Annotated in this window: 38 protein-coding genes and 1 riboswitch; of the genes, 12 read left to right on the plus strand and 26 right to left on the minus strand. The window is 54.4% G+C overall.

What is annotated here, in order from left to right; translation table 11 throughout:
* Positions 1–229: 229 nt before the first annotated feature.
* Positions 230–373, minus strand: coding sequence for a hypothetical protein (locus KQX66_RS34110; protein ID WP_216798006.1), 144 nt, complete (start codon positions 371–373; stop codon positions 230–232).
* 64 nt (positions 374–437) lie between these two features.
* Positions 438–1,091: a 3D domain-containing protein gene (locus tag KQX66_RS34115; protein ID WP_216798007.1), complete on the minus strand. Its 654-nt coding sequence runs from the start codon at positions 1,089–1,091 to the stop codon at positions 438–440.
* Positions 1,092–1,265: 174 nt separating this feature from the next.
* On the opposite strand from KQX66_RS34115, the gene KQX66_RS34120 reads away from it, so the two are divergent.
* Positions 1,266–2,417, plus strand: coding sequence for an acyltransferase family protein (locus KQX66_RS34120; RefSeq protein ID WP_216798008.1), 1,152 nt, complete (start codon positions 1,266–1,268; stop codon positions 2,415–2,417).
* Between the two features lie 84 nt (positions 2,418–2,501).
* On the opposite strand, the gene thrS is transcribed toward KQX66_RS34120, so the two are convergent.
* Both thrS and ytxC read right to left on the minus strand, forming a co-directional pair.
* Positions 2,502–4,439 carry a threonine--tRNA ligase gene (gene thrS / locus KQX66_RS34125; RefSeq protein ID WP_216798009.1) on the minus strand — a complete coding sequence of 646 codons (1,938 nt, stop codon included), beginning with the start codon at positions 4,437–4,439 and terminating at the stop codon, positions 2,502–2,504.
* Positions 4,440–4,771: 332 nt separating this feature from the next.
* Positions 4,772–5,704, minus strand: a complete 933-nt coding sequence (gene ytxC, locus KQX66_RS34130) for a putative sporulation protein YtxC (RefSeq protein WP_216798010.1) — start codon at positions 5,702–5,704, stop codon at positions 4,772–4,774.
* Between the two features lie 212 nt (positions 5,705–5,916).
* Between ytxC and KQX66_RS34135 the strand changes: the two genes are divergently transcribed.
* Positions 5,917–7,443 (plus strand): L,D-transpeptidase family protein, encoded by a 1,527-nt coding sequence (locus KQX66_RS34135; protein ID WP_216798011.1) that lies wholly within the window; start codon positions 5,917–5,919, stop codon positions 7,441–7,443.
* Between the two features lie 65 nt (positions 7,444–7,508).
* Here KQX66_RS34135 and mqnC read toward each other — a convergent pair whose 3' ends face one another.
* The 5 genes from mqnC to metA all read right to left on the minus strand — a co-directional run bounded on the left by mqnC (position 7,509) and on the right by metA (position 13,589).
* Positions 7,509–8,648 carry a cyclic dehypoxanthinyl futalosine synthase gene (gene mqnC, locus KQX66_RS34140; RefSeq protein ID WP_216798012.1) on the minus strand — a complete coding sequence of 380 codons (1,140 nt, stop codon included), beginning with the start codon at positions 8,646–8,648 and terminating at the stop codon, positions 7,509–7,511.
* A gap of 133 nt (positions 8,649–8,781) precedes the next feature.
* Positions 8,782–10,155 (minus strand): EAL domain-containing protein, encoded by a 1,374-nt coding sequence (locus KQX66_RS34145; RefSeq protein ID WP_216798013.1) that lies wholly within the window; start codon positions 10,153–10,155, stop codon positions 8,782–8,784.
* Between the two features lie 128 nt (positions 10,156–10,283).
* Complete coding sequence (locus KQX66_RS34150; RefSeq protein WP_216798014.1) at positions 10,284–11,474, minus strand: trans-sulfuration enzyme family protein; 1,191 nt, start codon at positions 11,472–11,474, stop codon at positions 10,284–10,286.
* A complete protein-coding gene (locus KQX66_RS34155; RefSeq protein ID WP_216798015.1) occupies positions 11,467–12,666 on the minus strand; it encodes an aminotransferase class I/II-fold pyridoxal phosphate-dependent enzyme in 1,200 nt (399 codons plus the stop codon). Before KQX66_RS34155 ends, KQX66_RS34150 begins: the two co-directional genes overlap by 8 nt.
* Positions 12,663–13,589, minus strand: a complete 927-nt coding sequence (gene metA, locus KQX66_RS34160; RefSeq protein WP_216798016.1) for a homoserine O-acetyltransferase MetA — start codon at positions 13,587–13,589, stop codon at positions 12,663–12,665. The genes KQX66_RS34155 and metA overlap by 4 nt, the downstream gene beginning before the upstream one ends.
* A gap of 120 nt (positions 13,590–13,709) precedes the next feature.
* A riboswitch (SAM riboswitch) is annotated at positions 13,710–13,859 on the minus strand.
* Between the two features lie 446 nt (positions 13,860–14,305).
* On the opposite strand from metA, the gene corA reads away from it, so the two are divergent.
* The gene (gene corA / locus KQX66_RS34165) at positions 14,306–15,241 is read left to right on the plus strand and encodes a magnesium/cobalt transporter CorA (protein ID WP_216798017.1); all 936 of its coding nucleotides are present in this window, start codon (positions 14,306–14,308) and stop codon (positions 15,239–15,241) included.
* 51 nt (positions 15,242–15,292) lie between these two features.
* Here corA and KQX66_RS34170 read toward each other — a convergent pair whose 3' ends face one another.
* Together KQX66_RS34170 and KQX66_RS34175 are read right to left on the minus strand one after the other, a co-directional pair.
* Positions 15,293–15,862: an apolipoprotein A1/A4/E family protein gene (locus KQX66_RS34170; RefSeq protein ID WP_216798018.1), complete on the minus strand. Its 570-nt coding sequence runs from the start codon at positions 15,860–15,862 to the stop codon at positions 15,293–15,295.
* Between the two features lie 84 nt (positions 15,863–15,946).
* Positions 15,947–16,957, minus strand: coding sequence for an HRDC domain-containing protein (locus tag KQX66_RS34175; RefSeq protein WP_216798019.1), 1,011 nt, complete (start codon positions 16,955–16,957; stop codon positions 15,947–15,949).
* A 219-nt stretch (positions 16,958–17,176) separates the two neighbouring features.
* Here KQX66_RS34175 and KQX66_RS34180 point away from each other — a divergent pair, with 219 nt between their 5' ends.
* A complete protein-coding gene (locus KQX66_RS34180) occupies positions 17,177–17,479 on the plus strand; it encodes a hypothetical protein (protein WP_010497973.1) in 303 nt (100 codons plus the stop codon).
* Positions 17,480–17,570: 91 nt separating this feature from the next.
* On the opposite strand, the gene nhaC is transcribed toward KQX66_RS34180, so the two are convergent.
* The 8 genes from nhaC to KQX66_RS34220 all read right to left on the minus strand — a co-directional run bounded on the left by nhaC (position 17,571) and on the right by KQX66_RS34220 (position 25,683).
* Positions 17,571–19,004, minus strand: coding sequence for a Na+/H+ antiporter NhaC (nhaC, locus tag KQX66_RS34185; RefSeq protein WP_216798020.1), 1,434 nt, complete (start codon positions 19,002–19,004; stop codon positions 17,571–17,573).
* A 195-nt stretch (positions 19,005–19,199) separates the two neighbouring features.
* Positions 19,200–19,508: a YerC/YecD family TrpR-related protein gene (locus tag KQX66_RS34190; RefSeq protein WP_216798021.1), complete on the minus strand. Its 309-nt coding sequence runs from the start codon at positions 19,506–19,508 to the stop codon at positions 19,200–19,202.
* Between the two features lie 20 nt (positions 19,509–19,528).
* On the minus strand, positions 19,529–20,686 hold the full coding sequence (locus KQX66_RS34195; protein WP_216798022.1) for a homogentisate 1,2-dioxygenase: 1,158 nt from the start codon (positions 20,684–20,686) through the stop codon (positions 19,529–19,531).
* A gap of 33 nt (positions 20,687–20,719) precedes the next feature.
* Positions 20,720–21,982 carry a fumarylacetoacetase gene (gene fahA / locus KQX66_RS34200; RefSeq protein WP_216798023.1) on the minus strand — a complete coding sequence of 421 codons (1,263 nt, stop codon included), beginning with the start codon at positions 21,980–21,982 and terminating at the stop codon, positions 20,720–20,722.
* 14 nt (positions 21,983–21,996) lie between these two features.
* On the minus strand, positions 21,997–22,947 hold the full coding sequence (locus KQX66_RS34205) for a hypothetical protein (RefSeq protein WP_216798024.1): 951 nt from the start codon (positions 22,945–22,947) through the stop codon (positions 21,997–21,999).
* 48 nt (positions 22,948–22,995) lie between these two features.
* Positions 22,996–24,111, minus strand: coding sequence for a 4-hydroxyphenylpyruvate dioxygenase (hppD, locus tag KQX66_RS34210; RefSeq protein ID WP_216798025.1), 1,116 nt, complete (start codon positions 24,109–24,111; stop codon positions 22,996–22,998).
* Positions 24,112–24,240: 129 nt separating this feature from the next.
* Complete coding sequence (locus tag KQX66_RS34215) at positions 24,241–24,468, minus strand: DUF1450 domain-containing protein (RefSeq protein WP_216798026.1); 228 nt, start codon at positions 24,466–24,468, stop codon at positions 24,241–24,243.
* Positions 24,469–24,522: 54 nt separating this feature from the next.
* The gene (locus tag KQX66_RS34220; protein ID WP_253957627.1) at positions 24,523–25,683 is read right to left on the minus strand and encodes a Glu/Leu/Phe/Val dehydrogenase dimerization domain-containing protein; all 1,161 of its coding nucleotides are present in this window, start codon (positions 25,681–25,683) and stop codon (positions 24,523–24,525) included.
* 747 nt (positions 25,684–26,430) lie between these two features.
* On the opposite strand from KQX66_RS34220, the gene KQX66_RS38240 reads away from it, so the two are divergent.
* The 6 genes from KQX66_RS38240 to KQX66_RS34255 all read left to right on the plus strand — a co-directional run bounded on the left by KQX66_RS38240 (position 26,431) and on the right by KQX66_RS34255 (position 35,077).
* The gene (locus KQX66_RS38240; RefSeq protein WP_216798027.1) at positions 26,431–26,622 is read left to right on the plus strand and encodes an elgicin/penisin family lantibiotic; all 192 of its coding nucleotides are present in this window, start codon (positions 26,431–26,433) and stop codon (positions 26,620–26,622) included.
* A 192-nt stretch (positions 26,623–26,814) separates the two neighbouring features.
* Positions 26,815–29,934 (plus strand): lantibiotic dehydratase, encoded by a 3,120-nt coding sequence (locus KQX66_RS34235; RefSeq protein ID WP_308647313.1) that lies wholly within the window; start codon positions 26,815–26,817, stop codon positions 29,932–29,934.
* Positions 29,931–31,808, plus strand: a complete 1,878-nt coding sequence (locus tag KQX66_RS34240) for an ABC transporter ATP-binding protein (protein ID WP_216798029.1) — start codon at positions 29,931–29,933, stop codon at positions 31,806–31,808. The genes KQX66_RS34235 and KQX66_RS34240 overlap by 4 nt, the downstream gene beginning before the upstream one ends.
* A 39-nt stretch (positions 31,809–31,847) precedes the next feature.
* Positions 31,848–33,212, plus strand: a complete 1,365-nt coding sequence (locus KQX66_RS34245; RefSeq protein ID WP_216798030.1) for a lanthionine synthetase C family protein — start codon at positions 31,848–31,850, stop codon at positions 33,210–33,212.
* 451 nt (positions 33,213–33,663) lie between these two features.
* Positions 33,664–34,029, plus strand: a complete 366-nt coding sequence (locus tag KQX66_RS34250) for a MerR family transcriptional regulator (RefSeq protein ID WP_216798031.1) — start codon at positions 33,664–33,666, stop codon at positions 34,027–34,029.
* A gap of 118 nt (positions 34,030–34,147) precedes the next feature.
* Positions 34,148–35,077 carry an NAD(P)-dependent oxidoreductase gene (locus tag KQX66_RS34255; RefSeq protein ID WP_216798032.1) on the plus strand — a complete coding sequence of 310 codons (930 nt, stop codon included), beginning with the start codon at positions 34,148–34,150 and terminating at the stop codon, positions 35,075–35,077.
* 96 nt (positions 35,078–35,173) lie between these two features.
* Here the strand turns inward: KQX66_RS34255 and ilvD are convergent, their stop codons facing one another.
* On the minus strand, positions 35,174–36,859 hold the full coding sequence (gene ilvD / locus KQX66_RS34260) for a dihydroxy-acid dehydratase (RefSeq protein WP_216798033.1): 1,686 nt from the start codon (positions 36,857–36,859) through the stop codon (positions 35,174–35,176).
* Positions 36,860–37,070: 211 nt separating this feature from the next.
* Here ilvD and KQX66_RS34265 point away from each other — a divergent pair, with 211 nt between their 5' ends.
* Positions 37,071–37,364 (plus strand): DUF3055 domain-containing protein, encoded by a 294-nt coding sequence (locus KQX66_RS34265; RefSeq protein WP_025851098.1) that lies wholly within the window; start codon positions 37,071–37,073, stop codon positions 37,362–37,364.
* Positions 37,365–37,453: 89 nt separating this feature from the next.
* Here KQX66_RS34265 and KQX66_RS34270 read toward each other — a convergent pair whose 3' ends face one another.
* Positions 37,454–37,771 carry a cupin domain-containing protein gene (locus KQX66_RS34270; RefSeq protein WP_216798034.1) on the minus strand — a complete coding sequence of 106 codons (318 nt, stop codon included), beginning with the start codon at positions 37,769–37,771 and terminating at the stop codon, positions 37,454–37,456.
* A gap of 108 nt (positions 37,772–37,879) precedes the next feature.
* Entirely contained in the window at positions 37,880–38,695 is an 816-nt protein-coding gene (locus KQX66_RS34275) for an AraC family transcriptional regulator (RefSeq protein ID WP_216798035.1), read from the minus strand.
* A 118-nt stretch (positions 38,696–38,813) separates the two neighbouring features.
* Between KQX66_RS34275 and KQX66_RS34280 the strand changes: the two genes are divergently transcribed.
* The gene (locus KQX66_RS34280; protein WP_216798036.1) at positions 38,814–40,052 is read left to right on the plus strand and encodes an MFS transporter; all 1,239 of its coding nucleotides are present in this window, start codon (positions 38,814–38,816) and stop codon (positions 40,050–40,052) included.
* Positions 40,053–40,153: 101 nt separating this feature from the next.
* On the opposite strand, the gene KQX66_RS34285 is transcribed toward KQX66_RS34280, so the two are convergent.
* The 4 genes from KQX66_RS34285 to KQX66_RS34300 form a co-directional block, all read right to left on the minus strand.
* The gene (locus tag KQX66_RS34285; protein ID WP_063181193.1) at positions 40,154–40,666 is read right to left on the minus strand and encodes an acyl-CoA thioesterase; all 513 of its coding nucleotides are present in this window, start codon (positions 40,664–40,666) and stop codon (positions 40,154–40,156) included.
* 21 nt (positions 40,667–40,687) lie between these two features.
* On the minus strand, positions 40,688–41,596 hold the full coding sequence (locus KQX66_RS34290) for a 5'-3' exonuclease (protein ID WP_284439879.1): 909 nt from the start codon (positions 41,594–41,596) through the stop codon (positions 40,688–40,690).
* Between the two features lie 329 nt (positions 41,597–41,925).
* Positions 41,926–45,207 carry a non-ribosomal peptide synthetase gene (locus KQX66_RS34295; RefSeq protein WP_216798037.1) on the minus strand — a complete coding sequence of 1,094 codons (3,282 nt, stop codon included), beginning with the start codon at positions 45,205–45,207 and terminating at the stop codon, positions 41,926–41,928.
* A 15-nt stretch (positions 45,208–45,222) separates the two neighbouring features.
* On the minus strand, positions 45,223–50,928 hold a 5,706-nt coding region (locus KQX66_RS34300), incomplete at its 5' end, for a non-ribosomal peptide synthetase (RefSeq protein WP_216798038.1).

The raw sequence follows: 50,928 nt of genomic DNA on the forward strand, positions 1-50,928 counted from the left end.
TGCCCTTGGCTAACAGTTCCTACTGCCAAGCCTGTAGCGGACTTTCACCGCCTAGTTATCGCCCATGCCGGGCGCACACAAAATAAGCCTCCGACGCCGACAAACGGCGTACAGACGCTTTATACGGTCCATGATCATTCTGATGTTAGATATAATCACATTGACAGCAAGCGAAAAAGAGGAAGCCTCGATTCACTCGGGCCTCCTCCTTGGATCTGCTTATATTTCCTTATTGTCTTGCCGATTCGCTGGCGCTCTCGCTCGGGTTGTTTTGAGCCGGCTGCTTCACGTTATTAGCTACAACCTCTTCGGAAAATTCCGTATCGGTCTTCAGGTTTTTATTTAATAAATTTTGATTTTTATTTTTAGCCATCGCTATCACCTCCCCTGATACCCTTTATTATGGATTTCAAGGAGGGACGTTATGCTTTGAAAATTTAAAACAGCAGCTCGTTTTTCAGTTGTTTCCAGAGCGCTTCGTTAATTTTTCCGTCGCCCTTTTTCACCACGAAGACATTCAACGTTTTTTTGCCCCACTCTTTGTAGACCTGATCCTTCGTCTCGAAATATAAGTCGATCCGGTTGCCCTTGATGGCACTCCCCGTATCCGCGACAATTCCGTAGCCGTAGCCGGGAATATACAGCACCGTTCCGATCGGAAACACCTTCGGATCCGCGGCGATCGTGGAGAACGCTTCGACGTCCCGGGTAACCTTCATGCCGGAAAACGTGACTCCATATTCGGGATGTCCGGGGTTTTTGCCAGTCGACTCCCGTCCGGCATAGTATCCGGTTGCCGTCACCTCGACGGCTTTATAGTTGGATAAATCTTGTCCCTTGTGAGGGAACAGCTTGTAATTCATCGTTCGGCGGCTGCTTGCTGCGGATACGGGCTGAGAGTCGGGCTGCTTAACCTCCGGCTTGCCTGCACCGGGCGAATGCAAGGATACGGGTAAAGCAGCGATCTCCAGTTCATTGTTCAACGCAATAGACCGCTTGTAATCCTGTTGTTTTTCAAACCATATCAAGAAGGACAGCATCAGCACGATGAACAAGATCCATTTGGCATGGCTTGCAGTTTTTGGTAGCATAAGCTTGGTTTAAACCTCCCCTTATTAGAAGAGGCTCTCCAACATTCGCAAGATCTATACACGGTCATATGCCGTCGCAAGCCGCACGGATTATAAAATTTTGTTTAAATATTGGCGGCCGGCCGATACGTTATGTATTATTTTCATAAAAGGAGGGATCGCAATATGAGAAGTATGCGGTTCAAACAATTAGATTCGTTAAGAGGTTTGGCAGCGCTTACAGTTTTATTTCATCATCTTTTATTGGCCATGCCGCAAAAGAATGCATTTACCACAATTCTTGAAGTTACGCCTGCCAGATTGTTTGTGAACGGGCATGGAGCTGTTATTTTATTTTTTCTGCTTAGCGGATTCGTATTGTCGCTACCGATTTTTAATGGAAATTCACCCCATTATTTTTCATTCCTTATTAAAAGATTGTTCCGAATTTATGTCCCTTATTTAATTACGATTTGTATCACGATTTATGTTGCCATCTTTTTATATCAAGGTATTTTGCCTGAATTCAATTCCTTTATCAACCAATCGTGGAAGAACGCTTCCGATCCCTCGTTAATCATGGAGCACCTTTTATTCATCGGCAACCCTCATACGATATCTTACAATCCCGTGATTTGGACGCTCATTCACGAGCTGCGCATCTCAATTCTTTTTCCGTTCATCGTGCTCCTGGTCAAAAACCTCAACCCCCTCGTCTCTCTGAGCGTTTGCTTTCTCCTTACTTTCATTGCCGGATTGGACGGTATGTTGTTTAAGCTTCCGAGTAATGGATACCATTCAAGCTACTTCGATTCCTTGCATTATTTATCCATCTTCATCATCGGTTCGTTAATTGCCAAGCATAGAAAGCAGCTGATGGATCTATACCGTCATTCAAAAGCTTCCTTGAAATGGACCGTGCTGGTCGCCGGATTGCTCTTTTATAATTATTCCGAAGTGCTGAATAAAGATTTCTTCAAAAGGCTCTTCGATACGCCCTATAATTTCTATTTATCCGAGTACGGCATTGCCGCGGGCGCAGCGGTGTTCATTGTTACTTCTCTCGCTTCCTCCAGGCTCTCCAACGGGTTAACTCTTCCCGGTTTCGTCTTCTTGGGCAAAATATCGTACAGCTTATATTTAACTCATCTGGTGGTCATGTTAGCGCTTGCTCACGCTTTGCACGGGCGATTGTCCAATTCCATGATCCTATTCCTATCCTTTATAGGAGCGTTCATTGTAGCGGCAGTTTGCTGGTTTTTGATCGAGCGGCCTTCCATGCAGTTGGGAAAATATTTAACGCGGAACAAGCAAGCCGCAACCAATCGACCTACAAGCCCGCTTTGACAACAACTTCCCCTGGTCAAAGAAAAGAGCCTGCACCTTCAACAAAGGAGCAGGCTCTTCAGCCAAATCATATCATATAGCAGCTTACGCTTGCTTGGTCCGAATGTCTTCCCGGATCATCTCGATGACGCTATCTACACTGTGCGCGCCGAGGTCGCCTTGACCGCGTTTGCGGACGGAAGCGCCGGATGCTTGCACTTCGTTTTCGCCAACAACGAGCATGTACGGAATTTTCTCAAGCTGCGCTTCGCGAATTTTGTATCCGAGCTTCTCGTTGCGCAGGTCGGCTTCGACCCGGATACCGGCGTTTTGCAGCTTCGCTTCGACTTCCTTGGCGTACTCGTCGAAATTGCCGGATACCGGAAGCACCTTCGCCTGTACCGGACAGAGCCATGTCGGAAGCGCACCGGCGAAGTTCTCAAGCAGGAATGCGGTCATCCGTTCCATGGTCGAAATAATGCCGCGGTGAATGACGACCGGGCGGTGCTTCTGGCCGTCGGCTCCGACGTACTCCAATTGGAAGCGCTCCGGCAGCAGGAAGTCGAGCTGCGCGGTCGACAGCGTCTCTTCTTTCTTGAGCGCGGTCTTGATCTGCACGTCCAGCTTCGGACCGTAGAAGGCCGCCTCGCCTTCCGCCTCGAAGAACGGCAGCTCAAGCTCCTCGACCACCTCGCGAAGCATCCGCTGCGACATTTCCCACATTTCGTCGTTTTGGAAATATTTCTCCGTATCCTTCGGATCGCGATACGACAGACGGAAGCGGTATTCCTTGATGCCGAAGTCCTCGTAGACTTGACGGATCAGGTTAACGACGCGGGCAAACTCTTCCTTGATTTGATCCGGGCGGCAGAAAATATGCGCGTCATTGAGCGTCATCGCCCGGACGCGGTGCAGGCCAGTCAACGCTCCGGACATTTCGTAGCGGTGCATCGTGCCGAGCTCGGCGATCCGCACCGGCAGGTCGCGGTAGCTGCGCATGTCGCTCTTGTACACCATCATATGGTGCGGACAGTTCATCGGGCGCAGCACGAGCTCTTCATTATCCAATTCCATCTTCGGGAACATGTCTTCCTGATAATGCTCCCAATGGCCGCTCGTTTTGTACAATTCCACGTTGGCAAGCACCGGCGTATACACGTGCTGGTAGCCGAGACGCTCCTCCAGATCGACGATATAACGCTCCAGGGTGCGGCGTACTTTGGCGCCGTGCGGCAGCCAGATCGGAAGTCCTTGACCAACTTCGCTGGAGAAGGTGAACATTTTCAGCTCTTTGCCGAGCTTGCGATGATCGCGTTTTTTCGCTTCTTCCAGCAGGTGCAAATGCTCGTCCAGCTCCGATTTTTTCGGGAACGCCGTGCCGTAGATGCGCTGCAGCATTTTGTTTTTCGAATCGCCGCGCCAGTAAGCGCCCGCTACACTGAGCAGCTTGAACGCTTTGATCCGTCCGGTGGACGGCAGGTGCGGCCCGCGGCACAGGTCGAAAAATTCGCCTTGATCATAAATCGTAATGACCGAATCTTCCGGAAGGTCCCGGATCAGCTCCAGCTTGAGCGGGTCCTCCAGCTCGCCGAAAATGCTCAGCGCTTCCTCGCGGCTGACTACCCGGCGACGGATCGGCAAGTTTTCCTGAACGATGCGTTCCATTTCTTTCTCGATTTTGCTGAGATCTTCCGGAGTAATCGACGTTTCCATATCGATATCGTAGTAGAACCCGTCTTCGATCACCGGTCCGATGCCGAGTTTAACGCTTTTATTGCCGTACAGCCGTTTAATCGCCTGCGCCATCAAATGCGCCGTGCTGTGACGATAAACTTCGAGGCCTTCTTCGCTATCCAGCGTAACGATTTGCAGCGCGGCGTCTTCTTCCAGCGGCGTGCTCAAATCGACGAGTTTTCCGTTGAGTTTGCCTACGACGGCATTTTTTTTCAGTCCCGAGCTGATCGAGCCTGCGATCTCTTCCACCGTTGTTCCCTGCGGATATTCCTTTACCGCTCCGTCTGGAAAAGTTACTTTTACAGCCATGTCCACTACCTCCAATAATTGTAGAGAATACAAAAAGCGTATCATCCCGAAAGGGACGAGTACGCTTAGCTCGTGGTTCCACCCTAATTCAATCCGCAAGCTCTTCATTCCAATGAAAGGCCAACCTGCGAATCCTCAATTCATTCGGTAACGGGAATGATCCGGCGATTTATACTGCGTGTCTCCGCCCGCTGATCAAATCAGGTTAGAGCGACGTTTTCCAAATCACGGCTACAAAGGGGTAACCGATTGATGTTCGCTGAAGGGGATTGCAGCCGGGTGTCCCCTCTCTCTGGACAGCACTTCAACCGATCATGTCTTCGATCTTTGCCTTATCCCTTATTATATTCAGCCGCTGTCGAGCGGTCAAGGTTTTGGCATAGCCGGCAGTAGCCGCACAGCTCCACGCGGTTTTCGAAAATTTGCCGGATCGTCTTGATCACCTGCAAATCCGGCTCGCGGGTGTGAATATAAATTTGCTGTGGAGATACCGTAATCAGCGTGCTGACAATCATATCCTCAAAATTCATATCTTTCTCCAGCGTTTCTACCGTCACGATGGCATCCGCATCGTTCGTTTCGATCTTCTCCAGATGCTCGCCAAGCAGCATAAACTCATTGCCGCCTTTGTGAATAAGGTGAACGAACGGAATTTTCGCTTCCTGAATATAGACGAAATATTGCAGCAGGGAAATGAATTCGCGATACTGCCGGTCCATGACGAATTCGTCGACGGCATATTCGACAACTTCGCGGAGCTCGTTCAAGTAATCCGGCGCCCGGAAGCGCAGAAAGCCGTCCAAATTCAGCTCCGTATGCTCTTCGATGTATTCGGTAAGCAGGGCGGTCAGCTTGTTTTTCCGCCGCAGGTATGCTTCATTCTTGTCCGATTTGACCGCCGCCGAATCGTCCCGCTCTCCCAGCATTTGGCTGCAATAGCCCAGAATGCTGTCCGTCTCCTCGTCCTGCTTGTAATGAAACTCATGACGGATCATGTGACGCAGCAGACGCTGCTCTTCTTCCGCCAATAAATAGTCCGCCACGGCGCCGGCTGCCGCCTCATATAGCGCGTAACCGTCGGCCTGCAGCTGAAAAGCCGGCATAACCGCGCTCACTTCGACTCGCTGCAGACCGTTCCGCCGGTCCAGAACGATCCGGATCTTGTTCTCCTTATGTAGCCGTTCGCCGAAAAGCTCGACAAGCTGCAACAGCCGATCAGCCTGAGCTTCGGAGCGTTTCACCATTACGATCGTCAACAGCTTCATCCAGGGTCACACTCTCCTTTCGGGCCTTACGATTCCTTTAAAGTATATGGCTGGACCTTCGCAGATATACAAAGTACAGACACCCGCGATGTAGCAATAACTGTGAGGAGAATTTATCCGAAGTCTCCCTTTCGAGATACCAATTGTATTGTTTGACGCACTTATGATACAATATGTATCAATGACAAAATTACGATCCTGGGAGGTTTGCTATGCAGCATCTTCGCCAAAGGTTCAAATCGCCGGCTGCGGACAAGCTCGTTCGTCTGCACAAAAATATTTACCTTAACCGCAGCGACCCCAAGTACCACGAAAAGGTGATCACGTATCTCGATCCGCACTCTCCCGAAGCGCATTACAAGCTGGGACAATATTTCGAGAACAACGGCAATATCGGCAAAGCGCTGAAGCATTACAAAGAGGCGATGAGTACGTATCCTTCGCCATATTATTTTCCCGCTTCCGGCTCGATTCGGCGGCTGACGAAGGAGAAAGCTCCCGCTATCCCCGGACCTCAAGCTGCTTCAGACCCAATTGCGTCGCGCACCAAAAGAAAAGGCGCTGCCGCTGGCCTAAAAATGCTGCTGTTGGTGCTCCTGTTCATCAACGTGCTGCTGCTGGCCCTGCTGTACGGACCGACCGCCGTTTCGAAGGTCGTGTCGGCGTTTATGCCTTGGAGCGTCGGGAAAGAAGTCACGTATGAAAGCATCGAAACCGCTTACGTCTTGCATTTTCCTTACGGAGAGCCGCAGAAGGCTGTAGAGGAGGCGCTTCATAAGAAAGCGCTGCAGCTTGCAAACGATCATCCGCAGCAAACGATCGTCCTGTACGGCGTCGCCTCCGGCGTTCGAACCGCCGATAACCAAGCGGTGCCGCTGAGCAACGAGCAGCTTAAGACCAAGGCGTTTGTCGTGGCGGAATACAATCCGGCTGTCGATACTTCGGTGAAAATCCGGTTCCTGCACCCGGAATTTCAAAAGCTCCGGACGACGGCCGGGGCCCAATTGATCCGGACGGCGCTTGAAGCTTACGCTGCGGATCACGGATCGGTCCCCTCCTCTATCGAGCAGCTCTTTCAGCCTTATCCCAATAATTACGCCAGCTATATGCCTATAGAAACGATTAGCGGTTCGGCTCATGTCCGAACCGTTTTTGATGGGAGCGGCGGATGGGTATACGACGCTCAAGCCCATGACCCCGCGCGCAGGTTTTATCCGAATGTCGCGTGGGAGGGTGCATCCGGAACGGCAGCCGCCTCCACAAGCCTTCCTTTCGCACCAGTTACGGTCACGATCGACCAAAGCGCTCACTCGCTCCGTTTGAACGCCGGATCGGTGGTGCTCGCGGAGCTGCCGGTCGGATTGGGCGCCGACGGCCGAACTCCCGACGGCGCCTTGACCGTCCTGGAGCGGGTGCGCGAGCCGCAAGGGAGCCGCCCGGGGGTATACGGTACCGCAGCTCTGGGGATGGGCGAGATCGCCGTCCACGGCACGGCCGACGCAGCATCGATCGGCGCAAACCGGTCGCTTGGCTGCATCCGCCTGACCAACGAGGCGATGTCCGCCCTGTACCCGCTTGTGCCGCGGGGCGCGCGGGTCGTCATTAGCAGTGGCGGGATGGGGGGAAGCGGAAGCGCCCCGATTCTGGTCCAGCCGGAGCTGCTGCTTCCGGGCAAGGACGGCTTGGACCGGGAGGCCGAGGAAACGGCCAAGCACCGTGTCTTTCAATGGCTAGGCTAAGCGCAAAAAAGACGCTTGTCTTCGAGCCCGAGGCGGTTCGAAGAACAAGCGTCTTTAATTTTGTGCTAATTTTGCATAATGAAGTCTTTGTGTACCTGAACCGATTCGTCATCGAAGCGGCGCAAAATTTCATAGCGCGTATTGCGCTGAGCAGGAATTTTGCCTGCTTCCCGGATAAGCTCCAGCGTCGATCCGATGTTCACCTTGTGCGTCGTTCCTGCCGCGGATACGACGTTTTCTTCGATCATCGTCGAGCCGAAATCGTTGCAGCCGTAGTGCAGCGACAGCTTGCCGACCTCCGGTCCCATCGTTACCCAGGACGACTGGAAGTTCTTGATGTTATCGAGCATGATGCGGCTGATCGCAACGTTTTTCAGGTAATCTTGCGGCCCCAGCTTCTCCGCCTTCAGATTCGTGTTGTCCGGTTGGAACGTCCAAGAAATGAAGGCCAGGAAGCCCGGCGTATTGTAGCCGTTCGCGATGCATTCATCCTGCGCGTCGCGGATGCGAAGCAGATGCAGCGCGCGTTCCTCCATCGTCTCGCCGAAGCCGATCACCATCGTCCCGGTCGTGTGCATACCGACTTTGTGGGCCGTTTGCATGACATCCATCCAGTCGCGCCACGAGCCTTTCAGACGGCTGATTTTGCGTCGGGTACGGTCGTCGAGAATTTCCGCGCCGCCTCCGGGCAGCGAATCCAGTCCGGCTTCGTGAATGGCCCGGATCACTTCCTCCAGAGAAAGGCCGTTCGATACTTCTTTCATTTTCATTATCTCGGCCGGGGAGAACGAGTGCATCGTAATGTTCGGGAACCGCTGCTTGATTTCCTTCAGCAGATCGGTGTAATAGCTGAAAGGCAGGTTCGGGTTCGTGCCTCCCTGCATCAAAATTTCGGTTCCTTCGACATCGATCGTTTCCTGGATCTTTTGAAAAATAACCTCGTTCGGCAGCACATAGCCTTCTGCCGAGCCCGGTGCGCGGTAGAAGGCGCAAAAACGGCAGTACACATCGCAAATGTTCGTATAATTGACATTCCGGCCGATCACGAAGGTCGTCACCGGCTCCGGATGATGCCGCAGCATAATTTGGTTGGCCACATGGCCCATTTTTTCAATTTCGTCCGATTCGTAGAGCGCCATACAGTCTTCCAGACTGATCCGGTTGCCGGCCAGCGCGCTATCCAATATCCGGTCGATGGAACTCATCGCTTTCATCTCCTTTATGCTTTCATCCTACCATAAAATACTCCGCTCCTGCCATACTAAAAGACCGCCATTTTCCGAGGAGCGGAAAGCGGCGGACGTTTTTGTGACCAATTTGTGATCTCGGCACAAAGCCTCAAGCAGGATGCATATGCCGGTGCCCTACGATTTTTTCTTTGACCAATTGGAGCTGCTGTACCCGTTCCTGGTCGGTCACCAGCGGCTGCGGACGGGCAAAATAAAAACCTTGCACCATATGCACCTGCATCTCGCAAAGCATGCTGAGCTCTTCCGGCCGTTCGACGCCTTCGGCGATCACTTGACAGTTCATGTTGTCGGCGAAGTGCAGCAGCGCCTTCAGCAGCGATTGCTTGACCGACATCCGGTCGATTTCGGCAATGACCGATCTGTCGATTTTGATGATGTCAGGCACCAGCTCGGAGATTGATTGCAGGCTTGAATAGCCGGCCCCTGCATCGTCCACGGCAAAGCGGAACCCATGCGTGCGGCAAGCGTTCATGACGGCCCCTATGTATTGAAAATCCCGAATCGCGTGGCGTTCCGTAATTTCCAGAACGACCTGCGAGGCCGAAATGGCCGGAAATTGCTTTAACGTTTCCAGCAGCTGATGGAGGAACAGCGGATGTCCGAGCGAAACGGGCGTCACGTTAATGAACACCTGCTCTTGAATCGCCCGCGACGATATTTCCATGAACGCCTTCTTGATGACCAGAAATTCGAAGCTCGATAAAAGATCGGCTTGGTAAGCCATATCGAACAGCTCGGCAGGCGTGTGGAACGGCGAATTTTGCGGACCGCGGGTCAAAATTTCCCAGCCGTACAATTCGCCACTGGCCAAATTGAGAATCGGTTGGGCGAGAACGAAAATGTTCTCCTGCTTCAAAATGTCCAGCAGATGCTCCCGGGTCGGGCAAAAATGCGGCGGCAGCTTCCGCGTCGCAATGCAGCGGGCATAATGATAGGCCGCTTGAATACCGGCAGACGTGTTCTCGAGGTCCGGACCGATGATATAGCACCCGCTTTGCAGCGATACGGGAGCTTGTGCGTCGGTGTCAGCATGCATACGTAACCTGCGGGAAACTTCTTTTTGCAGCTCCTGCGCCTTGCGCTGCAGCTCGTCGAACCCGCAAACGGCTTGTTCTTTAACGAAAATACCGTAATCGTCGAGCGCAAACTGCCGGACCCCGATCACGTCCTTGTCCCGGAAGCAGGAAGGCAGCAGCTCCAGGATGGTCTGCCGGATACGACCCTGCAAAGCGCAAAGCCTCGCTTCGGAATAAGTGGAAAACATATGATGAAAATCTTCCAAGTACAGCAAAATAAGCCCGCACGATTTTCCTTGGCTCCGGTACCGTTTGACCAGCGAGAGCACTGGATTGCGAAACGTAAAATCCGGGGGAAAAAAGCGGAGCGCCCTGCTCGGATAAGGCAGTCGGAGTAGCATCCGGATTCGTTCTTTCCACTCACCTGAAGCAAATGAAAACGTCATAAACTTCCCCCTCACCGGCAGCTACAGCTTGTCCCTACTATCATATCACGAGTTCGTTATAGTGAATAGGGAGATATTCCTTTTTTTCACAGAAAAGCCGATGATCCCCTGAATCATCGGCTTTTTCTTCATTGATCCGCTAACGCTTGCTCCAGGTCTTCGATAATATCGGCGATATCCTCCAAGCCGACGGAATACCGGACGAGCCCGTCGGTAATTCCGCGCTCCAGCCGGACCTCGCGCGGCATCGCCGCATGCGACATCATCGCCGGGTAGGACAGAATGCTCTCGACCGCCCCCAAGCTGACGGCGACGAGCGGGATGCGCACCTTGGACAGCAGACGCTTGGTCCGTTCGCCGGAGCCCGTGTCGAACGAGACGACGGCGCCATAGCCGAGCGACTGCTTCTCGTGAATGTCCCGGCGAGGATGATTCGGCAGCCCCGGATAATAGACGGCTTCGATCGATGGATGAGCCGCCAGCCAGGCCGCCAGCTGCCGGGCGCTCTGCTCGTGCGCTTCCATCCGGGCCTTCAAGGTTTTCATCCCGCGCATGAGGAGCCACGAGTCCTGCACGCCGAGAATGGTGCCGAGCCCGTTCTGAATTTGCTTCAGCCGGCGGCCCAGACTTTCGTTCGCGGCAACGGCCAACCCTGCGGTTACATCGCTATGGCCGCCAAGGAACTTCGTTGCGCTGTGCAGCACGATATCGATGCCGTATTCGATCGGGCGCTGATGGTAAGGCGTCATGAACGTATTGTCCAGCATGGTCAGCAGGCCATGTTCTTTCGCCCAGCCTGCGATTTCGGCGATATCGGTAATTTTGAGCGTCGGGTTCGACGGTGTTTCGAGGAACACCGCTTTCGTATTCGGCTTAAGCGCCGCTTTCACCCGCTCCAGATCCGTCATGTCGACGAACGTCGTCTCGATGTTCATCCGAGGCAGGATGGTCGTCAGCAGCCGGTACGTGCCCCCGTACACATCCTCCGTGCAGATCACATGATCCCCTGCCGACAGCAGCATGAACGCGCCGGAAATCGCCGCCATGCCCGAAGCGAACGCGAAGCCGCGCTTACCTCCCTCGAGCAGCGCAATGTAATCCTCCAGCGCCTGCCGGGTCGGGTTGCCCGATCGGGAGTAATCGTACTCCTGCGGCTCGTCGAGCGAAAATTGATGGAACGTCGAAGCCTGGTAGATCGGGACGCTGGAAGCGCCGGTCGTCCGGTCAATTTCGCTTCCGAAATGAATCAGCTTCGTGGCGAAAGCGCGGTCTTTATGATGATCGTTCGGATGCGTCCCTTGCGTCGTCTTATCAGCCATGAGCCGGTACTCCTCCTTCAATCTCCTGCTGCGCCAAATCGATGGCGCGGGACAAATCCGCAATCAGGTCATCCGCATGCTCGATACCGACGGAATAGCGCAGCAGTTTATCGTCCACGCCGACTCTTCGGCGAATGTCTTCCGGAATATCGGCATGGGTCTGAACCGCCGGATACGTCATTAGCGACTCAACGCCGCCCAAGCTTTCCGCGAACGCAATCAGTTTCACGTGACGCAACATTGGTTCGATATAGCGGGCGTCTTTCATTTTAAAGGAAAAAATCCCCGTATTGCCGGACGATTGCTTCTTCTGAATGTCATGGCCCGGGTGGCTTTCGAGCGCCGGATAATAGACCGTTTCCACCTGCGGATGGGATTGCAAAAACGTCGCAATGCGGGTGGCGTTGTACTCGTGGCGCTCCATGCGGATCGCCAAGGTTTTCATGCCGCGCATGAGCAGCCAGCTGTCCTGCGGGCCTAAAACCGCGCCGATTGAATTGTGAAGAAACGCCATTTCCTCGGACAGCTCCTTGCCTTTCGTCACGATTAGCCCCGCAAGCACGTCGTTATGCCCGCCGAGGTACTTGGACGCGCTGTGGATCACAATATCGGCTCCAAGCTCGATCGGACGCTGGAAGAACGGGGTAAGCAGCGTGTTGTCGACGATGGAAAGAATGCCTTTTTTCTTCGCCCAGCCGCACACCAGCGCCAAATCCGTGACCATCATGAGCGGATTAGTCGGCGTTTCGATCAGAACCGCTTTCGTGCCCGGCTGGAAGTTCGCTTCCAAAGCGTCGAGATCGTTCGTATCCACATACGTTGCGGTGACGCCGAAGCGGGACATGATGCGCTCCAGCATCCGGTACGTCCCGCCGTACAGATCGAGGGAGACCAGCAAATGATCGCCTTGGCTGAACAGCGCAAAGATCGTCTGGAGCGCCGCCATGCCGGAGCTGCAGGCAAAGCCCGCGTCCCCGGATTCCAGCTCGGCGATCGCATCTTCCAATATTTTGCGCGTCGGGCTTTTCGTGCGCGCGTAGTCGAATCCCGTGCTCTGCCCGAGCTTCGGATGACGGAACGCCGTCGCTTGATAGACCGGGAAGCTGACCGCCCCCGTCACCGGTTCCTCCTGGGAGCCGATCTGCGCGAGCCGGCTCTCGATTTTCAACTCTGGCTTGGAACAGTTGCTCATATCATATAATCCCCCTTATACAAATCGTACGGCGTCTCTTGGTACACATAATAGTTGAGCCAGTTGGAGAACAGCAGGTTCGCGTGGGCCCGCCAGGTGTTGAGCGGCGGCCGGGTCGGATCATTGTTTGGATAGTAATTTTTCGGAATCGCAATCTCCATTCCTTTGTTCACGTCGCGGTCGTACTCGTATTTGAGCGTACACGCGTCGTATTCCGAATGGCCGGTAATAAAAATTTGCTTCCCGTCCTTCGTCGCGGCGATGTAGACGCCCGCTTCCTCCGATTCCGACAAAATGTCGAGCTGCTCAACCCGGGCAACATCCTCCCGGCGGACGTCGGTATGACGGGACTGGGGAACGAGAAACAGCTCGTCGAACCCGCGCAGCAGCTTCACGTTCGCCGTGGTGATCGTGTGCGGAAACACGCCGAATATTTTTTCCTCAAGCGGGTACTTGGGTACGCCGAAATGGTAGTAGAGACCGGCCTGAGCCGCCCAACAAATATGCAGCGTCGACGTGACGTGGGTTTTGCTCCACTCCATAATCTGCGTCAATTCTTCCCAATAATTCACCTCTTCGAATTCGAGCTGCTCGACCGGCGCGCCTGTAATGATCATGCCGTCGAAGCGTTCGTGCTTGATGTCTTCGAACGTTTTGTAGAACTGCTCCAGGTGCTCCAGCGATGTGTTTTTGGACGTGTGCGTTTTCGGGTGCAGCAGAATGAATTCAACCTGTAACGGAGTGTTGCCGATCAGCCGCAGCAATTGGGTCTCCGTCGTTTCTTTCGTCGGCATCAGGTTTAAGATTACGATCCGCAGCGGGCGAATATCTTGACGAAACGCTACGCTCTCGTCCATGACGAAAATATTCTCGTTGACAAGCACTTCCTTGGCCGGCAGATGATCTGGTACTTTGATGGGCATCGGGCTCACTCCTTCGGGTCATTGGATTCGTCGTTCCCTGCACTCCTGCGACTGAAAAAGGCATAAGAAAAAGCCTTTCTCTATCGCACGAGAAAGGCCTTTGTATAGTTACATCGTCCTCTCTCATCTGTCAGAAGCCGCCTGGCTTCCGCAAGAATTAGCACCGTGCATTCCTTTGCCATGCTGAAAAGCATCACGTGTTGTTTACGCAAAGGTCTGTCGGTTGCCGGGTATCATCGGGCTAGTCCCTCCACCTGCTCTTGATAAGAGTGTGAAACCGAATCTATTCAGTTGTTTTCGATAATACTAATGTAATCGAAATCACAGCAAGCGTCAAGCGGAACCTTTCCCATGAAATGATGCCATCCAAACCCGCACCAATCCGCCGAATTTTGCATAAATTATTCCCATGCGCGAATGAAATACAAACTCATTGTGTTCTCGAATATGACGCGTTATACTATACAGGTATTCGACATTTCACGCTAGAAGGGGTGCAGCAATCGAATGGACGGAGACCCGGGAAGTCGCATCTGCGTTCAAACACAATTGAATCTATCGTTTGGAACCCGATCGTCTGCCATTCGTTCGAGAATGCGCATGCTTTTTTGTGCGTCTTGATGACGAACAGCGCCTGACTGAAGCTTAAGGGTCTGTTTTCTCGCGGAGGCAGACGGCCGAGCGTTCCATCCGATCAATACGGAAGGGTGGAACTTATGAAGGCACGCTTGGTTCAGGACGGCATTTTTACACTAGTGGAAGACATCACGCAAACCATCGATCCGCCTCAGCACGGCTTTTATTGGATTGATGCCGAGCCGGAGGACTTGGACGTCTTACAGCCTTTGTTTCATCTTCACGAGCTCGCCATAGAGGACGTTTTGACGGAAGAAGAGCAGCGGCCCAAGATCGAGCTGTACGACTCGCATTATTTTATCGTGGTCAACAGCATCCGGTTCGACGACGAAGAAATTTTTCTCCGCGCACTCAATATTTTTCTTGGAAAGCACTATATCATCACGATCACCCGGCAAAAAATCAACGAAATTCGCGCCCTGAAGCCAATTCTCTGGGAAGAGGAGGTTACGGCTCCCGACCAGTTTCTGTATCACTTGATCGACCTTATCGTCGATAATTACACCAACGTCGGGGACCGGATCGAAGCGAAGATCGAGAAGCTGGAAGAAGACATTCTCATGCATACGAAGAAGTCGCATTTGAATGAGATCATCGGGCTGCGAAGCGAAATTTTATGGCTCAAAAAAGTGCTCGTTCCGCAAAAAGAGGTCATCGCGACGCTGCACAAAAAAGAGCTGAGGCTTGTCAGCGAGCCGCTCAAAAAATACTTTGGCGATATTTACGAAAACGCCGTAAAAATATCCGAGACGTTCGAAACGTTCCGCGACTTGATGGCGAACTTACGGGAGGCTTATCAATCTTCCCTCGCGAACCGCGCGAACGAAATCATGCGCGTGTTTACGGCACTGACGACCATCTTCATGCCGCTTACGTTCATTACCGGCGTTTATGGTATGAACTTCGATTACATTCCCGGCTTGCACTGGGAGTACGGCGGAGTCGCAGCTGTCATTGTTTTGGCGCTTGTCGGTATCTTCATGTTCGTGTTGTTCCGCAAAAAGGATTGGCTGTGAAAAGCCGGTCCTTTTTTTGCATGCAAAAAAAGGAACCTTGGGAAAGGTTCCTCATTCGGGATGCTTGGCCGTATGGTCTTCCAGACGTTTAATCCGGTCCAAGGTCGCATCCATATCGTTTTCGAACAAACGCATGCTCCGCTTAATATGTCTGACGTCCGCACCGACATCGTCGATCTGGCTCTGCAAGCTCAGGTGGACGCGATCCAGCCGGGCATCGAGAAAGTCGATTTTGGCACCGAGGCTCGTGTTAACTTCGTCGATCTTCGCATCTAGGGCGTCGGTCTTCGCGTCAAGAGAGTCGATTTTCGTGCTGAGTCGAGCATCGACCTCGTCGATTTTCGCACTGAGTCGAGCGTCAATCTCGTCGATTTTCGTGCTGAGTCGGGCATCGACCTCGTCGATTTTCGCGCCGAGTCGAGCGTCGACCTCGTCGATTTTCGCGCCGAGTCGAGCGTCGACCTCGTCGATCCTTGTGCTGAGCTTTGTGTCCAATCGGTCGATTCGCGCGTTCGTTTCGCCGATTTTGGCGCTTAACTGCAAGTTCAGCTCGCTTATTTTCGCATTGGTTTCTTCCTGGTTCTTGATGATGCTGTGAAGTATAGCCCGAAGCTCCTCCATACGGTCAGCTCCTTCTTATTCCTATAATCCATCTTACCTTAGCCGCCGGGCTTGTTCAATGTTTTTTTGCCCTGCTGCCGCGCCTCAGCTCGCTTCAACCGTCTTCCGCTCGTTCTCCCGGCGGAACTTCATCCGCAGCATGCGAAGCCATTCGTAGACGCGGTCCGCATCCTGCGCAGTCAGCTCCTTCTGGCTGTAGACCGTTTGCAGAATCGGCTTCAAATAACGGTCGCCCTGCTGCTGGAACGCCTGCCATGCCAGCTCGCGCTCCGGCTCGGGCACCTGCTCAAGCTGTCCTTCGATATAGCTCTGCAGGTCGTAGCCTTCGCGATCCAGCTCTTCGAACAGCTGCAGCAAATTGCGCCGCTGAAGCTTGGTCTGCTCCAGCAGCTCATCCAGCTTCTCTCCGCGCGCAATGGCTTCGAGCAGCTTATGCTTGAGCTCCCGCTTCTCCTCCTCGGCCTTCCGCTTCCGTTCATTTTCCTGAAGCAGCCAGGCATTCAGCTCTCCCGGATCGATCGATTCCGCCACCCACGTTAGCGGAAAATCCGTATCCCGCTGGAAGCCGGCGGTGATGGCGACGATATCGGCTGCATAAGCGGCAGCTTTGGCTTTTCCGAATCCCGGAAGGTGCAGCAGCTCTTCTTCCGTGTAGGGAACGAAGGCACTTATCATCTTGAGCAGCCGGTTGGTCGCGATCAGATACGCCACTTTGCCGTCGCGGCTTGCTTGTTTAAACCGCCAATCGCGGAGCTTGTCGAACAGCTCTTCGTTGGCATGCTTCTCCCCGTAAAAATGCAAGCGTTGAATATACGCCGTCCGGCGGTCCAATACGTCGATTTCACTTACGTTTACCTGCACGATTGGCTTATAGCCGCCGCATTGCTTGGCAAACACCCGCTCGCGGAAAATGGCGAGCATCTCCTCCCATCGCAGTCCTTCGTACCAGCACTCCTGCACCCTGCGGCCGTCTTCTCTCGTCTCGTTCCACATCACCATCCAGGTGCCCTGGCTTTCGCCGATCGTCACGTGCGCCGTAGTGACATTCCCCTCTTCCGTCGCCTTTTCCAAGCTGTTCAAAAACACCAGATTCACTCGAAAAACCTCCCCCAAGAAGTTGTCAAAGCAGCTTCAAACGCAAAAAAGCACCATCTTACCCGATACAGGTAAGAGGTGCTTCCTCTCAAGTACACGTTTGAAATTAGACCTATATTACCACGAAACGTCATGGATGACAAGCATGATTTGGATAATCTTCCGGTTTAAGGACAAGCTAGGAGAAACAATCTTGCCTATTGAAAGGAGGAATCGGGCATGAGCCCAAACGACACGAACCAAGATGGATTTATGAGCGAAGCGCCGCAGAAGAAATACACCGATCTGAGCACGGTGGAATCCCAGCGCAACGACCTGACGGCGGAGGAATTTCCGGAAGGCCCTTACGGCAGCAGCCTTCTTACGGAATCGCTCGGCAAGAGCACGCCGTGGCGGGAGGATCAGCGCTCGTACAACCAGTTTACTTACGAGAACCGCGAGCTTCACGCAGGCCTCTCCCGCGGGTATCCCGACGCGCACCCGACCCACGATTCGTCCGGCGACGATTACGTGGAAGAGTAGCCGGGCAACCGCAAAAAGGCGATCCGCCGGACCTCTCCTCCGGCGAACCGCCTTCGCGCTTGCTGCCCCAACGCCAGCAAACTTTTCCAGTCTACATGCCGCTGTTGTTCATGCCGATCTCGAACTTTTCCTCGTACGCTCCCCTCTCGTCCCCCTCGTCGATCGGCGCAATGGCGAAACCGGTATAACCGAACACGATCGCTAACAAGGGCGTGATAAAACACATAAACGAATAAAGAACATACTCCATGCCGATATTGAGCGTAGCCATAATAAAGGCGCCCGAGACTCCCCATGGAACGGCCGGATGGACAATGGTTCCGGCATCCTCCAGCGTTCTGGACAAATTTTTCGGATGAAGCTTCAGCCGCTTGTACGAAGACTCCAGCATTTGCCCGGGCAAAATAATGGACAAGTAGCATTCCCCGATAATGACATTCACCCCGATCGAAGAAAAAACCGTCGCGCTGATGACATTGCCTTTATTATTCAAGAGGCTCTTAATCCGGTCGATCATGGTATGAACCAGACCGATTTCTTTCACAAGACCGCCGAAGGCGAGCGCCATGATGATGAGCGAGACGGCAGACATCATACTGGATAGTCCGCCTAGCGACAGCAGTTTATCGATCGCCTCCACTCCCGTTTCCGACTTATAGCCAAAGTGCGCGACGGTCATGAGCCGACCTGCCGAAACGCCGGGAACCGTAAAAAAGGCCGTCGCGATCGCGACCAATAAACCGACAACGAGCGTTGGAATGGCATCGAACCGTTTGAAAGCCAGGACGATAATCGTCAGCGGCGAAAGCAGGGTCAGAGGCGTAATCGTGAAGCGTTCGTCGAGGGTGCGGATCATCGTTTCGATGCCGGCGGTGTCAGCGGCGCGGTCGGAGGATATGGCAAAGAAAGCAAACAGAATCAGCGTCAATACCAAGCTTGGAATCGTCGTCCACAGCATATGCCGGATATGATCGAAAATAGGCACCTTGGCCGTCGCGGAGGCAAGATTCGTCGTATCCGAGAGAGGGGATATTTTATCGCCAAAGACGGAGCCGCAAACGATAGCCCCTGCCGCCATAGCGGGGGAAATTCCCATGCCGTAGGCGACCCCCATCAAAGCAACGCCCATCGTTCCGATGGCGCTCCACGAGCTTCCCGTCAGCACGGAGACGACTCCGCAGATTAAGACCGCCGATACGAGAAAGTAGCTGGGCGAAAGAATGTGCAAGCCGTAATAAGACAAGGTCGGCACGGTACCGTTCAACACCCATATCCCGATCAAGATTCCGATCAGACACAAAATGAGGATCGAGGGGAGGCCGTACAAAATGCCTTTGACGACAGCCGATTCCAACTGCTTCCAAGTAAAGCCTAATGTTAAGCCATAAAAAGAAAGCAGGATCGATGCCATCAAAATGGGGATTTGCGGAGCGACTTGATAGTGAAGAATGCTTATCGCCAAAATGACGACGATAACCGCAATGAGCGCGCATGACATGAAAAACGACGGTTTTTTCGTTACCATAGGTATTCCTCCCGCACGAACGGAATAATAGGACGCACAAAATCGCCATAATGTAAGCGTATTCAAAATAAAGAAGAAAGCATTCGACGGGAGACCGGGCTGCACGAGTGCAAGCTCCATAACGATTCAACGCTTCGTTTCTCATCCATCGGTCTCGCCGTCGGAACGCTTCTTGCGGCAGGCGTGCCGTTTTTCTCATGGCTGTTTGCCGTGCCTATTCAACCGCTCCAAAATGGTTCGGAAGCCTCCCCTTCCGTGGTTCAGACAATTTTTGACCCGAAAAATGATGGCGCTGCCTTTCTGGGTTTCCTCGATAATATCCAAATAAGTAGCCCCTTCGAGCAGCTGCTTTGCGACTTCAAGCCTGAGAGCCATCGTTTTGACCTCGTTTACCGTGCACAAATCGGAAAAAAAATCGTAGCATTCATCCTTCGTTTGTAACGATAAAATGGCTTCGAATAACTGATGGATTTCTTCCTCGCTTCGCACGTTATTCCGCCGCACTATGCCACCACCACGCCGATTTATTTATGAGACCAGCTGTACAGATAGTTTTTGTCTTCGAAGGTATGGGCCGCCTTGACGACCTTGAGCGGACGGAACGTGTCCACCATAACCGCCAATTCCTTCGTTTCTTTTTTGCCCAGGCTCGCCTCGATCGTGCCGGGATGAGGTCCGTGAGGAATGCCTGACGGATGAAGCGTAATGGACCCTTCTTCGATGCCCCGGCGGCTCATAAAATTGCCCTCCACATAGTAGAGCACCTCGTCGCTGTCCACGTTGCTGTGGAAATAAGGCGTAGGCACGGCTTCCGGATGATAATCGTACAGTCTCGGGACGAAGGAGCAGACGACGAACTGATGCCCTTCGAACGTCTGGTGAATCGGAGGCGGCATATGAATGCGTCCGGTGATCGGTTCGAAATCCGCGATGTTGAAGATATACGGATACAGATAACCGTCCCAGCCGACAACGTCCAGCGGATGATGGCTGTAAATATGAGAATGCAGCGCGCCTCTCGTCTTGGACCGCACCTCGAACTCCCCGAGCTCCGTGTGCGTCTCCAGCGTCTCCGGCAGCCGGATATCCCTTTCGCAAAAAGGGCTGTGCTCCAGCAGTTGACCGTGCTCGTTACGGTAACGCTTCGGCGTGCTGATCCAGCTGTTCGTTTCCACGACCAAAAATTTGGTGTCATCCCCATCCGGCACGATCCGGTAAATGGTACCGATCGGAATGACGATATAATCGCCCGGACGGTAACGCAGCGTACCGAACATCGACTCGACCTTGCCTGTTCCGTAATGCACGAACAGAAGCTCGTCGCCGTCGCCGTTGCGGTAATAATAATTCATCGGTTCCGCAGGGCTCGAAACGGCAAGCAGGATATCGTCATTCCCGAGAACGTACGTTCTACCCATGACACCATCACCTTGCTTCGGGGCCGCGCCCGTCTGAAAATGGCGGTATCCGAGCACGCTGTCGTCCTCGTACTCAATGCTGCACGTACCGAGGTACTCGGCTTTGACGATTTCCGTCGGCGCGCCGTGATGGTAAAGGATCGATTGAATGCCGGAGAAGCCTTTCGTACCCATCACCTGCTCGCGAAACAATGAACCGTCTTCTTTTCTGAACTGCACGTGTCTTTTATTGGGAATTTGCCCCATCCGATGGTAGAACGGCATCTTGTACGACCTCCTTGGTTAAGTTGCGCTTGCTTATTTCAACGAAGGCAGAACCCGGCCCGTCACCTCGCCAAATCCGATGCGGTACCCGTCGCCTTGTGCATATCCGGTCATGGTCAGCCGGTCGCCGTCTTCCAGCCAGACCCGCTTGACGCCATCGCTTAACTCAAGAGGCTCCGCTCCGCGCCAGGCCAATTCCAGCATGCATCCGCGGCTTGCCTTGTCCGGTCCGCTGATCGTCCCGGAGGCCAGCAAATCCCCGGCCCGCAGGTTGCAGCCGCCTACCGTATGGTGAGCGATTTGCTGCGCCATGCTCCAATACAAATATTTGACGTTGCTCTCCGTGATCCGCTCCGCCCGCTCCATATCGTCGCATTGCAGGTGCACCTCAAGCTTGATGTCGAAGGCGTGCGCTCCCTCCTGCTTCAGATAAGGTAGCGGCTCCGGCTCCTGCCGGCTTCCGCGGATACGGAACGGCTCCAAAGCATCGAGCGGCACAACCCAGGGCGAAATCGATGTCGCGAAATTTTTCGCGAGAAAAGGTCCCAGCGGCTGATATTCCCAAGCCTGAATGTCCCGGGCGCTCCAATCGTTGACGAGCACCAGTCCGAAAATATGCTCCTCCGCCCGTTCGACGGGGATGGGGGTACCGAGCGGGTTGCCCGCTCCCATGAACCACCCGAGTTCCAGTTCAAAGTCCAGCTGGCGGCTTGGTCCGAATACAGGCGCCGCCGCATCCGGCGGCTTCATCTGCCCTTGCGGGCGGCGTACGTCGGTCCCGCTAAGCACGATCGAACTGGCTCGGCCATGGTACCCGACCGGGAGATGATGCCAGTTGGGCATTAAGGCGTTCTCTTTCCCCCGGAACATCGTGCCTACATTGAAGGCATGGTCCCGCGAAGCGTAAAAATCCGTATAATCGCCAATTTCTACAGGCAGCAGCAGCTCTACATCCTTCTGTGGAAGCAGAGCGGCGGTCCGCAGCCCTACGTTGTCCCGCAGCTCCGGCTCGTCGGCTGACAGGAGCCGCTGAATTTCCGCGCGGACCTGCTGCCAGACCGGGCGGCCGAGTGCCATAAACGCGTTCAGCGACGCTTGGTCGAATATTCCCTTTCCGGCCGCTTCCGTCCTGCCGAAGCAGTCCGCCTGATCGAGAACGGCAAGATCCAGAACGTACTCCCCGATGGCTACGCCAATCCGGGGAGTTCCGCCGTTACGGGAGCGGAAGACGCCGTAGGGAAGATTTTGGATCGGGAAATGCGATTCCGGCGCAACCTCAACAAATGAGCGCAGCATTTTAACGGCTCCTTTTACTCTAGTGATTGTGATTTTAGCTCCCGCAGCTCGTCGCGAGGCTCATCGAAGCTGCAGCTTCCGTAGGAGCACAGCGCCAAATTGCGCAGCCTCCGCACCTCGTCGGCCGAAATTGTAAGCGTTCTCCAACCTAACGCATCCGGGAGGAAGACGAAGCTGTCGGGGTCCTTGTCTGCCAAAATTTCAGCGGTTTTGTCGCGACCCAGCTTGTAGACATGCGCCAGCATCCCCGCGACAAACACGTTAAGGAAGCCGTGCATCTCGGTCTTCACTTCTTCCCGGTACATGCGAACCGGGTGGTGAAGTCCGGCTGTGAACTTCAACGCCAATTGGCGGTCCCTGCACCCGACAAGGACGGCGGCCACCTGCTCCGGCGACGGAAACGCGTCGGAGGTGACGCCTCCGGTCCGCAGCTTTACGCCCGGCTGCATCCCGCCTTGGCTGGCGCAGCGCTTCACTGCGTCAAGGCCTTCTTCGATCCGGCTTCCCCAATCGCCGTCCAAAGGAAACGTCCACTCGAAGAACAGCCGGAGGCCGTGTTCCGATGCTCCGGCTGCCATCTCATCCAGTAACCGACGGTCCGCGCCCGCAGGGGGAAGAGGAAGCTCCAGCACGTCGATGTTCACCGACGAACCATGCCTCCCCCGGAAAGCCTCCGTTTGCCGCAAAGTATCGCCAAACAGCCGAAGGCATTCTTCCGCATCCCGGCTGCGGGTTCCAAGAACCGACAGCAGCAGCGGCCGGTCCCCGGAAAACATCGGCATGTACGGAGACAGCTTCTCCAATTGCGCAGCGGGAATGATGAACCGGCCCAGCATCCATGCGTCCCGTCCGTCCCGGTAAACCGCGTAATTGCGTATGGCCTGCTCCAAAGGCAGGGCGGCGGGCGGAAATAACCCGGCATAATCGAGAAGCTGCTCCATCAAAGCTCTGGCGCTGGAAATCATGGGACGATCGCCCGCCTTTCCTTCTAAGTCTGTCGATTTGCAAGAAAATTACAAGTTTCCGCGGCGCGCCTGCTCCCTCTCGATCGATTCGAACAGCGCTTTGAAGTTGCCTTCGCCGAACGTGGTCGCCCCTTTGCGCTGAATGATTTCGAAGAACAGGGTCGGCCGGTCGACGAGCGGCTTCGTAAAGATTTGCAGCAGGTACCCTTCCTCGTCGCGGTCCACAAGAATGCGGTATTGCTTCAGCTTCTCGATATCTTCGTCGATCTTGCCGACCCGATCCGCCAGCTCTTCATAGTACGTATCCGGCGTATCCAGGAATTCCACGCCGTTTTCCTTCAGCACCTTCACAGTCGTGATAATATCGTTGGTCAATAAAGCTGCATGCTGCACCCCGGGGCCGTTGTAAAACTCCAGATATTCTTCAATTTGCGATTTGCGCTTGCCGGTGGCCGGCTCGTTGATCGGCATTTTGATGCGGCCGCCGTTGCAAATGACTTTGGACATCAAAGCCGAATATTCCGTGCTGATATCTTCATCATCGTAATGAATCATTTCCTTGAAGCCCATGACCTTCTCGTAGTAGGACACCCATTCGTTCATTTCCTCGACGTTACCGACGACATGGTCGATCCCGATAAGGCCCGCATCCTGATACGGAAACGAGAAGTTGACAGGCTGATATCCCGGCGCGAACAAGCCCTTATAGTTCTTGCGGTCCACGAGGGTATGCACCGTATCGCCGTACGTGCCGATGATGGCTTTTTTGTAGGTGCCGTGTTCGTCCGTCAGCACCTGCGGCGCCATCACGGGAATACCGCCTCTGGAAATCGCCTCCGCGTAAGCCTTTTCAACGTCGTCAACCCGAAACGCGACGTCCTTCGCTCCTTCGCCATGCTTCTTGATAAATTCCGTGACCGGGTGGTCCTCCTGAAGCGAGCCCGTCACCACAAAGCGGATTTTCCGCTGCTCCAGCACGTAGGATACGCGATCGCGCTGACCGGTTTCCAGCCCGGCGAAGGCAACGATCTTGAACCCGAAGGCCCGGCTCATGTAATAGGCGGCCTGCTTCGCATTGCCAACGTAAAATTCCATATATTCAAAATCCTCGATCGGGAAAAAATCTTGCTGCAGCTCGCTAACTAAGGTAGTATCCATTTCCATTTTTATAACCTCCTAGAATAATATTCCTTATGTTTGATGCTATTATATGGCAAACTTGTGAACTCTTCAAAAACGTTCAATGCTGTATGCGCGTGTCAACGCGAAATCGCTTTAGTACGTTAAATGAGTTTAGTCGGCTTCGGAGGCGGCTGCTTTCAGAAGCTGGTCCAGCAGCTCTTCATCATCGTTCATAACGACAATTCGTTGATCCACTTTCACGAAGCGCTCCAAGTAGCATTGCCCGCAATTGCCCAAACAGTCCTTCACCACAATATCAACTAAGCCGTCATGCGCGATTTGTTTTAAAGCTTCCGATTTGGTCAGCTCATTCGAGCTGCACAGCTTGATGGTAGCCATCAGAACAAGCCTCCCGGAAAATCGTAATAAGGTCTCCGTGCTTTCCACCTGCGGTTAGTGGCGGATCTGCCATTTGGCGCGCTTTCTGGGGGAGAAGAAGCTGTTTCTTCCTTTTCGGGATTGAATTCGCTGCTCACAGATCAGATTCGCCGCTTCGACCGTTGTGATGTTTTTCTCCTTGGCTTCCGAGAACACGCGGAGCAGCGAATGATAGATCGCTTTCGTTTTGGCCAATACTCTGTCTTTGTTCGGTCCATACAGCTCATCCGATACTTGCATGATGCCGCCGCTGTTGACCACGTAATCGGGGGCATAAAGGATGCCTTTTCGCTTCAGGTCAAGGGCATGGCTCTCATGAAGCAGTTGATTGTTCGCCGCGCCTACGATCGCTTGGACCTTGAGCTGCCCGATCGTATGATCGTTAATAATGCCGCCGACGGCGCACGGAACGAAGAAGTCGGCCTCTACGCCGTAGATCTCTTCTCCTTTCACGGCGGTCACGGTTCTGCCGAGCTTACCGGCTCTTTCCACAACTTGGTCTACCGTAGTTTGATCCACATCGGTCACATACAGATCGGCACCTTCCTGCAGCAAATGCTCGGCGACTTTAAAGCCGACCTTCCCCAAGCCTTGAATCGCGAACCGTTTGCCGCTCAACGCCTCATGCCCCCATAACGTTCGGGCTACGGCTTTCATGCTGTACAGAACGCCCAAAGCTGTCGGAATCGACGTTTCTCCCCCGCCGCCATATTCCTCGGGCAGTCCGGCGATGCAATTCGTCTCCTTGCACGCATGGACGAAATCGTCCAGCACCGTGCCCATATCCGTCCCGGTATAAAATCTCCCGTTCAACGAATCGATAAATTGTCCGTAGGCCCGGAACAATTCCGGGGTCTTATCCTTGGCCGGGTCTCCGATGATGACCGCTTTTCCCCCGCCGAAGTCCACGTCAGCCGCCGCGCATTTATAGGTCATCGCCTTCGATAAACGCAGAACGTCCTCCAGCGCTTCCTCGACGGAAGCATAAGGCCTCATCCGCGTTCCTCCCAAAGCCGGGCCGAGCGTCGTATCGTGGATGGCGATAATCGCTTTCAAGCCCGTAGCGGGATCGTTGCAAAACAGCACCTGCTCATGCTCCTGCATTTTCTCGAACAAGTCGGTCATACGCGAGGACGCCGACGGCTTGATCTCGGATAATAACGCTGCATTGTTCATCTCTATTCCTCCTGAAACCATTCTCTACTCTTTCTCAAAACTTTTTCTCAAAAGTAAACGTTTTCAAAACTGCTTGGCGCGGCGCTGCATTACGAACGAATAAGCTATGATTTCATCTTATGTGGAACACTCCTTTATGGTTTGGATAAAACAAACTATGGTTCCTTTTTGTAACAGTTCACATACTAAACTACCTCCATAATTCGCGCAAACATCCCTCTTAACGCGCGTGTTCTTTGATGTTTCAACACTTTTGCGCGTTGAATAACTATACTAACTTTTATAAAAATATTTGTAATATATTGACTATTAATATATTATTCGGTATATTATAGTCGAATATGGATTTGAAAGAATATTTTGTAATTCTATTCTTCCATATTCACGTTTCTGTGCGGCAAGGCCAGGCGAAGGCGAAAGCGGTTTCAATCGGTTTTAAAATTTTCTTACATTTGAAGGGAGAAGATACTTATGGCAAACAACAATTTCGATCTGGATGTCCAAGTGAAATCGGTTAATTCGGTAAACGCGAATTTTGGGCTTTACACGTCGCAATGCTATAGTTCTCAATGCTATTCTTCCAAATGTTATTCCGATTCTTGTTACTCCTCCGACTGCTACACCGGCAGACATATGTGCGGCTACACGCACGGCTACAGCTGCTAATTTAGTCCATTCCTTCCGCTTTCGCCAGCCGCCGCAACAATGTTTGGAGACATGTTCTCCACTTGAAGGGAGAAAATCTGTATGGCAAACAACATTTTCGACCTGGATGTTGAAGTGAAATCGGTTAATTCGGTACAACAAAACTTCGGCCTCTTCACGTCCACTTGCTTTACTTCTCAATGCTTCACTTCCAAATGCTTCACGGATACTTGCTTTACCTCGGACTGCTTTACCGGCAGACATCAGTGCGGCTACACCCACGGCAGCTGCTAAACTTTCGCATGTTCCTACTGCCTACTTCGGAGGAACGTTCGCGTTCTTCCGAAGTATCTCCTACGACTCGATAACGGAAGGTGAGACGACATGTCAGTTCAAGTGGCCCCCTCTCAACCGACGCCAGCTCATGCACATCCAAGCGTTTTTCAGGCGCTTGATTTTTTTATTTTGAGGATGCCTTTATTGCCGGTGGAACTATTCCAGAACCTTTCTGTCGATCCAAATGAGGATGAGGCGGTTAGCCGCAAGCCATGGTTCGAGAAATTGGCCGCCTACGCCGAATTGCCTATCATCCGGGAGGCCATTGCCGTATCCAGCTTGCCGCTGCTTCAGGCTTTGCCCAACCTAACCAACCAGGAGCATCCGCGCAAACAAGATCAGGCCGTAAAAGGCTTTCTGCGCTATTTGCTGCGCATGACCTCGCGTCCGACGCCTTTTGGTTTATTTTCTGGGGTAACATACGGAAATTTCGGGGAGCGGTATGCGTTCGAGCTTCAGCCCGTAACGGCCCACACCAAACGAGCCCGCCCGGATATGGAGTGGCTGCTGAAAGTGCTGTCCGACTTGGAGAGCAGGTTTGACGTCGTCATGCAGTTAAAGGTCAGTCTCAATTGTTTGGCTTATCCCGTAGGCTCCCGCCTTTACCTGCCCTACCTGACCAAGTACGGCGTCAAGCAGAAAAGCAATGGTGCAACGATGGAGAGCACCTCCGTTCGCCTTACTCCGGCTGTGAAACAGGTGATGGAGCTTACCCGTCAGCCCCTCCCTTTTGGCGAGTTGGCGCTGAAGCTGCACAGCCAATTTTCCGATACGTCACTCGAGCAAATAAACCAATTTCTGTGGCAGTTGGTCCAGCAAGAAATCATCATCACGGACCTGCGCCCGCCTCTCATGACCGCTTCGCCATTCGATTACGTACTGCGGCGTTTAGCCGATATCACAGGCGTGGAAGACGAGAGGGCGAAACTGGAAACGGCCGCAGCTCTCATCGCGAGCTATAACCGTACGGAAATCGGGCAGGGCGAGCCATTATACCATGAGCTTGTTGAGCACATGAAATCCGTTGCCGAAGCGGCTAATCTCCTGCAAGTGGATCTGGCCCTCTCGATGGAGGCGTTAACTCTCCCCAAAGCCGTTGCGCAGGAGATCGAGCGGGTCGGCGAAACGCTTTGGCGAATCTCCGGGGAACGGCTGGGACTTTCGCATCTGGAAAGCTACCGCGCCGATTTCATGGAGAAATACGGGGCTTACCGCGAGGTTCCCCTGCTGGAGCTGCTGGATGCAGACATCGGGCTTGGCGCTCCGGCCGGATACGAATATCCCCGGAGCAAACGCAAGGAAGACAACACCCCTTCCTTCGCCCAGCAAAAGAAAAAGATGCTGCTGACCCAATGGGTCATGACATGCCTCCAGCAGGGGCGGCAGGAATTGGAGCTGACCGACGACATGGTGATGCAGCTTGAACCTGTTCCGATGGAGGAAAAGTACGCGCCCCGGTCGTTGGAATTGTATTTTGGCCTTGCCGCCCGATCCGGCCAAGCGGTGGAGGAGGGTGACTTTCTCCTGATTGCCGGAGGTACGACGGGCACCTACGGTGCGGGCAAGTCCGTCGGGCGGTTTGTCGATTTATTTGATTCCTCCTTTGTGGACAAGCTCAAGCAAATTGACCGATTGGAGCAAAAGCTTCATCCCGATGCGATCCTCGCCGAGCTCGTTTATTTTCCGGGAGACGGCCGCGCGGCCAACGTTGCTCTGAGCACGAACATTCGCGAATACGAAATCGACATCGGCACCAATTCGGCCAAAGATCCGGAGCATACGATCCCGCTCTCCGATCTGGTCGTCGGCATTTCTGCGAGCGGTTTTTATTTGCGGTCCCTGTCAAAAAATCGAAGGGTCATTCCGGTGACAAACCACATGCTGAATACGTCGAATTCGCCTAACGTCTATCGTTTTTTGCGCGAATTATCGATGGAAAACCAGCGCAACATCGATTTTTTCGAGTGGAACGAACTGCGAACCTTCCCTTTTTTGCCGCGGTTAAGGTACAGCAAAACGATTATTGCGGCGGCCTGCTGGAAGTTTAATGCAGATATGCCGCCTTTTCACGGAAACATGACGGAGACGCAGTGGCGCCAGGCTTTCGAGGCGTACCGGAAGCAGTGGAATGTGCCGCGCTTCGTTTATTTGACCCAATCGGATAACCGCTTGCTGCTGGATCTCGACTCCCCGCTTCATCGGGATGAAGTGTATCGGGATTATACGAAGCTCCAGCCTGGGGGGCAGATCGTCCTAACCGAAACCGGCTTTGCGTTTGAGCATCTTCCCGAGAGCGCTGCCGGGCGCTACGTGACCGAGTTTGTTTTTCCTCTCGTCAAACGGGACCTGCCGCAGGCTTCCTCGCAGCCGGATCTTGACGGAGCTCTCACCTCTTCTCCCATTCGTCTCGCGGAGAGATTGAAAATGCCGGGCAGCGAATGGCTGTATCTGAAATGGTACGGTGCGGATCATCGCGCCGACGCTTTTATCGGGGGGCCTCTGCTGGAGTTTTGCCGTCAGGCGGAGGAGCAAGGATGGGCGGCCGGCAGCTTCTTTATGCGCTATGCCGATCCTGATCCGCATCTTCGCTGGCGTTTCTGCGGCCACCCCGAGCAGCTTCACACCATGCTGCTGCCGCAGCTGTACCGGTTTACGCAGCAGTGCGTGGAAGACGGGCTCTTGTCCCGCTTAGTGATCGATACTTACGACCCGGAAATCGAGCGGTACGGGGGCCGAACGTTGATCGGAGCGGCGGAACGACTGTTCTGTCTTGATAGCCGGGTCGTGGCCGAATGGATTTATGCCCGACAATCGGGACACCTCAGCCTGAACCCGCACTTGCTGGCTGTCATCAGCGTCATTGACATGATGGAACGATTCGGACTGTCCTTCTTCGAGCAATTTGAGTGGCTTAACACGATGGTACAGCATAAGGAGCATTTGGAGTTGTTCCGTCAGCATCGGCCTTTTCTTATGAAATTCGGGGATGCCAGAGGAGACTTTGCCCAGCTTCGCCATCTCCCTGACGGAGCGGCCATCCTGCCGATGCTCCATGCCCGCGGCGAGGCGATAACCCGGTACGTCGAGGGAATCCGGCTGTGCCAAGCGGAAGGAACCTTGACCAATACTCAGGAGGATCTGATACAAAGCGTGATCCATATGCATCTAAACCGGCTGTTCGGCATCCAACGGGAAGAAGAGCAGAAGGTGTTGACTTTGGCCAGACATACGTTATACAGCTTGCAGCATGTTAGGAGGAATCAGCCATGAGCTCGGCTGCGGAAGAAGCATCCCTAACCATAAATCTAACGAATATTGTGCAATCCTTTCGCTATTGGCCCCGCGTATTCCAATTGCTGTGGCAAACGCATAAACCGTATTTCTTGTCGATTTTATTGATTAACATCCTGCGCGGCGCCTCGCCGGTCATCTCGCTGCTGCTGCTTCAAACCTTGATCAACAGCATCGGCGCCGCCTGGGATACCGGTTTTCAGACCGTGCTTTGGCCCTTTATTTGGCTCACTACGTTTACCGCACTTAACGAAGCGCTGTCGCTGGCTCAAAATTTCATCAGCAAATTATTCGAAACGCTGCTCAGCAATCGGATCAACATGCTCATTATGGAGAAGTCGATTTCCCTTTCGCTTAGCGATTTTGAGAATTCCCAGGTGCAGGACGCCCTGAAACGCGCTCAGAACGAGGCCGGTCATCGGCCTTATCAAATCCTGCAGCAGATTTTGTCCATTGTTACCGCGTCCATTACGTTATTCTCGACCGCGGCTATGCTCATTTCATGGAGATGGTGGGCGGCTTTTCTTCTGATCCTCATTCCCTTGACCTCCTTCTATTCGTTTCTGAGGATCGGGCAGCAGGAGTTTATGCTTCAATGGAACCGGGCCCCGAAAATGCGGCACACCTGGTATTTGTCCGTGCTGCTGACAAGGGATCTCTCTTTCAAGGAGATCAAACTGTTTCAACTGGGCGGTTATTTGCTCGGCAAATATCACGAGCTGCTCCGCCAGTTTTTGGCAGAAGACAAACGCATGATCAAGAAGCGGCTCGGCATGGGAGCGATTTTTCAAGCGATCCAGCAAGGGGTCAATGCGTTCATGTTTCTCATGGTCTTATGGTCCGCCTTTAAACGCGAAATTTTGATCGGCCATGTGGTCAGCTATACCCAAGCCATTACGTTAACCTTAGTTTCGTCGCAAAATTTGACGCAAGGCATCCTTTCCTTATGCCAGCACAATTTATTTTTACAGCAGTTGTTCGCTTTCCTGGATTTGCAGTCCTCCGATCCTGCCGCCAGAAAAATCGGAACTTCGGAGGCTTCCCGTGCGACGAATGCGCCTATCATCCAATCGGTGGAATTCCGCAATGTCTCTTTCCGTTATCCCGGCAGCAGTTATCCGGCTCTGCGGAATGTCAGCTTTACCCTGCAGCGCGGAGAAACGCTCGCGATTGTAGGGCGCAACGGGTCCGGGAAGACAACCTTGATGAAGCTGCTGACGCAGCTGTACGACTCCTTCGAAGGAGACATTCTCATCAACGGCGTCTCGATCCGCGACATGGACTGTGAAACGTTTCGCCGCAAAGTCGGCGTCGTGTTCCAAGATTTTGTCCAATATGAGATGCAGGTCCGGCAAAATATCGGTTTTGGCAACGTCGCCAAAATGGAGGACGATGCCGAATTGTGGAAGGCGGCGGATCGGGCGGGCATCGCCGGCTTGGTCCAATCGATGCCTGCAGGCCTTGCCACCCAGCTCGGGCGTTTGTTTGACGAAGGGCAGCAGCTCTCCGGCGGACAGTGGCAGCGGATTGCCATCGCCAGAGCCTTCATGCGCGAAGCCGAGCTTTATGTGCTGGACGAGCCCAGCTCCATGCTCGATCCGGAAACCGAGCTGCAGGTGTTTCAAGCGTTTCGGGAGCTGGTCCGCGACCGGTTGGGCATCTTCATCTCCCACCGCTACTCCGCCATCCGGTACGCTGACCATATCCTCATGATGGATCAAGGCTCCGTGGTCGAGCAGGGCAATCATCAACAGCTCATGCAGCAGAACGGGATGTATGCCGAGCTTTATATGATGCAAGCGAATGCTTATTTGGACGCCGATCATGAGCGCAAAGCGCGTTCGGCCGTTTGATTACGGCAAGCAACCATGATCCGAAGGGAGAAATCGGAAATGAACCCGAAAGAAGCTTGCGAGGCCAAATGGCTGCCGCTTGAAGGCGCCGAACGAATCGAACGGGTCCGCTCGATTGTGATGGAGACGGCCCGGCGATTGAAGGACCCGGAAGAAATCGAGCGATTCGCCCTCGCGGAAGAACAGAAACGGATCGAGCAAGGGAAGTTCTACGTGAAGTGGAATGGGCTGCACCTTGCTCGGGGATATTCGGGCTTATGCCTGTTGTTCAGCGAACTGGATCGCCTGGAGCCGGATGGCCAATGGGATATCGTCGGTCACCGCTACGTCGTGCTCATGCAGCAAGCTCTGGAACGGCAAGGAATCGAATCCTTATCCCTCTGGAGCGGTATGGCCGGAGTCGTTACGGGCATCCAGGCTTTGTCGCGGCAGGGCACCCGGTACGGGAATATGCTTCGGTCGCTCAACGACTTTTTTCTGCGCATGTTTCCCGAGTACATGTATGTTGTCCGAAGAAATATAAATGAAGGCGTGCTCATGTCCGATTACGACGTGATGCAGGGCTTAAGCGGAATTGGCCGTTATTTGCTGCACTTTAAAGAGCAGCCCGAGATGCGCATTGCGCTTACGCAGGTGCTTGAGTATATGGTTGAGCTGTGCGAGTATAAGGAGCTGCAAAACACGCGGGTTCCGGGATGGTATATTTCACCCGACCGGCTTATTTCATCCTCCGATCAGGAGCTATATCCCGAGGGCTACTTCAACGGCGGGGTTTCCCATGGCATCCCGGGTCCGTTGGCCCTGCTCTCCCTTGCGCATCAGCAGGGCGTCGAAGTGGAGGGCGGGAGGGACGCCATCCGCTCCATCGCCGGGTGGTTGATGCGGTTTACGATCAAGGATGAGTACGGCCCCTATTGGCCCGCGCATGTATCGTGGCAAGAGCAGGCAGCGGGCGCCGCAAGCGGCTCGCCGCCCCGCGAGGCTTGGTGCTACGGCGGGCCCGGCGTCGCGCGCACGCTGTGGCTCGCGGGGCAAGCGCTCGGGGAAACGGCGTGGAGGGAAACGGCGATTGAATCGTTCCTCGGCACAGCACGTCGGCCTGAACGGCTGTGGAACTTGCATTCCGCGACCTTTTGCCACGGCTATGCCGGTCTCCTGCAAATGACGCAGCGGATGATCGCAGACGCAGGAACTGCGGAGCTGATTCCATTACGCGACCGTCTCGTCGATCGGATAGTTGACTCCTTTGACGAGAGTGCGCCTTACGGCTTTACAGAACTGGAAGACGGCGAAAAGCTGTATTTCGCCGGCGTGCTGGACGGGGCTGCGGGCGTTGCCCTCGCGCTGCTGGCTGTCATGCAAGCTCGGGAGCCGGAGTGGGATCGGGTTTTCCTGTTGAACTAATATTTATCGCTTCAGCCGACGGTTCACTTGTCCGTCGGCTCTTTCTTTTTCACCAATGTTCCGTTACACTTCTGATAACTTTTGTCTTCTATTTGCTACTTACGATGTGAAATTTTATAATGACGTTACAACTTAAAACCAAATTTGGTTACTCTAGGAGCCCAAAGGATGATGTTATGGAGCGCAAACTTAATTTATTATTCGGAATTTTTGGCGGAATAATGCTAATTTGCATCAGACATCCATCGATATATTTTTACTCTGTGTTAGAGAACTTTCAAGGATTTATAAGTAGTTACATTGCCCAAATTTTATCTCCTCTTGGATTATTAGTTGTTATTTACTTCAGCATTTTATTAATTATTGATTGTCTCAAGTCAGAAATTAAAAGAAAGCGCACTAAGGACGAAGAGTTTTAAGGGGAGTAAATATCGAAGGAGGCCCGTGAGGAATGAAAACAAGCGAATTATCGCGATTATCCAATGTCAGCGTACGATCCATCCGGCATTATGAAAATAAAGGTCTTCTACGCGCCGACAGGCTGGAGAACGATTACCGGGATTTCGACGAATCCGCCGTAGAGCGAGTCAAGGCGATTCAATTATATTTGAAGCTTGGATTAACAATAGATGAGATCGGAGCCTTGTTTAAAACGGAAGCGGCAGAGCCTGACGAATATGAATATTGCGAGGAGATGCTGGCAACCTATAAAGAGAAGCTAGGCCATGTGAATCGTCAAATCGAATCGCTTCACGGATTGAAGAGATTACTGGAGAGGCAAATCGCCTTTACGATCAGCAAAAAGAAAACCGTCTAACGCAGATGCGGCCCTGGAGTATACAAAAACGCTCCCGGGCTTTTTTTGCGTTATTGACATTGACACTAGTGTAATCCTTTATGATCTGCTTAGTCTCATTTCGAAAGGAGTTTTCCATATGAACAGCAGTAATCTAAAAGAAGACATTGGTGTCGGCAACGCGAGTGCAGCCACGAACCGCAAATCGGTGACCGTTATGGGATTAGGGCCGATGGGCCAGGCGATGGCGGGCGTTTTCCTTGAATCCGGCTATGCGGTAACCGTGTGGAACCGGACCGCTAGTAAAGCAGACGAGCTTGTAGCGAAAGGAGCCATCCGAGCGTCCACAGTCGACGAGGCGTTAGCCGCTAATGAGCTCGTGATCCTCAGTCTTACAGACTACGATGTGATGTACGCCATTCTCGAACCGTCTTCGGCAATCTTGTCCGGCAAGGTGCTCGTCAACCTGAGTTCAGATACTCCGGAGAAAGTACGCAAAGCGGCCAAATGGCTAGCCGACCGTGGAGCCCGGCATGTCACCGGCGGCGTGCAAGTTCCGCCTTCAGGTATCGGTAAGCCGGAGTCATACACCTACTATAGCGGTCCAAGAGAAGTCTTCGAGGCCCACAGGGAGACACTGGAAGTACTGACCGGTACCGACTATCGGGGCGAGGACCCCGGACTAGCCATGTTGTACTACCAGATCCAGATGGATATCTTCTGGACGTCCATGCTCAGCTACCTGCACGCACTTGCTGTGGCCAACGCGAACGGCATTACGGCGGAGCAGTTCTTGCCCTATGCTTCGTCGACTCTATCGTCGCTGCCGAAGTTCGTCGAGTTCTACACGCCGCGTCTCGATGAGGACAAGCACCCTGGCGACGTAGACCGACTTGCCATGGGATTGGCAAGCGTCGAGCACGTCGTTCATACGACGGAAGATGCCGGCATCGACGCTACCTTGCTAGCCGCAGTTTTGGAGATCTTCAAGCGAGGCATGAAAAACGGTTATGCTGGCGATAGTTTTACCAGCCTTATTGAAATCATCAAGAATCCTGTTCGATCCTAAAAATTAGGCCATTCCTTGCGGGATGGCCTTTAAACATGGCGTTACAAACATAAAGCGGCCCGCCGGAATTGCTCCGGTGAGCCGCTATTTTGCTTTTTAGATTTTCATGACTCCGCCGGTGCTGGCCGAGGTAACGAGCTTGGAATAGCGGGCCAAATACCCCGTTTTCACCTTCGGCTCGAAGCCTTTCCAGTTCGCGCGGCGGCGTTCGAATTCCTCGTCGCTGACCAGCAGCTCGATTTTGCGGTTAACGAGATCGAGCTCGATGATATCCCCGTCCTCGACGAAGGCGATCGGACCGCCTTCCGCCGCTTCCGGCGAGATGTGGCCGATGCTGATACCGCGCGATGCGCCGGAGAAACGGCCGTCCGTAATGAGGCCGACCTTCGCGCCGAGTCCCATCCCGACGATCTGCGAGGTCGGGGCGAGCATTTCCGGCATGCCGGGACCGCCTTTCGGGCCTTCATAACGGATTACGACGACATGGCCTTCTTTTACTTTGCCGTTGGCGATGCCTTCCAGCGCCGCTTCCTGCGAATCGAAGCAGATCGCCGGCCCTTTGTGATAGCCGCCTACGGACTTGTCCACCGCGCCGACCTTGATGATCGAGCCGTTCGGGGCCAGGTTGCCGAACAGCACTGCCAGCCCGCCTTGCTCCGAATGCGGATTGTCCAGCGTACGGATGACGTCCGTATTCAAAATCTCGCAGCCGGCGACGTTTTCGCGCAGCGTTTTGCCGGTCACGGTGATGCGGTCACCGTACAGCGCGCCGGGCTTTTTGAACAATTCGTTCAGGACGGCGCTCACGCCTCCTGCGTTGTGCACGTCCTCGATATGATAATCGGAGGCCGGAGCGATTTTTGCCAAGTGCGGGATGCGCTTCGCCACTTCGTTGATCCGCTCGATCGGGTATTCGAAGCCCGCTTCGTGCGCCAAAGCCAGCGTATGCAGGACGGTATTCGTCGAGCCGCCCATCGCCATATCCAGCGCGAACGCATTGTCGATCGCTTCCATCGTCACGATGTCACGCGGCTTGATATCCTTTTGAATCAGCTCCATCAGCTGCTTTGCGGAACGCTTCACGAATTCTTTGCGGTCTTCGGAAACCGCCAAAATGGTGCCGTTGCCCGGGAGCGCCAGACCAAGAGCTTCCGCCAGACAGTTCATCGAGTTGGCCGTGAACATGCCGGAGCAGGAGCCGCAGGTCGGACAGCCGTATTGCTCAAGCTCAAGCAGACCTTTGTCGTCGATTTTGCCGGCTTGGTAAGCGCCCACGCCCTCGAACACGGAGGACAGCGAAATCGAACGGCCGTCGCTCGTTTTCCCCGCTTTCATCGGACCGCCGCTGACGAAAACCGTCGGAATGTTGACGCGCAGCGCGCCCATCATCATGCCCGGCGTAATTTTGTCGCAGTTCGGGATGCAAACCATGCCGTCGAACCAGTGTGCGGATACGACCGTTTCGAGAGAATCCGCAATGATCTCGCGGCTCGGCAAGGAATAGCGCATGCCGATATGCCCCATAGCAATACCGTCGTCTACGCCGATCGTGTTAAATTCAAACGGCACGCCGCCTGCTTCGCGAATCGCTTCTTTCACGATCTTGCCGAATTCCTGCAAGTGAACGTGACCCGGAACAATGTCGATATACGAGTTGCAAACCGCGATAAACGGCTTGTCGAAGTCCTCCTCTTTGACGCCGGCGGCACGCAGCAAGCTGCGGTGCGGAGCGCGGTCAAAGCCCTTTTTGATCATGTCGCTTCTCATTTTTCCCTTGGACATTCGCTGAAAGCCTCCGTTTCCATCCCTATGAAAATAGAATTCTACGATTTAACGCTTCACTCGATTGTATCACGTTTCCCCGGAATTGAAAACGTGAACCGGACTGGAAAAAAAGCCGGTTTCCCCGGCTGACGGACCGTTTTTGCGGGTTGGTCGGCAAATCTGTTATAATTCGGGTAGCTTCAGGAAATTAAGTATCGGAGGATGCGTCATGACGGAGTTTGATTTTTTGTACGACGGTACGGAGGAAACGAAAACCCGCTTCGTATGCGTAGTCGGCGAAACGCTGCGGCGGTTCGATCTGGCGATTACGAGCACGAATCGTTTTTATGGTAAAAAATTAGTCACCGACATGCAGACGGGACGGACGGCGGTCATCGGACCGGACGATCTGGAGGAAGAAGGATATCTGGAGCATGCGTACAAGCTCAGCGAAGAGGAAGCCAACGAGCTGCGGGCGTTTCTGAGTGAGGTTGTCGGGCCGATCAGCTTCTCGGACATTTGAGCGGAAAGCGGGAGACGGGATTACTTCACGGTAAGCCCGTCTTTTTTGCTTAATGTAAGAAGGGTCCCGGAGCTTACGGCTTTTCCCCGTTATCTCTTGACCAGATCCTCGCGCACCGGCGTGAACGAGTCGAGCAGCGCGCTCGCCTCCAACGCCCGGCAGCCGTGCTTCGCCCCGCTCGGGATGTAGATCGTCTCCCCCGCTACGATCACCTTCGTTTCCCCGTCCACCGTAAATTCCAGCCGGCCCCTCAAGCAGTACGACAGCTGCTCGTGCGGGTGGCTGTGCACGTACCCTTCGGCCCCTTCCTCGAAATGCACTTCCATCATCATGATGCCGGCTCCCGGCTCGAATATTTTCCGTTTCACGCCGGGCTCGGCGTTTTCCCATACGTTGATGTTGCTCATGCGTCGTCCCCTCTTCCCGATTCTAGTCTTTCGATTATATCTCAAGGGTGTACGAATTCGAAGGGAGTTTCCCCAGATGAAATAGGCTTTTTTTCGGATACGGACGTCTTAGCGGGGAGCAGTTCCTTTCCGGTACTGCTCCGGAGTGACACCGGTCGCTTTGGCAAACGCGCGGTAAAGTTGACTTGGGCTCGAAAATCCCAGACTGTAGCTAATCTCCGTAACGCTGGCGCGCGTCCTCGCGAGCTGCTCCTTCGCCTGTTCGATCCGCAAGCGCAAAATATATTGATAGGGCGTCACGCCCACCGTCTGCGTAAAAGAGCGGATAAAGTGAAACTTGCTCTGATAAACGAGCGAAGCAAGCCTCTCCATCGTCAGCCGTTCCGTATAATGCGCATGAATAAACTCCAGAATATCCGTCATTCCCGATACGAGTGCCCGATCGGCATGCCGTACGTTCAGCCCGCCAGAGCTGCGGGAACCGTTTTTTTCCACAACGCGCCGTATATAAGCCAGCACCCGGCCTTCGGTTTCCTCTACCGCGAGCGGGTCGGGACCGTCTCGAAGCAGTAGCTCGGAAGTCCAGGACTTCATTCGTTTTTTTATGTCTTCGAGGTTAAAAAGCGGCCGCGAATCCAGCTCCGGCTCCTGTTCCCGCCATCCTTCGGCAAGCAATTGCTTCCGGACCTGCACGATATATACGCCTCCATCCGGGCCAAGTGAAAAATGATGCTCCTCCCCCGGATACTGGATCAACGCGTGGCCTCCGCTGATCGAATACACTCTCCGCTCCTGCGTCAAGCGGCACGTGCCGGTGACCGGAATGGTAATTTGATAAAAATCGGCATGGGCATGGGGGATATTCTCAAACGTATTCTCGATGCGCCACAGCTCCATGTTCGGCGTCGTCAACTTAAATTGCATGTCCGGTCTCCCTCCTTCCCGCCATTATAGCAAAAATTGCTCGGACGTTAAGCAATTTTTGCGGCGACTTCGTCCGCCTCCTCCCTTAAGATTAGAAAGAAAAAAAGGATAGGTGCCTATGAACGCTAAAGACACGTTAAGCAAAACCGCCTCGGCCGGCATGCTTGCGCTGACCGGGGTCAGCCTGGCGCATCTGCTGAACGACGCGATGCAGTCCGCCATCCCTGCGGTATTTCCGATCTTCCAGCAATCGATGCAGCTCAGCTTCGCGCAAATCGGCTGGATCGCCTTCGCCTTGAACGTCACGGCCTCCGTATTGCAGCCGCTGGTCGGCTATTACACCGACAAGCGTCCGACGCCGCTGCTGCTTCCGGCGGGCATGGTTTTCTCGCTGCTCGGCATGATCGGGTTCGCCTATTCGGCCAATTGGTGGATGCTGATTGCTTCCGCCTTGCTGCTGGGCGTCGGCTCGTCCGTGCTGCATCCCGAATCTTCGCGGGTTGCCCACCTTGCCTCCGCCAAAGGAAGAGGACTAGCCCAATCGATCTTTCAGGTCGGGGGCAATACCGGACAGGCGCTCGCTCCCTTAATCGTCGCCTGGCTCGTGGTGCCTCAAGGACAACGGGGGCTGCTCTTGTTCTCGTTCGCCGCCGTATTGGGAATCGTGCTGCAGGGCATCGTCTCGGGCTGGTACCGGCGTCATCTTGCCGCTCAGTCCGCCAAGAAACGGAGTGCATTACCAGCCGATACGAAGCCCTTGAAAAAAGGATATGTCTCCTTCGCCATCGGTTTGCTGATCGTCCTGCTGTTCTCCAAATTTGTGTATATTGCCGGCATGACCGGCTACTATGCCTTTTATTATATGGACCGGTACGGGTTGTCCTTGGAAAAGGCCCAGCTCTGCTTGTTCGTGCTGCAGGCGGCCGGCATGCTCGGGACGCTGTTCGGCGGCCCGCTTGCCGACCGTTTCGGACGGAAGCGGATCATCTGGTTTTCCATTCTCGGCACCGCGCCGTTTTCGCTGCTGCTGCCCTATGCCACGCCATTCTGGGCCACCGTGCTTTGCTTTATGATCGGCGCAATCCTGATGTCAGGGTTTACGGTGATTATCGTATACGCCCAGGAGCTGCTCCCGGGGAAGGTCGGGACCGTCGCCGGGCTGTTCTTCGGATTGGCGTTCGGGCTCGGCGGGCTCGGGTCCGTCGTCCTTGGTGCGCTGATCGATAAGACGAGCGTTTCTTTCGTCATTCAGCTCTGCGCCTTCCTCCCGCTGCTGGGCGTCGCAGCTCTGCTCCTGCCCAAAGACGTCGGCGCGGCGAGGCAAATCCCGGAAGCGGAGACGGTCGCGGGGGTCTGACTGCCGAATCCTAGGCTGCGCTCCCAAGCTAAAACAGAACAGACCTCCGGGCCGCATCGGCATCAGCAGCTTAGGAGGTCTGTTTCATTTTCATTCTTCGGTTATTCCCAAGGAAAATCCGTAATCAAATAATCCGCAAATGCCTTGCTTTGCTCACGGCGGATTCTGCGCATTTCCGCCCGGTGCTTCGCCGTTTCATGCAGCCGCTTCTCTTCTTCCGTTTCCGGGATGACTTGCGGCACCGGAACGGGCCGCTGGTCGTCATTCAGCGCGACGAAGGTCAGGAAGGCCGTTGCCGCAATTTTCCGCTCGCCGGTAATCAGATCCTCGGTGATGACTTTCACAAATACTTCCATCGAGCTTTTGCCAGTCCACGTGACGAACGATTCGAGACAGACCGAGTCCGTAGGCCGCACAGGCGACAAAAAGTCGACGGAGTCGGTGGATGCGGTAACGACGTTTTCCCGGCAATGCTTGGAAGCCGAAATCGAAGCGATATCGTCAATATAAGCCATCAGCTTGCCGCCGAACAGCGTGTTGTGATTGTTGACATCGGTCGGAAACACCCGGGAAGTTTTGTAGCATCGCGATTGTTTGGCATATTGTTGTTCCATAAGTTCAGCCGCCTCTTTTCATTATCCGATCAATTTCATTAATCCCCTGAATTCGAGCTCTTCAAACTTGCTCAGGACCGATTGCCGGTCCATTTCCCAGAAGCAGCTTTCCAGCGCGCAGGCAACGGGAGCTTCGCAGCAGATCGTAGCCAGGCTTCGCGAGAGATGCAGCATGTCGAGCTGCGTTTCGATCTTGGAGCGAACGCCCTTCGGCAGCAGCGCCAGATTTTCCAAAATCCCTTCGATCGATTCGTACTCCACCAGCAGCTTGAGCGCCGTCTTTTCTCCGATGCCTTTGACGCCCGGGTAATTATCCGCCGTATCGCCCATGAGCCCTTTAAGATCGATAATTTGCTTCGGTGTCAGCTGCATTTCCTCAAGCAGCGATTCCGGGCTGTAGACGGCGTAATTGCCCTGGCCCTTCTTCATAATCACGACGCGCACCCGCTCGGCCACGAGCTGCAGCATATCGTGATCTCCCGTCAGTATGTATACTTCCGCGTCCTGGCTGAAATGCTTAGCCAGCGTGCCGATGCAATCGTCAGCCTCATACCCGGTGATGCCGACGTTCACAACGCCGAAGCTGGACGTCACCTCTTTGACAAGGTCGAACTGGGGAATAAGCTCTTCCGGACAATCGACCCGGTTCGCCTTATATTCCGTGAATTGCTCGCTGCGGAACGTTTTGCTCCCCATGTCCCAGCAGCATACGATGTGGGTCGGCGTAAACCGCTGAACCGCATCCCAAAAATATTTCACGAATCCGAATACGGCGTTCGTCGGCGTCCCTGCGCTCGTTTTCATAATATATCCGCTATAGGAAGTGGCATAAAAAGCGCGGAACAGCAAGGCCATCCCGTCGACGAGCAAAACACGCGGAAGCGTCGCATTGTTATCCTGTATATCGTTTGTATCCTTCAACTGCTCCAAGCTTCATCTCTCCCATGAACCGTTATTCCTTCATCATTATAACACAGGTTCGCACGCCGGAGACGCAACGTTTGCAAAAGCAAAAATCCCCAGCCTCTTTTTAACAAGCACAAAAAAGAATCCCGATCGATTCGCGGGCCTTAAAAAGACTCACGCTCAATCAGGATTGATTTGGTTTGATAGCCGTCCGCTATACCAAATGGGACTCCATACGGGTACCGGACGTTTTTTCGGCGATCTGCCCGTTCGGGACTTTCACCCTAGGGATGACGCCCATGCTGGCGTACCACAAAAAGGGAGATGTCTTTGCCGTTTCATTAGCCCAATTGCTACAGCGGTTCCGTCCGTTCGACGATTTCCTTTACGATGCCTTGAATGACTTTTGCATTATCCTCTACAAAACCAGGGAAAAGCAGATCCAAATGCTCGCCCTTCAGCTTATATTCCGTATACCGGTTCCGGGTCGCATCCTTCCAAAAAAAGCGGTTATATTTTGCTTCTTCCCCGCTATCCGAATTTTCTTCAACCAAACAGTGGATATTTGCTTGAACTGTCCCTGAGTTGACCAGATCGCTTAAATAGTGGTGGAAAGCATAAATTTTCTTCCTGACTTTCTCCTTGGTCACGGGGGCGTTTAGGACTTGATTGTACGGCTCGGGCACATACGCAAATAAGTAGTCGGTTTCATAATCGAGTCTCTCGGGCAAGCCAAAAGCATAATTCCGTCTTGTCGAATCCACGATCAGGACATCAGACACTTCGTAGCCCCTCTTCTCCATCGCTTTCGCCACTTCAAAGACTAGATTGCCCCCTGCCGAATAACCGAGAAGCACATACGGTCCTTGCTCCTGAATGCGCAGGATCGATTCGATGTAGGAATCATACAAGTCTGCATGGTCCTTGTAATCCTCGATGAAATCAACCGTGTACACCGTGCAGTGGTTGTCCAGGTGCCTGGCCATATCTGAAAACATCATGCCGTATCCAAGCACTGGCGGGAAGCAGAACACATTGAGAAAACCAGGGCTATTGAGCTTGATGATATTGCTGCCGCGGTGATATTCGTACTTGGTAAATTCAAGCTGCAAAAGTTCCGCAGCTAACGCTTCGACCGAAGGATAATCATAGACGACGCGAATGGGGATATCCACCCGAAGCTCATCATAGATTTTTTCTGTCAATTGCAGCACCTTTAAGGAATGGCCCCCGATGTCAAAGAAGTTGTCTTTCACACTTACACGCTCAAGCCCCAGTACTTCTTGGTAAATTTTAACGAGCTTCGTTTCCATTGGGGTATGCGGAGCTTCGTAATCCTCGACTCCGATTAGCGATGCAACCGGTTCGGGCAGCGCCCGCCGGTCCACCTTGCCGTTCGGATTTAGCGGAAGGTGCTCCAGCTGAACAAAATGAGCCGGTATCATGTATTCCGGAAGCTCCTGCAGCAGGTCGCTCCGTATACGGCTCGCCGGGATGACTTCCTCCGCCGAGTAGTAGGCGCACAAATATTTCCCGCCACCTTCCTCTTCGCGGACGACTACCACCGCTTCCCGTAAGCTCCCGATCTTAAGCAACTCGGCTTCGATTTCTGAAAGCTCAATGCGGAAACCGCGGATTTTCACCTGCTCGTCGATTCTTCCCTTATACTCCAACACGCCATCTGGACGCCATCTGGCCAAGTCTCCAGTACGATAGCAGCGGCCTCCGCCGGCAAACGGATTCGGGATAAAATTCTCAGTCGTCAACCCCGGCTGGTTCAAATAGCCGCGTGCTACGCCGTCCCCGCCGACGAGCAGTTCCCCCCATGCGCCAATCGGAGCCAGTTTGTTTGCCGCGTTGACAACATAAGCGGTGGAATGAGCAATCGGACGGCCGATCGGCACGGCTTCCGTTTGTTCCCCGACAACCCTGTGCGTGGTGGAAAACGTCGTATTCTCCGTAGGTCCATATCCATTGATCAGATGCAGCGACGGATGCTCGCGAAGCACACGGTTGACATGAGGCGCGGACAAAACGTCCCCACCGACAATAAGCGTGTGCAGACCGCTAAACAGGCCGATGTCCTGCTGCGCCAATTGATAAAACAACGGAGACGTCAGCCACATCGTCGTGATGCCATAGGCTTGGACCGCTTCCTTCAGCTTCGCCGCACTCAAGATAACGTCCTTATCGACGAGATAAAGCGTGCCCCCGTTCAACAAAGCGCCCCAAACTTCAAAGGTGGAGGCATCGAAGACGACCGCGCCGGTTTGCAGAATCCGCGTATTTTCGTCCAGCTCGACATAATTCGTCTGTTTCACGAGCCGCACGACATTGCGGTGCTCGACCATAACGCCCTTCGGCCTTCCCGTCGACCCCGATGTATACATGATATAGGCGAGCTGCTGCGGGTCATGTATGGCTGCTAAGCCTGCGTTACGTGCTTCAACGTCCGCCAATGGGGACTTCTCAGACGCCTCGTTGATACCCAAGATCTGTTCGATGACGTCTGAGAAAACTTCCGCTCTTTCGCGGGAAACCTCAGAGGATAGCAGCACCCGGACGCCGGAGTCTTCCAGCAAGTAACGAATACGCTCGTCCGGATAATCCGGATCAATCGGCACATAAGCGCCCCCGGCTTTCAGAATGCCGAGGATGCCGGCAATCATGTCGATGGAACGCCCGGCGATAATGCCGACAAGCTCTTCCTTCTGTATGCCCGCTTTCTCCAAAGCCGCGGCAATAGCACTGGAACGCCCGGCAAGCTCCAGGTAAGTCAGCGACTCCCCGCCGCATACCACGGCGGTCTGATCGGGCAGGCGCCGGGCTTGCTCTTCAAATAACTGGTGGATCGTGGACTCCCGTGGATACGGAGCTGCGGCGGGGTTGAATCGCTCAAGCAGCTGCTCCTTCTCTTCCTCCGATAAATAATCGGCTTGCAGGAGGGGCAGCTCGGATTCAAATAATACCACGGAAAAAAGCTTGTGCAAATGGGCAAGCAGCTGTCGGATGAACCCCTCCTCATACTTGCTGCCCTCATACGAAACCTGCACGGAGGCCATCCCATCCTGCCAGTCAAAGTGGAACGCAAGCCCGGCAACCACTTTCTCGGCATGGTCCTGGGTGTGAAGCTGATTGAGCGTTACCCACGTGGCGATCAGGGGAATCCCGCTGGCGAGCAGCGGGATTTGCACCTGTCCAGTGTAATTCCAGTAAGGCAGGTTTTGATGCTCAATGGCTTCGGAGACCGAGCTTCTCAGGCTGTTCAGCAAACTGCGAAAGTTCGTATCCGGGGCAATCCGGGTTTTGATCAACAATAGCGGGTTTACTGGAGCGACGCTGTCGCCTGGAGCCGGAACAGGAGGCGTACCGACAATCAGTTGCTCTTCATTCGTGTAAGCATAGAGCAGCGCCTTGACACCCGCCATCAAGACCAGAAATACGGGAAGCGGCGCTCCCCCGCCAGTAATCGCGGCGATCCGGCCGGAAATCTCCGGCGCAAACGTGTTCGATACATGCCGGATGCCCTCAGGAGTATTGTTCCAGCCACTTGTATATGGAAAGGCCGCTACCCGATCCTCGCTATCGAACCTGTCCTGCCAATACGTCCTTTCGCTCTCAAACATGATTTGCATAGGGCCACCTCCGAATCAGAATGTAAAATGAATCGTTTCCTGTACCGGCTTGCTTTGCACAAGGCGGCTTCCGAATTCCAAATCGTTAATGGCCTGTGCAGGATTGCGTCCAATCTCAGCCAGCAACGTTATAAAATGCCTGGAAAGCAGCTCAACGGCCTGCCTGTTAAACAGCTTCGTTGAATATTCGATAATGCCCTGCAGCCCTTCCTCGGCCACGTTCATCGTTAAAGTCAGATCGAATTTGGCTGTTGCATGCTCTTGAGCGTAAGACTCAAAGGTCAGCGATTCCAGCGTTGATTCCTGTCGTTCTAAATTGTCAAACATAAATACAGCGTCAAAAAGCGGATTGCGGCTCGGATTGCGCGGAACATTCAAGGATTCCACCAGCTCCTCCAGCGGATATTCCTGATGCTCGAACGCCAGCAAGGTTCGTTCCTTAACCTCTTGCAAATAGCTGAGAAAGGTTTTGTCCTTCGCCGGATAATTGCGGAGCGGTATCGTATTGACGAACATGCCAACGATTCCTTCCAGATCGGCGGACAGCCGTCCCGCCACCGGCGAGCCGATAATAATATCTTCCTGTCCGCTGTACTTGGACAACAGCACCGTATAGGCGGCGAGCAGAACCATATACATTGTCGTACCGGTTTCGGCGGCCAGTTTGAGCAGTAGTTCCATGGTTTGCGGCTCTACCGTAAATTCGAGATTCGCCCCTTCAAAGCTGCGCTGGGCAGGTCTTGGATAGGCGATAGGCAAGTCCAGCACTGGCAGCGCGCCCGACATATGATCCAGCCAGAATTCCTCTTGCTTGCGGCGGCGCTCGGAAGACGCCGCTTCCTGCTGCCATACGGCGTAATCCTTATACTGAAGCGTAAGCGGAGACGGCTCCTGACCGTTATAGAATTGCGCAACCTCCTGAACGATAATTTCCGACGATACGCCGTCGGTAATGATATGGTGCATGTCGATCAACAGCAGGTGGCGGGCCGGCTCCAGCTCGATAAGACGCACGCGGATCAGCGGCGGACGCTGCAAGTCAAACGGGCGAAAGAAGCTGCGAATATGGAGATCCGCCTCCGCTTCCGGTATTTGCACAAATTCCAGAATAAAATCGGCGTCGTCGTAAACCCGCTGTACGACTCGGCCATCCACGATGCCAAAGCCGGTCCGCAGCGCCTCATGCCGCTCAATCAGACGAAGGAAAGCGTGCTCCAACCGCTCGCGGTCAAGTTCACCCTTCACCAAAAGCACGGTCGGCATGTTATAGCTCACCTCTCCGCCTGCCTGATGGCAAAGCAGATAAATCCGCTTTTGCGCAGATGTTACCGGGTAATACTCCATAACCGGCGCTACCGGAATCGTTGCATACGCCGATTGCTGCAAGCTCTCTGCTGCTTTTGCCAATTGTTCGATGGTTGGAGCGCGGAACACCTCCCGCAGCGGGAGCTCCACGTTCATCTCCTTATGCACCTTGCCGACCAACAGCGTCGCGCTCAGGGAATGGCCGCCCAGCTCGAAAAAGTTGTCCTTCATGCCTACCTTCTCCAGCCCCAGCACTTCCTGCCAGATGCTTGCTAGCTTCGCCTCCTGCGGCGTCCGCGGCGCGACGTATTCCACGCCCATCTGCATGCTCGCATCCGGCGCCGGCAGCGCTTTGCGGTCGATCTTCCCGTTCGCCGTCAGCGGCAGCTGCTCCTGCTGCATGAAGTACGACGGGATCATGTACCCCGGCAGCTCCTGCGACAGGCTGCTCCGCAGCTCGCTCAGCTTCAGCTCGCTTTCCGCCGTAAAGTATGCGCACAGCACCTTCTGGCCTTTGGCATCCTCCCGCACGACGACGATCGCTTCCCGCACGCCTTCCGCTTTCAGCATCTGCGTCTCGATCTCGCCCGTTTCAATCCGGTATCCCCGGATTTTCGCCTGGTTGTCGATCCGGCCGATGAAGTCCACGTTGCCGTCCGGCATCCATCGCGCAAGATCTCCCGTCCGGTATAAACGCTCGCCTTCCACAAACGGGCTGTCCACAAATTTCTCTTCCGTCAGCTCCGGACGGTTCAGGTAGCCTCGCGCCACCCCGATGCCGCCGATGCACAGCTCGCCCAACACGCCCACCGGCACCGGATTCAAGTGCGCGTCGACGATGTAGAACTTGGCGTTCAGCGCCGCTTTCCCGATCGGCACGTTCCCCGCCCCCGGCAGCTTGTCCAGTGGCTCGTCGTAGAGGCTCGAATCGATCGCCGCTTCCGTTACCCCGTAAGCGTTGATGATTCTGAACTGCGACCCGAAGCGCTCCTGCAGCACCCGGTAATCCGTCACGCTGCAGCTGTCCGAGCTGGTAATTAACAGCTCCATTGAGCTCATATCCAGCCCGTGCTCGGCCACATAGTCCATGAACGGCACGATGAGCGCCGGCGTCGATTCGAAGATCGTGATCCTCTCCTTGCTGATCCAGTAGTGCAGACGGGCCGGATCGATCCGGTCGTCTTTCGGGCAGAGGACCATCGTGCCCCCATTATACAGCGTCCGCGCAATGTCTCCGACGAACACGTCGAACGAGAAGCTCGCCAGCTGCAGCAGCCGTACCGGGAATTGATCCAGACGATACTCCCGACGGTATCCTGCCGCCGTATTGACCAGGCTGCGGTGCTCGATCATGACCCCTTTCGGACGTCCCGTCGTACCCGACGTATAGATCACGTAAGCCAGATCGTGCGGCTCGTTCACGTTCGCCACGTTCGACGCGTCTTCGGCATACGCCGCTTCGTCTTCCAGGCAAAGCACCGCTTGCAGCGTCTGCTCCCCCTGCACCCATTGCCGCGCGCGCTCCTGCAGATGCGTTTGCGTCAGCAGCACCGTGGCTGCGCTGTCCTCCAGCATGAACTGGATGCGGTCGGACGGATAATCCGGGTCCAGCGGCACATAAGCTCCACCCGCTTTCCATACCGCCAGCGCGCCGACGAGCAGATCGGTCGAACGGTCGGCCAGAATGCCCACCAGTTGATTTGGCTTCACGCCTTGAGCCTGTAGCGTGCGCGCCAGACGGTTCGCCCGTTCGTTCAGCTCCCGGTACGTCAGCCGGTCGTTTTCGTAGACGACCGCCGTCGCCTCCGGCGTGCGCTCCGCCTGCTTCTCGAACAGCGCGTGGAACGCCTCGTTCTCCGGCGCCTCCGGCGCGGCCGGGTTGAACACGTGCCCGATCTGCGCCTTCTCTTCGGCTGTCAGGATGCCCAGCGACGCGATTTTGGCCGCAGGATCGCTCACGATAGCCACCAGCAATTGCTCGAAATGCTTCGCTATCCGTTCGATCGTTTCCCGTTTGTACAAGGCGGTGGCGTATTCGATTCCGCATAGGAAGCCGTCGCCGCTTTCCATAATGTCCAAGCTCAGGTCGAATTTCGACGTATGTTCTTCAACCGGGTACGGCGTAAGCTGCAAGCCCGGCAGGTGGAATTCCTTATTCTCCGTATTTTGCAGAGTAAACATCGTGTCGAAAAGCGGGTTGCGGCTCAAGTCGCGGGCCAGCTTCAGCTTGTCCACCAGCTCTTCGAACGGATAATCCTGACGCTCGAACGCGCCAAGCGTCGTTTCCTTCACTTCCTTCAAATACGAGAGGAACGTTTTGTCCGCCGCCGGATAGCTGCGGATCGCCAACGTATTGACGAACATCCCGATCAGCGGCTGCAGATCGGCATGGGTTCTGCCCGCAATCGGCGTACCGACGATGATGTCCTCCTGAGCGGTATACTTTTGCAGCAGCACCGTGTAGGCGGCCAGCAGCACCATGTACAGCGTTGCGCCGCTTTCCGCGGCGATCCGCTTCAGCCCTTCGCTTACTTCCGAACTCATGCGGAAAACAAGCGCATCGCCGGTATAGTTCTGTACCGCAGGGCGGGCATAGTCGGTCGGCATTTCGAGCACCGGCAGTTCTCCACGGAACGTTTCGAGCCAGTATGCCTCCTGGCGCTTCAGCTGCTCTTTTTGCGCGTCGGACTGCTGCCATACGGCATAATCCTTATACTGAATGCGCAGCGCCGGCAATTCCTCCCCGCTATACAGCTGGGCGAATTCTTCCACCAGAACGTCCGCCGAGACGCCATCGGAAACAATGTGATGCATATCCAGCATCAGAATGTACCGTTTGGACGCCAGCTCGACCAAGCCTACCCGCAGGAGCGGCGCCTTCGCCAGATCAAACGGACGGATGAAGTCGCGTACAATCGTTTTGGCTTCTTCCACGCCCACCTGAATCGTTTCGACGGCAAAATCCACTTCCGGATAGATCCGCTGCACCGGTTCTCCGTCCACCAGCTCGAAGCCCGTCCGCAGCGTCTCATGACGTGCAATCAGCTTGCGGAACGTCTCTTCGAACCGCTCGCGGTCCAGCGCCCCTTCGAGCCCCATCACGCTCGGCATGTTGTAGCTTTGGGCCGCGCCTTCCAGCTGATGCAGGATAAAGAGCCGTTTCTGGACCGAGGAAACCGGATAGTACTCCCGTTCTTCGACGACAGGAATCGCATCGAACGCCTGCTGCTCCAGTTGGCCGATCGCCTCCGCCAATTGCTCGACCGTCGGGAATTGGAAAATGTGCCGCAGCGGAAGCTCCATATTCAGCTCCTTGCGCACCTTGCTGGCCAATGCGGTCGCACGCAGCGAATGTCCGCCCAGCTCGAAGAAGTTGTCCTTCACGCTCACCTTCTCCAGACCAAGCACATCCTGCCAGATACTTACCAGCTTGGCTTCCGTCGGCGTCCGCGGCGCGACGTATTCTCCGCCCGCATGCATGCTTCCTTCCGGAGCAGGCAGCGCTTTGCGGTCGATCTTGTCGTTCGGCGTCAACGGCATCTGCGCCAGCTGTACGAAATACGACGGGATCATATAGTTCGGCAGTTCCTGCGACATCGCCGCTCTCAATTCCGATGCCGTCAGCTCTCTTTGCGCTACAAAGTAGGCGACGAGCTGCTGCTGCCCGCTTGCGTCCTCGCGCGCGAGAACGATCGCTTCCTGAACGCCGTCGACCTTCGCCAGCTGCGCTTCCACTTCGCCCAGCTCGATCCGGTAACCGCGGATTTTCACCTGGTGGTCGATCCGCCCCAAATATTCAAGCCGCCCGTCCGGCAGCCATCTTGCCAGGTCCCCCGTCCGGTACATCCGCTCTCCGCTGAAGCGGCTGGTCACGAATGCCTCCGCCGTCAGCTCCGGACGATCCAGGTAGCCTCTGGCCAGACCCGCACCGGCTACGCACAGCTCGCCTGCTACGCCTACCGGCAATAGATGCCCGTGCCTGTCCACGATGTATACCCGGTGATTCGGCATCGGACGCCCGATCGAAATCAGCCTGCCTGCCTCCGGATCTTCCGAAACCGGCCAGATCGACGTCGCTACCGAGTTTTCCGTCGGACCGTACCCGTTGTAATACGCCACCTTGTCCTTCCACTTCTGCACCAGCTCCGGCGACGAGGCGGAACCCGCTGTGAACAGAATGCGCAGGCTTGGCATCTGCTCCGGCTCCAGATACACCGCATACGTTGGCGGCAGGGTCGCGACCGTAATTTGATGCTCCGCCATATACGTTTCAAACCATTGGTAGTTCAAGATCGTATCCTTCGTCGGCACGTACAAGGTCGCGCCGCAGAACAACGCTTGGAAGATCTCCCAGCAGGCCGCGTCAAACGACAGGCTGGCGAACAGCAGCGCGCGGTCCTCTTCGCCGATACGCAG

The sequence above is a fragment of the Paenibacillus oleatilyticus genome (genome assembly GCF_018998565.1).
Taxonomy (GTDB): Bacteria; Bacillota; Bacilli; order Paenibacillales; family NBRC-103111; genus Paenibacillus_G; species Paenibacillus_G oleatilyticus.

What these genes read in the sequence shown, in the direction of transcription:
- KQX66_RS34110 (WP_216798006.1), bottom strand. Translation starts at nt 373, where the DNA reads ATGGCTAAAAATAAAAATCAAAATTTATTAAATAAAAACCTGAAGACC.
- KQX66_RS34115 (WP_216798007.1), bottom strand. Translation starts at nt 1,091, where the DNA reads ATGCTACCAAAAACTGCAAGCCATGCCAAATGGATCTTGTTCATCGTG.
- KQX66_RS34120 (WP_216798008.1), top strand. Translation starts at nt 1,266, where the DNA reads ATGCGGTTCAAACAATTAGATTCGTTAAGAGGTTTGGCAGCGCTTACA.
- thrS (WP_216798009.1), bottom strand. Translation starts at nt 4,439, where the DNA reads ATGGCTGTAAAAGTAACTTTTCCAGACGGAGCGGTAAAGGAATATCCG.
- ytxC (WP_216798010.1), bottom strand. Translation starts at nt 5,704, where the DNA reads ATGAAGCTGTTGACGATCGTAATGGTGAAACGCTCCGAAGCTCAGGCT.
- KQX66_RS34135 (WP_216798011.1), top strand. Translation starts at nt 5,917, where the DNA reads ATGCAGCATCTTCGCCAAAGGTTCAAATCGCCGGCTGCGGACAAGCTC.
- mqnC (WP_216798012.1), bottom strand. Translation starts at nt 8,648, where the DNA reads ATGAGTTCCATCGACCGGATATTGGATAGCGCGCTGGCCGGCAACCGG.
- KQX66_RS34145 (WP_216798013.1), bottom strand. Translation starts at nt 10,155, where the DNA reads ATGACGTTTTCATTTGCTTCAGGTGAGTGGAAAGAACGAATCCGGATG.
- KQX66_RS34150 (WP_216798014.1), bottom strand. Translation starts at nt 11,474, where the DNA reads ATGGCTGATAAGACGACGCAAGGGACGCATCCGAACGATCATCATAAA.
- KQX66_RS34155 (WP_216798015.1), bottom strand. Translation starts at nt 12,666, where the DNA reads ATGAGCAACTGTTCCAAGCCAGAGTTGAAAATCGAGAGCCGGCTCGCG.
- metA (WP_216798016.1), bottom strand. Translation starts at nt 13,589, where the DNA reads ATGCCCATCAAAGTACCAGATCATCTGCCGGCCAAGGAAGTGCTTGTC.
- corA (WP_216798017.1), top strand. Translation starts at nt 14,306, where the DNA reads ATGAAGGCACGCTTGGTTCAGGACGGCATTTTTACACTAGTGGAAGAC.
- KQX66_RS34170 (WP_216798018.1), bottom strand. Translation starts at nt 15,862, where the DNA reads ATGGAGGAGCTTCGGGCTATACTTCACAGCATCATCAAGAACCAGGAA.
- KQX66_RS34180 (WP_010497973.1), top strand. Translation starts at nt 17,177, where the DNA reads ATGAGCCCAAACGACACGAACCAAGATGGATTTATGAGCGAAGCGCCG.
- nhaC (WP_216798020.1), bottom strand. Translation starts at nt 19,004, where the DNA reads ATGGTAACGAAAAAACCGTCGTTTTTCATGTCATGCGCGCTCATTGCG.
- KQX66_RS34195 (WP_216798022.1), bottom strand. Translation starts at nt 20,686, where the DNA reads ATGCCGTTCTACCATCGGATGGGGCAAATTCCCAATAAAAGACACGTG.
- fahA (WP_216798023.1), bottom strand. Translation starts at nt 21,982, where the DNA reads ATGCTGCGCTCATTTGTTGAGGTTGCGCCGGAATCGCATTTCCCGATC.
- KQX66_RS34205 (WP_216798024.1), bottom strand. Translation starts at nt 22,947, where the DNA reads ATGATTTCCAGCGCCAGAGCTTTGATGGAGCAGCTTCTCGATTATGCC.
- hppD (WP_216798025.1), bottom strand. Translation starts at nt 24,111, where the DNA reads ATGGAAATGGATACTACCTTAGTTAGCGAGCTGCAGCAAGATTTTTTC.
- KQX66_RS34215 (WP_216798026.1), bottom strand. Translation starts at nt 24,468, where the DNA reads ATGGCTACCATCAAGCTGTGCAGCTCGAATGAGCTGACCAAATCGGAA.
- KQX66_RS34220 (WP_253957627.1), bottom strand. Translation starts at nt 25,683, where the DNA reads ATGAACAATGCAGCGTTATTATCCGAGATCAAGCCGTCGGCGTCCTCG.
- KQX66_RS38240 (WP_216798027.1), top strand. Translation starts at nt 26,431, where the DNA reads ATGGCAAACAACATTTTCGACCTGGATGTTGAAGTGAAATCGGTTAAT.
- KQX66_RS34240 (WP_216798029.1), top strand. Translation starts at nt 29,931, where the DNA reads ATGAGCTCGGCTGCGGAAGAAGCATCCCTAACCATAAATCTAACGAAT.
- KQX66_RS34245 (WP_216798030.1), top strand. Translation starts at nt 31,848, where the DNA reads ATGAACCCGAAAGAAGCTTGCGAGGCCAAATGGCTGCCGCTTGAAGGC.
- KQX66_RS34250 (WP_216798031.1), top strand. Translation starts at nt 33,664, where the DNA reads ATGAAAACAAGCGAATTATCGCGATTATCCAATGTCAGCGTACGATCC.
- KQX66_RS34255 (WP_216798032.1), top strand. Translation starts at nt 34,148, where the DNA reads ATGAACAGCAGTAATCTAAAAGAAGACATTGGTGTCGGCAACGCGAGT.
- ilvD (WP_216798033.1), bottom strand. Translation starts at nt 36,859, where the DNA reads ATGTCCAAGGGAAAAATGAGAAGCGACATGATCAAAAAGGGCTTTGAC.
- KQX66_RS34265 (WP_025851098.1), top strand. Translation starts at nt 37,071, where the DNA reads ATGACGGAGTTTGATTTTTTGTACGACGGTACGGAGGAAACGAAAACC.
- KQX66_RS34270 (WP_216798034.1), bottom strand. Translation starts at nt 37,771, where the DNA reads ATGAGCAACATCAACGTATGGGAAAACGCCGAGCCCGGCGTGAAACGG.
- KQX66_RS34275 (WP_216798035.1), bottom strand. Translation starts at nt 38,695, where the DNA reads ATGCAATTTAAGTTGACGACGCCGAACATGGAGCTGTGGCGCATCGAG.
- KQX66_RS34280 (WP_216798036.1), top strand. Translation starts at nt 38,814, where the DNA reads ATGAACGCTAAAGACACGTTAAGCAAAACCGCCTCGGCCGGCATGCTT.
- KQX66_RS34285 (WP_063181193.1), bottom strand. Translation starts at nt 40,666, where the DNA reads ATGGAACAACAATATGCCAAACAATCGCGATGCTACAAAACTTCCCGG.
- KQX66_RS34295 (WP_216798037.1), bottom strand. Translation starts at nt 45,207, where the DNA reads ATGCAAATCATGTTTGAGAGCGAAAGGACGTATTGGCAGGACAGGTTC.